We start from the raw sequence: 57,671 nt of genomic DNA, 5'->3' as shown, positions 1-57,671 counted from the left end.
CTTAATTTCGCTGAATCCGCTTATCAATCCCACGGTCCAGACGTAGCAATTACGGCTGAAGGGCTTTCACTAAGTGCTAGAGAAGCCGTGAATACAGTCCGTGAAAGGGCCGGAATGCCAGCGTTTCCAACGGGGATGGACGGGGCCGCCTTTGAAGAAAAATACCGAAATGAGAGAAGGGTGGAGCTTGCTTTTGAGGAACACCGTTTCTTTGATGTCAGACGGTGGAACATTCTTAGTGATTCAGATGAGTTCGTCACGGGGATGCGCATTACACAAGAAGGAGAAAATCTCCTTTTTACACGGTTTAGGTTTGATGACAGGGGATCTTCAACTGATAAATACCTTCGATATCCCATTGACCAGACCGAAGTGAATAAAATCATGGGTTTAACCGGACAAAACTGGCAGAATCCAGGATGGTTGGACTGATAAAACTTAAAACTAAAATAATGAAATATATTGTGTTTTTGATCCTTTTTGGATCAGGTTCATTTTGCTATGCCCAAACCTTTGGAGGAGCTGATGCACTCGGAAGGGTTTTAGTAGGACACGATGAGGTGGGGGAGATAAAATCAAGGCAGGTAGCCATGTTTTATTTCCTGTGGCATGGGGATAATACTTCCCCCTTACATTTTGATCTCAATAAAATTATTCCCAAACACCCGGAGGTATTGAATGATTTCAATCATCCAAATTGGGGTGGGGGTGGTATGTACTTTTGGGGTGAACCGCTTTATGGGTATTATAGGGGGGATGATTATTGGGTTCACCTTCGAAGTATTCAACTGTTGACGGATGCGGGAGTGGATCTGTTGGTGATCGATGCGACCAACCGTCTGACTTATTCCAAAAGAGCTCATGTGCTTATGAATGCAATGAAGGCGGTTAGGCAGCAGGGGAAGAAAGCACCAAAAATTGTGTTTTATACCAATACAGCTTCCGGCGAAACCATGCAGGAGGTCTATGAAAATTTTTATAAAGAAGGAGCCGAATTCCACGATCCGGACAGCTGGTTTTACCTTGATGGCAAGCCCCTGATAATTGGACATTCCAAGGAGGCTAACGGAAAAGATTACAAGGATTTCTTTACCATTCGGGAATCCCAATGGCCTAATGAACCCCATAAAGAAAATAGTTGGCCCTGGATAGATTTTGAAAGAACTCAACAAGTCCATCATAACCATAAAGGAGATTTAGAAATCATGAATGTTTCGGTAGCGCAGCACCCAAATCCAACTGCGGGAATGGGAGGTTCTGCTTTTTATGGAAATGAGGACAACTGGGGACGAAGTTTCAGAAACGGACATAAAGGAAACCCTACTGCCGATATTATCCATGGCTATAATTTTCAGGAGCAGTGGGATAATGCCCTGGAAAAAGATCCTCCTTTTATTTTTATAACGGGATGGAATGAATGGGTGGCAGGAAAATTCGCCAGTATGGACGACAATCCCGAACATTCATGGTTCTGTGATCAGGCAGATCCTGAATACAGCAGGGATATCGAACCCACCCGGACGGGTGGTCTTAAGGACCATTATTATATGCAGTTGGTCAACAACATTAGGAGGTATAAGGGTTTGGCACCAACACCATCGCTAAGCTCTGAAACCAAAATAGAAGGTTGGGCGGATTGGGAATCTGTTTTTCCTGACTACACAGATTATATAGGAGAAACGGAGGCCAGAAACCATCCCGGAGCTCAGTCCCAACCTCCCCAAATGTACACCAACAACACAGGGAGAAATGATTTTAAACTATTAAAAGTGGCTAGAAACCGAGATTCCATTTATTTCTATGCCCAGACTGTCCAGCCGATAACACCAAATTCAGGCAGCAATTGGATGCGCCTCTACTTGGACGTGGACCGAAATCATACAACCGGCTGGAATGGCTATGACTTCCGTGTAGTTGAAGGCCATACCCTCCAAATTTTTGATGAAGACAAATGGATTGATGTTCAAAAATTGGAATATAAGGTAGAAGGCAATCAGATGATGATTTCCATACCCAGAGAGGTGGTAGCTCATTTATTGGAGGATGGACTGAATTTCGAGTTTAAGTGGTCAGATAACATGCAGGATGAATGGGATCCTCTTGATTGGTACATCAATGGGGATGTGGCTCCCGGCGGAAGGTTTAATTTTATCGTAAGCGAATGAATCGACTTAACATAACTTGGTTATTTTATTTACTACTCCACTCTTTTGTAGCTGTTGCTCAACAAGATGCTATTCAATTGTCTGGGGTTAGTGGACATCACTTGAATATGGAGGAAGTGGAACCTGGGACTTATCGCATTGAAACAACCGGTACAGACCCCTACCTTTTCTCACTACCCCTTACCTTCGAAGTGGATAAAGACGAATCTGTTTTAACATTTGAGTATTTCTCTACAGGTTACTTGGATCACCTTCAAGTTTTTTTCGGACCACCGATAGATGAAAATAACAGTATTGGGACCTCCTTAGGTGTTAGGGAAGGCTGGAGCAGTCGTTCCGTGGAATTTAGGGAGGCGGGTTTGGAGAACTGGGGAAAAATCGGAAGCCTTTTGAGACTGGATTTTGGAAATGCGGCAGGTTACCAAATACAGATCAGAAATATAAGGTTCAGGAAACCCAATGCAAACGAACTTGAGAACGCCAGAAATGCGCAAGAAAGGAAGAAAGCCGATAATGTATTTAAGCAGGCACTTTTGAATTACTTGGAGGAATCTTTTCCCGGGAGTATTCAAAAGGTTAACGTTGAAGATAAGACCATATCCATTTCCGGTAATCAGCAAGGGATTTTGAACGATTTGTTTATAGCTGAAGTGCCCATGCATGGCAACTTGTTGCTAAAACCTGATTTTCTTAATATTTACCCCTTATCCATAGCGGATAGTGATTTTAATATTACAGTGCCAAGATATACTGATAAGGAAGACATACAGTCAGATGGTCTTTTGTCCAAGTGGGTATTGGTACAGAAAGTGGGGCAGGATTATGAAATAAAGTCCCACGCCCGATATGCGGACAGGGTACAACCCCTCTATAATTTACCGGAGGTAAATCTAACTAATAAAAAGGGCATTGGAGGATTTCATTCCGGCAAACATGTAAGTGACTTGGATTCATTAGGGATCGGTAGTGTTACCGTTAATATGTGGATATCTAAAATGTTACGATCCATACCTTCCGAAAATACAATCACCTTTGAATATGGAGGTAAATCCTATTATGCGGACAGAGAATGGGTAGAAAAGCATGACCGTACGATAAAAGAAGCCGAGAAACGGGATATTGTTACTTCAGCTATCGTTTTGATAGATAAAGCCGTCAATACGCCGGACAAAGAAATCGGCAGAATTATGGAACATCCGGAATGTGATCCGGCAGGTATCTACAGCATGGCCAATTTCACTTCAGAAGAGGCGGTTCAAATGTATGCTGCTACCATGGATTTTCTCGCCCACCGATACAGCAACCCGGCTAATGACCAAGGTAGGGTTCACCATTGGATCGTCCATAATGAAGTGGATGCAGGCTGGGTTTGGACGAATATGGGCGAAAAGGACAGCTTGGTTTTTATGGACACTTATCATAAATCCATGAGGCTAGTCCATAACATTGCGCGTCAATATGATGCCCATGCCAAAGCATTTATTACTCTCACACATTATTGGAACTGGACACAGGACAAACATTTTTACCATTCAAGAGATTTGCTGGAGATCCTTCTCCAGTTTGGAAATGTCGAAGGTGATTTTGAATGGGGGATTGCCCAACACCCCTATCCCCAATCACTGTTCGAACCCAAAAGTTGGTTGGATGAAAAAGCAACCTTCGATTTTGACACCCCACTGATTACATTTAAAAATATAGAAGTATTAGATGCTTGGGTAAAGCAACCATTTACCATGTATAATGGTGTGAAGAAACGGACTGTATTTCTATCAGAGCAAGGGCCAAATTCAAAGGATTATACATCCAAAAATTTAATGGAACAGGCGGCAAGCATGGCGTATGTTTGGAAAAAACTGGAAGTGTTATCGGGGATTGAGGCCTTTCAGTTTCATAATTGGATGGATCATAGGGGTGAGGGTGGCTTAAGGATCGGGCTAAGAAGATTCCCGGATGACGAAGAGGACCCTTACGGTAAGAAGCCCGTGTGGTATGTTTATCGGGATTTGGGAACGGATCGGGAAAAAAACACGATAGATTTTGCCAAAGAAATTATTGGAATCACCTCCTGGGAAGAAGTGAGGTATAAAGGAAAAATTAAATGAAGATGAATTTAAAGCGGTGCTGCCAGTTTTTATTACTTGTCGGTTTTTTCGGAGGGCAGAAAACATTTGCCCAGTCAGACCTTTACCGGTACGGAGCCCAACAACTCCCTGCTACCGATGCTTTGGGACGCAGCTTGCCCACCTTTGAGGAAGTGGGTCCAAATAGGCCTGACAAATATGTGGGGATTTTTTATTGGACTTGGCATACTCAACAGTCCAAAAACAGTGACAGTGCTTATAATGTCATGGAGATTTTGGATCAGAGACCGGAAGCAATCAATGATTACCTGGATCCCATTTGGCCAACTAGAGATAAAGCTGGATCATTTTTTTGGGCGGAACCTCTTTTTGGATATTATCTCAATACTGACAAATGGGTACTTTATAAGCATGCTGAAATGTTAGCAGATGCGGGCGTTGATATGGTGATGTTTGATTGCACTAATGGCTCCTTTACCTGGAAGGAATCCTATCTAGCGCTTGCTGAAGTATTTACCGAGGCACGAAAAAACGGAATCAGAACGCCCCAAATCGCATTTATGATGGCTTTTGGGCCATCGGAAGGCAGCTTGAAGGCGATAAAGGAAATTTACCACGATATGTATGAGCCTGGAATTTATCAGGATTTGTGGTTCTATTGGAAAGGGAAACCATTAATTATGGCATATCCCGAAAGTCTAAGTGCTGTAGAAGGTGATCCTCAAGCAAGCAAGCTCCATCAGGAAATCAGGGAATTCTTTACCTTTCGGCCGGGACAGCCAGTTTACAATAAGGGCCCTATGCGCTCAGACCATTGGGGATGGTTGGAAATATTTCCCCAAAATGGATTTGTTGAAACCGAACCGGAAAAGTATGAACAGGTTACTGTAGGTGTCTCGCAAAACTGGTCTGCTGAACGAGGATTGACAGCTATGAACGCCCCAGGAGCTTTCGGTAGGAGCTATACGGCTAAATATGGACATAACAATCAAAAGGATGTGGTAAATGAAGGATTAAATTTTCAGGAACAATGGGACCGGGCCCTTGAGATAGATCCGGAAATGATATTTATCACTGGATGGAATGAGTGGATAGCCGGTAGGTATGATGAGTGGCAGCAGCAGCACAATGCTTTTCCCGATCAGTTTGACCATGAAAACAGTAGAGATATTGAACCGATGAAAGGAGGGCATACAGATAACTATTATTATCAGATGGCGGCCAATATCCGCCGATTCAAAGGTATGCGCCAACCGCTGGAATTTTCAGCAGGCACCAGCAAAAAAATAGATGGAAAATTTGGGGATTGGGATAATACCCATCCGGAATTTAAATCCCATAAAGGAAATACACTACCACGAAACAGTCCAGGCTGGGGCAATTTGACGTATGAAAACATAACAGGGAGGAATGATATTACGGCGGCAAAGGTAAGCAGTGATGAAAAGTACATTTATTTTTATGTAAACACAGCTAACCCCTTAACCCCAAAAGACGACCCTGGATGGATGAGATTATTTATTGATGTTGATAGAAACAGGGAGACGGGATGGGAAGGTTATGATTTTGTGGTTAACCGGAAAAACCCAAGAAAAAGGGCAAAATTGGAAAAAAGCTCCGGTGGTTGGAAGTGGTCCAAAGCCGGTAAGATTGACTATTCTTTTTCCGGAAATGAAATGGAGTTGAGGATTTCAAAGAAAAAATTGGGAATAAAAGGGTCTACCAATCTTGAATTTAAATGGTCAGATAATATGCAGGAAGACGGTGATATTACAGATTTTCTAATTAACGGGGACGTCGCACCATTGGGGAGGTTTAATTTTTTCTATTATGAATAAATATTCCCGTGGCTTCTTACAGTTCGATCCAGATTTTTACCATTGGAGAGGCGGTATAGGAAGCAGGCTATAAAAGGGGATATTTTGGGAAATGGCATTTGGGAAATGGGCCGGAGTTTCATCCCATTAACCGGGAATTCGGTGAAGCGCACGTTGGACAGGGTGACTACAAAGTGAAATTTGATGTACCAAGTGAACAATTCTCTGAAAAAATAAAATAAACACACTTTTTATTTGTATAATTTAGTTGAAATTAATTAAGGTATTTTGGATGAACTTTTCCAACAGCCTATCAGAATTTATTGGTGGCCATAAAAGACCATTTTGTTTTTATGGCATGACCGGTCTTCAATTGACTAACTTCTTTCAATAGCGGAAAATCCGCAAGGATTAACTCATACCGGAGGACAGCCATTGAAGTATATCAATAACGTCAATACGCGTACCATTAATAAAAGGATTTCCGAAACGGATACTCGGATCGATTACAATATGGGATGAAAATCGTTCCATGACGTAAAAGCGGGTAAAATTTCATTAATATCCAAGGAGGGAGGAGCTGCTGTGGATCCAGAAGGTACTGTATTTTAGGACCCATTTCAAACAGTTTTTAGAATTTTTTTGTATTTTTGACAATATTCTTCAAAAGAAAATAATTCAAAACTTTTACAAAAAAATCCAGTATATGGTTGGTTTAGGTGAAGCTATACGAAGACTACGGGAGGAAAAGGGTTTACCCCTGCGGACAGTTGCGGCATATCTCGATATTGACCAGGCAATTTTAAGCAAAATGGAAAGAGGAAAGCGCAACGCAAGCCGTGAACAGGTAATTAAACTTGCCGAGTATTTTAAGGTGAAAGAAAGAGAACTGCTTCTTTTGTGGCTATCTGACAAATTACTTTATGCGGTTGCGGAGGAAGCCTTAGGTTACGAAGCGTTGCAGGTAGCGGAGGAAAAACTTGGTTATATGTCCCGGACAAAACTTGGACTGCCAACACTTATATCCACAATAGAAAAAGTGTTGGAGAAGGACGGAAGAGTAGCCGCTGCCTGGCTATATGGCTCAATGGCATCGGAGGAAGCAAATCCGGAAAGCGATGTGGATCTAATAATCGAATTCAATACCAAGAAAAAATATTCCATGTTTGATCTTCTTGATATAGCCCATGCTATAGAGAATCAAATTGACCGAAAGGTGGACATTGTGGAAAAGGGGCAGTTGAGGGACTTTGTCTTGAGAACGGCATCGGACAGTTTATTGAAGATTTATGAATAAGCCTACACCCAAAGAGCGGCTTGAACATGTCCTTGAAGCGATAGGGTTAATCAGACAGTTTGTTGCCGGGGTGGACGAACTGGAATTTATGCAAAACAGCATGATTCAAAGTGCGGTGCAATATCAGTTTTTGGTTATAGGTGAAGCGGTTAGGCATATTGACGAGCGGATTTTAGCCAAGTATAATTATCCGTGGCATATTCCCCGCTCATTCAGGAATTTTATCATTCATGCCTATCATGGAATAAAAATGGAAAGAATTTACTTTGCCACTCAGGATCTGAATCCATTGGAAAACCAAATACAAAACATACTTAATAACGAATTTTAATACCATGCCAACACTCCATTTCAAAGGAAAAACAGCGTTTGGTTTTTGCCCTCAGGAAAAGGTTTTAAAGGAACTCAAAGAATATTTGATTGCTTTGGTTGAATTCAAAGCCAAATAATGGAGCAAGTAAAAGTTAGTGCATGAAAAGCTGATTTATTCGTCTGGGATAAAATTGTTCCATCATCTAAAAGTGGGTTAAATTTCACTAATTGCAAAGGAGGGAGGATTGGTTGTGTTTCCAGAAGGTAATATTTTTTTAGAAGCCAAATTAACGAAATTTTAAAAAAGTTTTCATATCGGCTTTTCCGGTGGCCTTACGAGTAAAAATTGGCTAAACTGCAAATCAACGAAATCGAAAAATCAAATTAATAAACGGTCAAGATGATGTATTTTTAGCCCTGAACGCCAAAAAACTCCCAATCCTTTTTAATTTTATTGATTTATACCTATTTTCGAAGGCAATAAACCCATAATACCTAATTATGTACAAGGACCGCCTCGCTGATAAACCAAATCATATCTTGGATGATATCCAAGTTTGGGATCAAATAAAGGCAGGTGAAAGGGCTGGAATGGAGGCCTTGTATATCAAATATGCCCAAGAACTTTTTCGGTTGGGCATGTCTATAAAAGGCGACCGAAGTCTGGTGAAGGATTGCATACAGGAGGTTTTTTTGAATTTATGGCAGTACCAGCATACGGTAAAAACCACAGATAATGTGAAACTTTATCTTTTCAAATGCCTCAGCAACAAAATCCATAAGGAAGTAGGAAAGGATAAGAAGCGTTATGGCAATTTGATCCCTGAAATGGAAGAGAATTTGGCATATGATCAGGGCCAAGAACAGGAAAACTCCATTGAAAAAAGGAAACGACTAGCGGAGGTCCTGAATTCCCTTCCGGCACGACAACATGAGGTGATCCAGTTGCTTTACTTTGAGAACCACTCCTATGAAAACACCTCTGCTATAATGGGCATTAATGTACAGTCGGTTTATACATTAGCATGGAAGGCCATTGCCAGTTTAAAAAAGGGCTTTGCACTGATCAGTATATTCTTTTTGGGTTTTTTTAGCTAAAAAGTATTTTCAAATTTTTATTCTTTTCGCACTAATTTTATAACTATCAAATAATTTTAAAGAGATTTTTAAAGTTTCTGTAAAAATGAAATTTTTTACGCAAATGATGGATAGATTTTTAACGTTCGGGACTTATGTGTGCGGATTAACGTTAAAATGGAGATTTCCAATTATACCGCAGAAGATTTTGTCTTAGACCCATCTTTTAAAAAATGGGTGTTGCAACCTAATGCAGCATCTAATCTTTATTGGGAGGATTTATTGGTAAAGAACCCCTCCAAATACAAAGAAGCCAAAGATGCCCGGGCAATCATTCTCCGCCTGAACACCAAGACCCAACCAAAAATGTCTGATAGGGAGATGTCGGACTTATGGAAGGATATTGATAGTAAAATGTCAGAGGTGGTTGGTTTGAAAGCCTCTTCAAAAGAAATAAAAGTGATTCCGCTAAATTCTTTGAGCACCTTGGAAAGAGGGGGGGCAAACCCACCCTCCGGATTTAAATTCCTAGACTCTTTTAGATTTAGGGTCGCTGGTATCCTCTTAATGGCCTTTAGTTTGGGATTTATGTACAGTTGGTTTTTCTCCGATGCTGTTATTCCAGAGGTAGATATACCTGTTGTAGCTATGGTAGAACACCGTACCGTACCGGGGGTAAAATCACACCTTACCTTGAGTGACGGATCGCAGGTCATCCTGAATTCAGGGAGTGAATTAAAGTATGTGAAGGATTTTGAAAAGGACAGGAGAGAGGTATATTTAAAAGGAGAGGCTTTTTTCAATATAGCAAAGGACAGTAATAGGCACTTCATCGTAATTTCCAAGGATACCAAAACCACGGCTTTAGGTACAAGCTTTAACGTCAGAGCTTATGAAGGGGAAACGCTGAACATTTCCCTGCTCACCGGGAAGGTAGCAGTAAACAGGGAGGGGGTTATGAAAGAAGCTGTTTTTCTAGATCCAGGAGAAGCTTTAAGAATTGACATGGAAAATGATCGCTTCGTCAAAACTGATTTTGACAGGGACTTGGTAATTGGATGGACCAAAAAATGGATCATTTTTCAGAAAACACCCTTAATAGAGGCTATTCGGGTACTTGAAAATTGGTATGGCGTTAAAATTCAAATAGCTAGGCAGCCCGGGGATCAGGTATTGCTCTCCGGACGATTTCAGGATGAAACATTGGAAAACGTGTTGGAAGGATTGAAATTCTCTGCCAGGTTTGACTTTGCAATAGATAAAGAAAATGTAAAAATAATATTTAAAGATGAAGATCAGACAGCCTATGATATGATAAAAACCCAAGAATAACAAAAAGCTGAGGATGCTCCAACATCCCCAGCCTAATTAATTACCGGAAAGTCTTACGAGGATAATTCCGGTACATGTTCATCTAAAACCATTCACCATAGTTTTAACAACAAACAAAGTAAAGGTATGAAAAATCTTGTACTCTACCATGTCATACGCATGACCAAACTATTTACTTACGCGTTTCTGATTCAATGTCTATCTATGAGTATTCTGTTTGCCTCGAACGGGAATGCCCAAGTCAAGGATATTGAAGAAGTATTGATATCCATTTCCCTGGAGGATACAAAAATTGAAAAGGCATTTTCCGCTATAGAGAAAATGACTGGATTCGTTTTTGTCTATACGGATAGGGAATTGAAGAATATACCAAAGGTCACCACAGAAAGAGAAACCCAAAGTGTTTATGAGTTGCTGTCTGTAATCGGGAAACAAACTGGACTCAATTTTAAACAGGTAAATCAGAATATTCATGTTAGGAATGGAATTGCACAATCCCAGCCGTTGGTGCAGGTTTCTGATCAAGAAGCATCAGTTTACATCAATATTTCCGGAACGGTAAGCGATGAAAATGGAGAGCCTATTCCAGGTGCAACTGTACTTATTGAGGGGACTAGTACTGGAACTGCCACGGATATTGACGGGAATTTTACTATAGACGCTCAAGAGGGAGCGGTACTTTTGATTTCGTTTATTGGATATCAATCTCAACGGGTAACTGTTGGTGCACAGTCTAATATTAATATCTCCCTTATAGAAGATCAATCTTCCTTGGATGAAGTGGTGGTAATTGGATATGGAACAACCAAAAGATCCGATTTGACTGGTGCAGTAGGTTCTGTCACCGAAGACCAGCTACGGGAACGGCCATCTACAACTCTTAATCAGGCATTATCAGGAAGGGTTACTGGAGTTCAAGTAAATATTAATTCAGGTCGTCCGGGAGGACGAACAAATGTCAGGATCAGAGGTTTCAGTTCCATTAATTCCTCAAATAACCCCTTGTATGTTATTGATGGAGTAATGATGCCTGTGAGTAATCAGGTCCAGGCTACACAGGCCATTGACTTCGTAAATCCAAATGACATTGTATCGGTGGAAGTATTGAAAGATGCTTCTTCTACAGCTATTTATGGCGCAAGGGGCGCCAATGGTGTAATTCTCATCACAACTAAAAGGGGGGAATCAGGGGAAGGTAAAATATCATATGATGCTGATTTCAGTGTAGCTGCTATTGGACCCAATAGACTTGAAGTATTAAATGTTAGAGAATTTATGGAAGTGGAGGATCTGGCATTCGAAAATATAAAGAAATATGATCCAGAGGGTTGGGAGGATGGACGGTATAATCATCTTAACCCAGCCATCGGTAGATCTGATCCAAGGCTATTTGACAGTAATGGCAACCCGATTTATGATACTGACTGGTTGAAAGAAGCCACTCATAACAAAATATCTCAAAATCACCAATTAGGATTTACTGGTGGAAATGAAAGAACCACTTACTCTTTATCCTTGGGTTATAGGGAAGATCAGGGGCTAATTAAAGAATCTTATCTCAAGAGGTATTCAGCTCGGTTTACTCTAGATGATCAAGTTAAAAAATGGCTAAGGATAGGGGGTACTTTGAGTTATAATAATCAGGACGAAAATATCGTTGATCAGGATTATCAGGTAATGAGGACAATGGCGGAGTCCTATCCGTTTCAGCCGGTAAAATATGAAGACGGGAATTGGGCTGACAATAGAGATTATCCTAATTCTCAGGGCAATTTCAGTACCCTTAGATATTTATACGAGCGAAAATACATTTTGACCACTCAGTCACTTATTGGAAGCCTTTATTCCAATATTAATTTGGCGAAAGGTTTGGAAATGCGTACTGTTCTTGGAGCGAATGTGATGACCCAAGAAAATAAACAATTCACAGGTAGAGGAATTGCGATCAACCAGCGTGGTACTTCCAATGTAAGCAACAGAAGGGAAAGTTTTTGGTCCTTGGAAAATTACCTTACCTATAATAAAACGTTTGGTGAAATTCATAAATTGACAGGTCTAATTGGCCTATCATGGCAGGAAACAAATTTTTTTAGCATGGTTTCGGGAATTCAGAATTTTCCTACAGATTTTTTTGAATTCAATAATATTGGTGCCGGAAGTACTAATCCTTTGTATGGATCTAATGCTTACAGGTTTGCATTCAATTCTTACTTTGGAAGGATTAATTACAGTATATATGACAAATATTTATTGACTCTCACCGGAAGGGTAGATGGTTCGTCAAAATTTGGTGAAAATCATAAATTCGCCTTTTTTCCTTCAATGGCTCTGGCTTGGAGAATATCTGAAGAAGATTTTCTTAAAAACAACGACGTCATTTATAATTTGAAACTCAGGGCCAGTTACGGCGTTACAGGAAATTCAGAAATACCCCCCTATTCCTCTTTGTCTATCCTGGGATCAGGCTATGCAGGTATCATTGGTAATCAACGTAGAGGTGGAACTGGAATTGGAAGATTGGCTAATCCAGATTTAAGGTGGGAGAAGACAGCACAAAGCGATATTGGAGTAGAAATTGGCCTGCTGAGAGGTAGGATATCCCTAGAGGCTGATCTGTATTACAGAAAAACGACTGACATGCTACTGGATGCCCCTGTTCCGCGAACAAGCAGTTATGCCACGATAAGGAAAAATGTTGGATCCATGGAAAATAAAGGATTCGAATTTGCCATTAATACCATCAACATTGAGGCTGGCGATTTTTCATGGAACACTGTTTTTAACATTTCCATGAACAGGAATAAAGTACTTACTTTGGCGACACCTTCTGATATTTTTGGAGTTGGTGGTCCTAATTTTACTAACCCTACCAATATCATTCGAGTAGGTGAGCCGGTAGGTTCATTTTGGGGCTTAGTAAGAGAAGGAATCTGGAGTGAGGCAGAACGGGATTTAGCAGCAAATTTCACGAGTTATAGAGGGGGTTTAACACTATTGCCCGGAGATATTAAATATCGAGATGTGAATGGTGACAATGCCATTACGGATGCTGATAGAATGATTATTGGAAATGGAAGTCCAGACGGTTGGGGAACTTTTCTAAATTCATTTCGATATAAAAACCTGGATTTAACTTTAGAACTTCAATATATGTATGGAAACGATGTCTTGGATATGACAAAACATACTATGGAAGATCGAATCGCTCTGGACAACAGTTATCGAACAGTTTTAGATGCGTGGACTCCTGAAAATCAAAACACTATGGTTCCTGAAATCCGACATTTGATGGCAGGGTATGTAACCAATGTAGATACCCGATGGATACAGGATGGTTCATTTATAAGAGGTAAAAACCTCCTATTGGGATATTCGCTACCGGAAAATCTTATAAGCCAGCGAAACATAAGTAGATTTAGATTATTTGCTTCACTGGAGAATTTCTTTTTAGTTACGAATTATACCAGCGGAGATCCAGAAGTTGCACCGATGTTTGGTGGGGATGGAAATAACATATTTTCCCAAGGGCAGAACTTTTTTGCCTATCCTAGGCCTAAGACATATCGCCTGGGTTTACAAATCGGTTTATAAATATACATCTAAAGGAATTTAATCATGAAGGCTATTAAAATTAAATACGAAAACCTGATATTCTGTGGATTACTTTTTTTCGTGTTGGGTTGTTCCGATTTTCTTGAGGAGCAAGACCCATCAAATTTAAATCCTGAAAGCTTCTATACCATTCCCGAACATGCGGAAGCGGCGATTATTGCTGCTTACACGGACCTTCGGTTTGTGGGTGGGGGTGCAGGTATATTTTCCTCAAACTGGCAGCTGCTTGAAGCAGTGACAGGTACATCCACAACTGAAACTGCACAGAATTCCGATCTCAATAATCTGTATGGCCTCATTTATGATGGACATAACCTGCATATCGTAAACTGGTGGAATGGTCTGTACCGGGTTGTGGGGCAAGCCAATCTCGTAATCGAAAATGTTCCGCAAATCGATATGGATCAAACCAGGAAAAATCAAATTTTGGGTGAAGCCCATTTTCTACGGGCCTGGGCTTATTTTCATGCAGTAAGGATGTGGGGTGATTTAGCCCTTATCACCAAACCGCAAACTGCTACCTCTGACGATTTCTATCCTGTCAGGTCATCCCAAGAAGAAGTATATAATTTGATTGTAGAGGATTTATTGATAGCGGAATCAGCAGGGTTACCTTGGATGGATGGAACGGGAAGGGTTTCACAAGCTGCGGCAAAAGCACTTTTATCCAAAGTTTATCTGACCATGGCTGGTTACCCTTTAAATAAGGGTATATCACATTACCAATTAGCGGCAGATAAATCGATGGAGATCATTGCTAACCCAGGGTCTATAAACCTTTTTGATAACTATGCAGATATCCGAAATGTAGCAACTGATAACACAATAGAAGATATATTTGAAATTCAATTTTTAGCAGATATTGCTGGAAACCCTTATCAACAACCCATGCTTCCGTATTATAAACCGATTTCAGCGGGTGCGGCAACAGGGATTGGAACAACAGTTCCTACAGAACAGTTTTTCCAATCCTACGAAACCGGAGATTTACGGGCTGAAAATCAAATGGGTTTCTTTTATACAAGTTATTTCCATTTTGGAAATGGCGATGTTTACGAGTTGGGAGGACCATATATTTTTAAACATTTTGATGTACTTGCCCACGGAAGGCCTGGGGTACCAGGGACAGGAAGAAGTGATCTGAATATGCCTCAAATTCGTTTCGCAGAAGTCCTATTAATTTATGCAGAAGCTCAAAACGAAGTCACCGGACCCAATCAAGGAGCGCATAACGCATTAAAGAGAATCCGGGATCGAGCTACGTTGGAAACTCCTACCCTAAATGGCTATACGCAAGAATCTTTTAGAGAAGATGTTTGGAGGGAACGGTGGCATGAATTGTGTTATGAAGGCATAACTTGGTTTGATATGGTGCGTTTAAGAAAAGCGTACAATAGTATCTCCAATGATTTTGACAATTTTGTAGGATATGTCCATTTAGGTTCCAACCAAGAATTTCAAGAAAAACACCTTTTGTTTCCTGTTCCTGTTCCCGAGCTTGTTAATAATCCCAATCTTGCTCCTCAGAACCCGGGCTATTAGGAACAAATTGTACCTTTCAAAATTTAGTTAATAACTGGTATTTTTCGATGCCTGTCCTACGAGTAAATAAATCAAAAAAAGCCCTCTCATGTGTTTTGAGGGCTTTTTTTATTGACGTTTAAAAAGTACCCCTAACCTGAGCCTTTGGTTTTTGAGTTAACTGAAGAGGCATCCCATTTCAATGCTACTCACCCGTTTTCGAAAAAAAATGAAAAGAAAAATTAAATCACATTGGTGTTTTTCATTATATCATCTCCTTACTTTTCTCGGTTATGTACGGTATTATTCATATTTCAGGGGAAGAGTGGGGCTGTATTACCTCGAATGAAGAATTTGAAAACTATAAATTGGTGGTTCAATTTAAGTGGGGAGGGGAACCCATGAACCCCGGCTGGAAAAACCAAGAAATAGCGGGATTTTGTTGCATCCACAAGGGAAAGACGGGAATTTTTCAGGTATTTGGATGAGTTCCGAATGTCAGATCATTGAAGGAGGTATCGGGGACTTTAAAGTGGTTGGAGACGGAACCGACCTATTTTTTACACTTAATCATCCGGATATTGTATTATACAGTGATTTTATCGAATCACCGATAGAGGGGGAATTGCCCGTTTATGAGGAGCTTTTTCTCCTAACAACTGATCCTAATGAATTATTGAACCTTGTTGATGACATTCAGTACAAAGGTCAACTTGAATTGATGCAGAAAGTCTGGGAATCCCAGATTAAGTTTGCCCAGAGGATCCTGACTTCCAATGGTATTTTCAAAATTGCCATATATTCACCCCGCCCGTGAACAATGCACGGGTATTGGTGTGGGGGAGTCAACCTTGGATTTCCGTGTTTTCTAGGGCAAATTACGCCTACGAATATTAAAACCAGCATAACCATGCGATTAAAAGGTAAAATTATTATCTTGACCGGCAGTACGACGGAATTGGAAATGTAATAGCCATCCGCTTTGCACATGAAGGGGCCAAGGTGGTAGTTCAAGGATCGGAACAAGATTTGGGAATGGTGGTACTCATGTAAAGTAGAGCAATATCTGCTTGTTGGCAGAAATGCCCCCAAAAGTAGTAGTACTAAAAAATAGAAATTTACCAAAATCAGAAACAGAAGATATGCCCAAATTACCTGCCTTTCCAAAAGCCTATATCCAGGCCCTATGCAACGATTATTCAGCTCGTTTTTTTCGCGTAACCCTACTGTTCGGGGCGCTAATCTTCTTCAGTTGCCAGGTTGGTCTGTTTGCCCAAGAAAATATCTCTGCATCCAAAGGCAAGGTTGATAATGACCTGACAAAGCCCATCCGCGTACTGGTCTGGGACGAACAGCAGCTTGAGCAGAAGAAGGTATATCCAGATTTCTTGGGCAACCATCTGGCGCAACACCTGCAGCAAAACCCCAACCTGCTTGTAACCTCGGCCAACCTCAATCAGCCCGGACAAGGACTTTCCAAGGAAGTTCTTGACGAGACGGATGTCCTTATCTGGTGGGGTCATGTGCAGCATGAGGATGTGCCCCAAGAAACGGCACAGGCGATCGTGGACCGGGTAAAGGAGGGACGGCTTTCATTGATTGCGCTGCACTCGGCGCATTGGGCCCTGCCTTTCCGCACTGCCATGGAGGAGCGCGCGATTCAGGATGTAGTTAACATGCTGCCAATCCGGGAACGGGACAAGGTCATTCCGGAGTTCATACAGTGGCGCAGCAACGTTATGCCGAGCCGCCGTGAGAGTCCGCGTTTTGATACCCGCCTTGAAAAGCGGCCAAATGGCCACTGGCATGTATTGCTGGAGCGGCCTACCAGCGTTTTTCCGGCCTGCTGCACTCCGATGCAGCCGAGCACGGTGCGGGTGCTGCTCCCCGAACATCCGATTGTTCAGGACGTGCCGGCCACGTTTACGCTCCCCGAAACAGAAATGTATGACGAGCCGTTCCACGTTCCGGCGCCTGATGAGGTTATTTTGCGTGAGACCTGGACCGGAGGAGAGTCCTTTCGGAGCGGCATGACCTGGAGACTGGGCCGCGGACACGTTTTTTACTTCCGGCCCGGCCACGAAACGTACCGGGTATTTACCGAACCTGAGCCGCTGAAGATCCTGGAGAACGCATGTCTCTATCTGGGTGGCGAGGTACAGGCAGAGGCTGAAATCAAGACCTTGAAAGGGCTACCTAAAAAGATGCTGGTGTTCTCCAAAACGTCGTGGTACCGGCACCCGGCCATCCCCATGATTAACGACCACCTTGTACACCTGGGTAATGTCTATGGCTTTGAGGTAGAGGTCACCGAAGATGCCGAAGACTTCACCGATGCGAAGCTCGCTGCGTACGATGTGGTACTGTTGATCAGCACAACCGATATTGGCAAGTCCCTGGATGCAACGCAGCAGGATGCGTTTATCCGGTGGTATAGGTCGGGAAAGGGTTTGGTAGCCATGCATGCAGCAGGCGTCCATCACGACACTTGGGATTGGTATAGCCAGCTTTTCGGAACTGATTTTGATAGCGATTCGGAGTATGTTCCCGCCCGGGTGGCGGTCGATCCGGCCGCCGGAAGCCATTGGCTGGTGCAGGGGCTGCCGGCAGCCTTTACGCTTGATGGGGATTGGCTGAACTTCAAGCGCAGTGTGCGCGGCCTTCCCGGGGTGACCGTCCTGCTGACCTTGGATGAAACTACGTATGACCCGGTCCGCCCTCAGTTCAAAAAAAGCGGAGGAAAACCAATGGGGAAAGACCATCCGATGGCGTGGGTGCGGGAGTTTGAAGGCGGGCGCTTTGCCTACACCATGATCGGGCATGATTTGCGGCCCCTGGAAACCCAATTTGGGGAGCAGCACCTGATGCGGATGATCCGGTGGGCAGCCGGGGCCAAAGAATAAATACCATGTGAGAGTGCTTGGCCTAAAGGAGCAAGATAGGGTATATCCAAACCTGTGAAACCACTATCTCTCCAATGATCGGTATCAAGTTACACCGTAGTTAGTAAAAAAATGAAAAGTTATAATACGGGGTTTTTTATTGTCTTTCTCCTAATTTCCAAGCTTCTTTCTTGCGAAGCTAAAAGTAAACCCAATATCATCCTAATCAATGTGGATGACCTAGGTTGGCGGGACTTGGGCTTTATGGGCAGCAACTATTATGAAACTCCAAACTTGGATAAACTTGCAGGCGAGGGCATAGTTTTTTACCATGCCTATGCCGCTGCTGCAAACTGTGCCCCAAGCAGGGCCTGTATGATGAGTGGCATGAATACCCCTAAACACGGGGTGTATACGGTGGATGATTCCGAGAGAGGTAATGCAAAGACCCGTAAAATTATTCCCACACCAAACAGGGATTTTCTACCGGATTCGATCTACACCCTGGCAATGATGCTAAAGGATAATGGATATAAAAATGGGACTTTCGGAAAGTGGCACATCAACAAAGACCCGTTGCAACATGGCTTCCATGTCAATGTTGGTGGAAGTTATCACGGAAATCCAGGTCGGAAGGGATATTTTAGTCCGTATAAAATTGATTTTATAGAAAATGGACCAGATGGCGAATATCTTACCGACAGACTGACCACTGAAGCCATTAAATTCGTGGAGGAAAACAAGGGGAACCCATTTTTTCTCTACCTTCCATTTTATTCCGTTCATACACCCATTATGGGTAAAAAGGAGCTTGTTGAAAAGTTTGAAAATAAGCCGGGTTCCGGAGGGCAGGACCGAGCGGATTATGCGGCCATGGTAGCCTCCGTCGATGAAAATATCGGAAAGTTGTTGGGGGTGTTGGATGAGTTAAACCTTACGGAAAACACATTTTTGATTTTCACTTCTGATAACGGGGGTATCCGTGACATTTCTTACCAAACTCCCCTGAGGGCAGGAAAGGGATCTTACTATGAAGGCGGTATCCGGGTGCCTTTGATTGTGCGTTGGCCCGGTAATATACCTGCGGGAAGTAAATCCGATTTTCCGGTAACACAGATGGATTTTTATCCTACCATTCGAAGTATTGTAGGCGGAGAACAACGACCGGAAGACGTTATGGACGGTTGGGATATCAGTCCCCTGTTCCGTCAGGAAGCCATGGATGAACGGCCGCTCTTTTGGCATTTCCCCATTTACCTTCAGGCGTATAATCCGAAGGAAGATGATGGTAAAGACCCCTTGTTCAGAACCCGCCCCGGATCGGTGGTCAGAAAGGGGAAATGGAAACTGCATCATTATTTCGAGGATGGTGATTACGAGCTTTATGACCTGGAGGAAGATCCGGGAGAAATAGATAACCTAGCTGAAAGTCAACTAGAAATTAGGGACCGCATGATTGGAATGCTCAATAATTGGAGAGAGGGAGTCAATGCCCCTGTCCCGAGCCAGAGGAATCCACTTTATGACAAAGAATTTGAAATAAACCTGATAAATGAAAGCCTTAATGAATAAGATACCTATCTTAATAATTCTGATAATATTTACTGGCCTCTCGGTTTCCAACTACGTGTTTGGAAAAAGCGTAGTCGCTAAAAAACCCAATATAATTTTTATCCTTACCGATGATTTGGGTTATGGTGATTTGGGTATTTTATTCCAAAATCAGCGTAAGGCAGCCGGTAAACCTTACCACAGTACCCCCAACCTGGACAGAATCGCTTCCGAGGGAATGATTTTGACAAGACATTATGCGCCGGCACCGGTTTGTGCCCCCTCCAGGGCAACGCTTCTGCTTGGCTTACATCAAGGTCATGCCGAAATCCGGAACAACCAATTCGACAAAGCCCTCCCCGACAACCATAACTTGGCTACCGTACTTAAGGAAGCCGGCTACGCAACGGCATTAATAGGCAAATATGGACTTCAGGGGTTGGAAGGAACAAGTCCGGCAACATGGGAAGCCTATCCGACCAAAAGAGGTTTTGACTATTTCTTCGGTTATGTACGGCATCGGGATGGTCACAATCACTACCCCGCCCACCATGTGGCTGATCGGGGACCGATGGAGTTATATGATGGCAATACGGAAATATCCGGCAATTTGGCGGGATGTTATACCACTGACCTATTTACCGCAAGGGCAAAAAAATACATTCAAGACCATAAAAATGCAAATAATGACCAACCCTTTTTCATGTACCTCGCCTATGATACTCCACATGCAGGCTTGGAGGTTCCCAGCATGTCCTATCCTTCGGGAGGTGGAATAAGTGGTGGTTTGCAATACATCGGAGAAAAAGGAAATTTCATCAATACGGCACAGGGTGAGGTTGACAGCTTTATTCATCCTGAATATAGAAACGAGAATTGGCCGGAAGTCCAACAACGCCACGCCAGCATGGTTCGGCGTATCGACAATGCGGTGGGAGATCTGGTTCAACTGCTACAAGATTTGGCCATTGACGGGGAAACCCTCATCGTATTTACCTCGGACAACGGACCTCACTTGGAATCCTACGGATATGGGAATTATGCCCCTACTTTTTTTGAAAGCTTCGCCAATATGGACGGCACCAAAAGGGATACCTGGGAAGGAGGAATCCGGGTTCCAACCCTGGTAAGGTGGCCGGGAAAAATTAAAAAATCCACCCAAAATGATACTCCCAGCGGATTCCATGACTGGCTGCCGACATTTGCGGAGGTAGGTGGTGTCCCCGCCCCCGCCAATACAGATGGAAGATCACTTTGGCCCATCTTATCGGGAAACGCCAATATCCAAGGAGGAAAGGTTTACATCGAATACTTCAACAATACCAATACTTCTAACTATGAAAGCTTTCTTGAATCCCGAAGAGGGCAAAAAAGGGGAGAAATGCAGGTTTTATATTTGGATGGTTATAAAGGAATACGGTACAATATTTCATCCCATGAAGATGATTTCAATATTTTTGACACAAAAAACGATCCCGGCGAATTAAACAATCTTGCCGGTACAAATGAAGAGTTCGTTACGCTTCAAAATGAAATGAAAAATTCCGTTTTGCGCTGGAGAAGGTATAATGCCTCAGCAGAACGGCCTTATGACAATGAGCCTGTTCCTGCCGTGGTACCTGAAAGAGAAGTGGCGGAAGGTATTAAGGTTTCCAAATACAAAGTAAATTCCCCATGGGTGCCTTATATCAATACGGGGTTGGAAGCACCGAAAGAGAGTGTTGTATTATCCAAAATTGAAGCTATCCCCAGGGGAAATGAAAATAATGTTTTGGTTTATGAAGGGTTTTTAAAAGTGGAGAATACCGGAGAATACGAAATCAGTTTCCAAACCAACGGAGGGTTAGTGATGCATGTCCATGAGGCTTTGATCATAGATGATGATCATGCAAAATTGGCCAAAGGGGTAGGTACTTCGGAAATAATCTTGGAAAAAGGGTTTCATCCGATTAAAATAGTTACAAAACTATTGGACAATAATGAAGCCCCAAAGTTGGAGCTAACCTGGTCTGGACCGGGCTTTCAAAATAAATACTTGGCTGTTTATCATTAGGACGAAAATCAAGTTTAACCGCAAAGGCCGCTAAGAATCCGCAGAGGGCGCAATGAAAAAGTGAGTAATGCAACCAAAAAATACTTAGCACCCTTTGGAGCAATGCAAGGCGTGTGTTTGTAAAAAGCACTTATTGATGGCTACCATTCCGTTTACGAATATATTATAGGTTGTCTTTCCTTTTGTGGATAAATTGCCCAAATATCTAAACCTAATATATTTTGTATTTAAATTGAAGGTTAAGATTTATTCTGCATTTTAAATTTATTTCAAACACAATAAAAAATTTGGTCAAATTGAAAAGTACAGTGGCCGGGATATTGTTTTCGGCAATTATGACCACCATAATCATCGGCTGCAAAGAATCACCGGTAGAGGAGGAATTTTCCTTGGGTGAGAAATACTACTCCGATAGTACACAACTGTATTTGCCGGAAGATTTGGAGGCTACCTTATGGGCAGAATCCCCCCAATTCTTTAACCCTACAAAAATGGATGTAGATGCAAGAGGCAGGATATGGGTAACTGAAGCTGTAAATTATAGATTGTTCCGCAATGATTCCGAAAACTTCAAAACCCATGAGAAAGGAGACCGTGTGGTTATTCTCGAAGATAAAGACGGTGATGGCATAGCTGAGAGCTCCAAGGGATTTGTGCAGGACAAGGATCTGACCGCACCCTTGGGTATATCAGTAATTGGCAATAAAATCATCGTTTCCAGCGGACCTTCCATAATAGTTTATACCGATGAAAACGGCGATGACAAACCCGATAAAATAGAACCCGGTAGTAAATCCGATTTTCCCGTCACTCATGTGGATTTTTATCCGACGACAAGAAGTATAATTGAAGCAGAAAGATCTATAGAATGGCGATTCAAAAATTTGAGGATATAGTTGCTTGGCAGAAAGCACAGGATTTAGCCGTAGAAATTTATGCGGTTTTTCGGACCACGAAGGATTTTGGATTTAGAGACCAAATTTGTAGGGCAGTGGTTTCTGTTTCCAATAACATTGCGGAAGGGTTTGACAGAAGCTCTCCTGCCGATTTTAAACGGTTTTTATACATAGCAATAGCCTCCTGTAGCGAAGTAAAATCGATGCTACACCTAGCCGAAAAACTAACCTACATTTCTGTTGAGCAAAAGGAAAATCTTATAATGAAGGCAGATGAAGTTTCAAAAATAATCCGTGGACTTATCAAATCTTTAACTTAAAAAACTTATCACTTACCACTTAAGCCTTATGCCTCAAAAATCCCTACACCTCAAAATCGCTCCACTATCCAATTACTTATTTCTGGGCCTGATTACACTTTCATTAGCAACTTCCTGTCATCAAAGTGAGGATACAATAAATACAACACATCCAAATATCATCTACATCATGGCGGATGATCTAGGCTATGGGGATGTGGGTTTCAATGGACAGGAGCATATTCAAACGCCTAATATCGACCGTTTGGCAACAGAGGGAATGGTTTTCACACAGCACTATGCGGGCTCTACGGTTTGTGGCCCATCGAGGTCAGTACTCTTAACCGGGCAACACACCGGGAGAACAAGGGTTAGAGGCAATCCCACTTGGACCCAGAGCGGCAATCCTGTTGACCTGCAACCCCAAGACATTACCATCGGCAAAGAACTGAAAAGAGCAGGCTATGTCAACGGCATTATCGGTAAGTGGGGCATGGATGAAACCTTTACCACCGGGCATCCCCTCGACCAAGGCTTCGACTATTTCTATGGATATAGAACCCATGTGGAGGCGCACCACTATTACCCGGAATTTGTATGGAGAAACCGGGATAAGGTGCTGCTGGAGGGTAATGTAACCGATCAGAAAATTGGACAATATACCCATGATTTATTCACGGAAGAATCCCTCAACTTTATCAAAGCCAATCAAGATACGTCCTTTTTTCTGATGTTGTCATACACTGTCCCCCATTACGAACTTACCGTACCGGAAGATTCAAAATTGCCCTATTTGGAAAAGGGATGGCCTGAAAGGCAGATGAAAGCAGGACACTACCACCATGATGAGGAAGGGAATGTCACCTATGCCGGCATGGTTTCAAGACTGGATCGGGATGTCGGCAGAGTCTTGGATTTATTGAAAGAATTGGGTTTGGAGGAAAATACGCTGGTAATTTTTACAAGTGACAATGGTCCGGTATATGATAATGGGTTTTTTAACAGCAACGGTGGATTTAGAGGAATGAAAAGAGACTTGTATGAAGGGGGAATCCGGGTTCCTTTTATTGCCAAGTGGACGGATAAAATTGAAGCAGGATCAAGGTCAGACCATGTTTCCGCATTTTGGGATTTTTTGCCTACTGTCTGCGAATTGGCCGGATTACAACCCGAAGCTGTCTCTACAGGGATTTCCTACTTGCCGACCTTATTGGGTGACAAAGGAAGTCAGCAGGAACACGACTATCTCTACTGGGAGTTTAATGAGGCCGAGGGTCCGATCCAAGCCGTTCGCAGTGGTGAATGGAAGATTGTAAAGAAATTTGAGTCATCGGTCGAACTTTATGATTTGGAAAAAGACCCCTTAGAAAGTAAAAATTTAGCCGCTAACTTCCCCCAAGTCCTGCACAAGTTGACTGGTATGTTAGACAATGCAAGGACAGAACATGATGAATTTCCGTTAAAAAAGATCAAAAGAGAATAGCTAAATTCGATTGGAACGATCAACATCATCAAGCAAATATATCCCGGCAATAGATTACTCCCACCAACCTTCCTCCATAAAAACCTGGCAATATGCCTTTGGACAACAATGGTTGTTTTATAAAGTATGGGGCAGGTTGTTGTACCAGCCGGATGCTTCGGATGATATTTTCAGCAGTGCTTTCGATTCCAGGTATGGTCAGGGTATAGGGGAAAACCTTTTCCCTCAGCCCCCAAGTTACACGGGATATTGACATTGCCAAAAAATCTATCTTCGAGCCTTCAACCCAAAATAGAAATTATGAAAAACAATAGACGAAAATTTATTTCCAATGCGATGCTGGGTGGTTTGTCAGCATCATCATTAGGCCTATCCTCTTGCGCAAATGATTTAAAAGATGATTCCGGGACTAATTTAATCTCCAAATATGCAAGGCTTGATGAGATATTGAATACGCCAATATTAAAAAAAGAATTGTTTACTACTCCAATTATAATAGAAACTTTGGAGCTGTTACGATCTGAGAACAGCTTTATTTGCCGGGTTCGTTCCCAGGATGGGGCAGAGGGAATATCGGTGGGTCATGCAGAACTCAGCGTACTTTGGCCAATGTTTGTTACTAATCTGCAGCCTTTTTTCATTGGTCAGGATGCCCGGGAACTGGATCTTATTTTAGAGAGGGTATATTATTATAAGTTTAATTTTAGGTATAATGGAAGGTCTCTCGGCATTCCACTGGCAACCATTGAATTTGCAATACTTGACATGCTGGGGAAAATTTCCAATAAGTCCATGGGACAGCTTATTGGCGATATTCATAATACAGAAGTTCCAGTGTATATGGCTACTGAATTCCGTCATTTACCCCTTGAGGAACATTTTGAAAAAATCAAGGAAACGGTGGCTCAATATGATGTAAACGCAGTAAAAATCAAAATTGGATACCTTCATGCGGGGACCACGGATATAAATTATGCGGGGTTGCCCGGAAAGTCGGAAAAATTGATCCCGATGGTACGCGAACATTATGGCAGTGATTTTTCTCTTTATGCGGATTCAAATGGGTATTATGACGTGGAGGGAGCCATAAAAATCGGAAGACTGTTGGAAGAGTACGAGTTTAGTTACTTCGAGGAACCTGTTTTATACTGGCATTTTGAAGACATCAAAGCCGTTTCCGATGCTCTTACTATACCCATTGCGAATGGTGAGCAGGACCAAAGCTTTTACAATTTTCGCTGGCTTATTGCCAATGATGGTCTTGAAATCGTCCAACCCGATAACTATTATTTCGGAGGATATATCCGTTCCATGAAAGTTGCCTTGATGGCAGATGCATTTGGAAAAACCTGTGTTCCCCACATGTCAGGGGGAGGGCTGGGTTATCTTTATGACATTCATTTTGTTTCCGCCATTCCCAATGCCGGTCCTCATCACGAAACCCATGGCTTGGGTACCCATGTGCCATTTGAATGCCCAACATCACCCTTAAAAGTAGAAGATGGAAAAATTAAAGTACCTACCGGCCCAGGATTGGGCATTACAATCGATCCGGACTTTATTAAGAAGCACCAAATTGTTAAGATTTAGAAAGCATATCAGGGAGTGGAGAAGGTGCTGGATAACCTGGATGAATCCGGATTGGCAAAGAATACCATCGTGGTATATACCTCCTACTAGAGACTTTACCGGGGTGAACATGGGTGGTTTTACAAGCGCTTTATGGATGAAGAATCTTTTCGAAGCGCGTTAGTTATGCGGTATCCACCGGTAATTAAAGCCGGAAAATGGGTAAGTAAAATTTAGTGCGCACAGTTGAATGAGTATACGCATTGATAAATAGTTTCAATACTAAAAAATTAACGATGATCCCCAAGTACCAACTTCTATATATCTTTTTATTTTTCAACTTCCCTGTTTTAGCTCAGGAGAAACCCCAAGTAATCGTTCTCACAGACATCGGTGGCGACACGGATGATGAACAAAGCCTGTCGAGGTTCTTGCACTATGCCGACCACTTTGACATAAAAGGACTCTGTGCCACCAGCAGGATGGGCCATGGGCAGGATATCAAACCAGAGCTTATCCACGCACAAATACAGGCATATAGGGAAGTCTACCCCAATCTTATCCTTCATTCGGAAGGTTTTCCCAGTCCCGATTTTCTTGAAACCCTCGTCAAAGAGGGTCAAGGCAACCACAAAGAATTGGGAGAAGGATGGGATACGGAAGCCTCTGAACATATCATAAAGGTGGTGGATGGTACCCAAAGTATTGTTCACATACCTGTTTGGGGTGGTCTGAGAGAATTGGCCCAAGCACTCTGGAAGGTAAAGCAAAACAGAAGTGAAGAGGAATTGAAATCGTTCTCAAAAAAAATTCAAGTGCATGCCATCGGTGACCAGGATCGGCACAGGGACTATATCTTAAATGAATTCAAGGATGTAACTTTTATTGCCAACGGTTTTGCTTGGTATGGGTTTACCGGAGTAAGGGAGTTATCCGCATTCAGGGGCATGTATATGACCGGAGATGTCAGTAAACAAAATGCGGAATGGGTCAAATCAAACATTCATATTAGCCCATTGGGAGAAAAATACCAGTTGCACGGCCACGGAACGGATGGTATGAAAGAAGGTGATACCCCTTCCTTTTTGGGATTGATTGCCAATGGATTAAACGTGCCTGAAAAGCCGGAATACGGGGGATGGGGAGGAAGGTACAGGCTGTTGAGGAATTCCTTATACATTGATGTGCCGGATTTTTTGAAAGGGACACTTAATGAAAGGCACACAGTGGCCCGATGGAGGCCTGCCTTCCAGAATGACTTTATGGCCAGGGTTAAATGGGGAATTGTACCTTATGAAGACGCCAACCATAATCCCATTATTATTTTGAATGGCTCAGCAGATAAAGAACCCCTATATCTTAAGAAATCCAACGGGGAAATCTTAGAATTAGACGCATCTTCAAGTCATGATCCTGATGGAGATGATTTACATTTTGATTGGTATGTATATGAGGAAATTCACAAACCGAAAACGCTCATTTTGTTTGAAGCGGAAGAAGGGGGAAAAGTAAGATTTAAAGTTCCTGATATTCACAACGGAGAAAGTATCCATATAATCTTGGAGGTAACTGACAATGGAACACCCGCTTTAACCTCCTACAAGCGGATAGTAATCTCCTCCGAAAAATAATTTTATGTTCCCTTGCGGCATTTAATCGAGACGACTCAATTCAGATAAACCCATCACCATGAACAACACATATAACGAAAAAGAGAATCTAGGTAAGAGAAGACCTATAAAAACAAGCACAAGGCTAACTGAATATGTCTTACTACTGTTTTGTCTTTTGGTAACCTCAAGTTGTGCCCAGAAGGAAAGCCAGAAAGAAAACATAGCGGAAAATCAGCAAACAGGAATCCGGCCATGGTCGGAAAATCCCAGCTATTGGGAATACAATGGACTGCCTGTCATATTGTTGGGAGCCACAGATAATGACAACCTGTTTCAAAACAACAACCTGAAAACCCATCTGGACAGTCTGGCAGATATAGGTGGGAACTATGTCCGAAATACCATGAGTGATAGAGATGAAGGTGATTTAAAAGCATTTAACAAAAACGAAGAAGGGAAGTATGATCTAAGAGGATGGAATCCAGCGTATTGGGAAAAATTCGAAAATCTTTTGAAATGGGCAGAAGAAAGGGATATCATTGTACAAATAGAGATATGGGACCGTTTTGATCATGCAAGGGAGGAATGGAAAACTGATCCCTATAATCCAAAAAACAATGTGAATTATACCTATGAGGAAGCTAATTTAGATAGCCTGTACCCTGATCATCCCGGCAGCAACAAGCAGCCTTTCTTTTTTACCGTCCCAAGCCTTCAGGACAACAAGGTACTTTTACCCTATCAGGAAGCTTTTGTGAAAAAATTGCTTTCCATTTCCCTAAACTTCGACAATGTTCTTTATTGCATAGACAATGAAACCAAAGGGGTAGAAGAGTGGGCGGTTTTTTGGGCGGATTTTATTCATCAAAATGCGGGGAAGAAACAGGTTTACCTGACTCAGATGTGGGATGATTGGGATATTAAATCGGATATGCACAAAAGAACTTTGGACCATACAGACCGATACCAATATATAGATATGTCCCAGAACAGTCACAATACTGGTCAACTGAATTGGGACAATGCCCAATATATTTTTGATTATATCAAAGACAAGCCAAGGCCAGTAAACAGTACAAAAATCTATGGCAGTCAGACCAGTCCATGGATTAACAGGGGGATTAATGACGAACATGCTATACAGACATTTTTCCGGAATGTGCTGGGTGGTTTTGCCAGCAGCCGTTTTCATCGGCCTCCAGCAGGCTTGGGATTAAATAATGAATCTATTAAGGCGATTAAGGTCATTCGGAAACTGGAAGAGAAAGTACACATGTGGGAAATTGTCCCCCGGATGGACCTGTTGTCGGAAAATGAACCCAATGAGGCTTATCTGGCAGCAAAAGAAGGGGAAAAATACGTGCTCTACTTTCCCCATGAAGGGGAGGTTAATTTGGACCTAAAAAAAGGCACGGATGATTTTGAATTGTATTGGTTGGATGTTGCCAATGGAGAATGGATAAGCAAAGAATTAGTTTCAAGTGGAGGAAAATTGACCCTTGTTCCACCCATTGACACAGGAAGCTTTGTGGTAATTTTAAAAAAATTATTGAAGCATGAATAATTTTAAACATATTTTTATTGCTGTAGTAGTTTTATCTGTGATTATTAGTGGGTCATGTCAATCACCGGAAAAGCGGGATAACCTTACTCAGGTCAGCATAGATGGTGACAAATGGTTGATTAATGGAGAAATTACCAACCCCGGTTCACCTGCAGCCGGTTTGTTGATGAATGTAAGGATGGTCAATGCAGTTTTTGAGGACCGGGGAAATGGCTGGAAAAAACAAGTGGATGCCTTTGATCCGGATGAAAACACCCAAACATTTATCAACCATATTCCCGAATATGTGGAGCTCGGTGTGAATGCCTTTGTCATTTCGCTTCAGGGAGGTTTACCAGGGTATGAGGGGGCCATCAATACCGCTTTTGAACCGGATGGAAAACTTAGGAATTCTTACCTGGATAGGGTAGCCAAAGTGATTAGGGAAGCAGATAAACACGATGCGGCAATTATCCTTTCCTGTTTTTACCAAAGGCAGCGGGACCATGAATATGCGTTGGGAAATAAGCAGGCCATTATTGAAGCTGTCCGAAATACGGCCAATTGGATTGCCGAGGAGGGATTTACCAATGTAGTATTGGAAATTGCCAATGAATACCCACATGGCGGTTACAAGGGATGGCCGGACAGTGATTGGTTGGTAAGCGAGGGAGGACAGGTCGAACTGATGAAAGCAGCCAAAGCAGTCCATCCTAATTTGTTAGTAAGTACCAGTGGTCTTGGTCATGGCAGATTTCCCGAAGAATTGGTATCCGTTGCGGATTTTCTGCTGATTCATTTCAATAATACAGCGCTGGAAGATTATGCGGAAAAAATCAACCCATTGAAAAAATACGGCAAACCAATTGTTTGTAATGAGGATGATAAAATTGGCAAGGAGGGGGCTGCTGCTTTGGCTTATTCAGTATTGCATGGTGCCGGATGGGGTTTTATGGAAAGTGGCGTAAACCAGCACATTCCTTTTGAATTCAAGGGCGAATCCGACGATCCGGAAGTATATAATATGTTTAAAAGCATGTCAACTCCCGGTTATCAATTGGATAGAGCAATGTTGGAGCAAGCTTCCGTCACCATTGTTTATCCGAATGATGGTAACGTTTTTAAGGAAGGAAATCCATTGACTATCAAATTTTCCCACCTATTTCAAGATACTACCACTATATCTAAGCTGGTGCTAATGGCTAATGACAAGCAAATACCGCTGGAAAATAACCGAAAATCGCTGGAATGGAAACCTGAAGCAGCAGGTGCTTATTATCTTAGAATCGTCGTATACGATGAACAAGGGGAGGTTATGTACCAATCCGCACCTGTTGATATAGAAGTAAGTCCTTTGACAGAGTAGATTATACGCAAAATGAACAACAGTAATATTGTAATTAGTTGAGGACCCCACCTGATTAACGATTGCGTCATTCATTATATGTATTGGTAATCTGATACTACTAAAGAACTCATTGACTCGTACCTGAAAAGCTTGTATCAGATTTATAAAATCTTTAATTTAATTTTTAGCTATCCAAAAATTTTATTAATTGCCTGATTCAGTTTTTATTTGTACCAAAGAACTCTGTCCTGACGGAATTATTTATCAAAAGTGAAACAACCAATGACCATAAAAACCACGTTAATCCTGTTCTCTGCCTTTCTGATGGCTTCCTGTCAGCAGGAGCAGGAGGATAAGGAACAACAAAAAAAGCCCAATATCCTCTTTATCCTCGCCGATGACCTCGGATACCATGACCTGAGTTGCATGGGCAGTGCCTATTACGAAACGCCCCATATCGACCGAATAGCGGGTGAAGGCATGATCTTTACCAATGGCTATGCCACCTGCCAGGTTTGCAGCCCCTCAAGGGCCAGTTTGATGTCGGGGAAGTTCCCGGCGCGGCACGGAATCACTGATTGGATAGGAGCCAAAACCGGGGAAGCCTGGCGGGAGGCCGGAAGATTCAATAAACTATTGCCTCCGCCGAACAAGGACCACTTGGACTTGGATTATACAATTTTACCTGAGGCCATGAAAGCTGCTGGATATAAGACCTTTTTCGCCGGAAAATGGCATTTGGGAGGAGAAGGCTCACTGCCCGAAGACCATGGCTTTGACATCAACAAAGGTGGCTGGGACAAGGGCAGTCCGATGGGCGGATACTATGCGCCATGGGAAAACCCCTATCTCGAAAGTGGCCCTGACGGGGAAAGCCTGACGATGCGGTTGGCCAATGAAACTGCAGCTTTTATCAAAGACCATAAAGACGAACCGTTTTTTGCCTTTCTTTCTTTTTACGCCGTTCATGGTCCTATCCAAACCACTAAGGAAAAATGGGCAAAATACAGGGACAAAGCTGAGGAAATGGGTATTGCTGAAAGTGGTTTCGAAATGGGACATTTCCTTCCCATAAGGCAGGTACAGGACAATCCTGTTTATGGTGGTTTGGTGGAAACTATGGATGATGCGGTAGGAGTGGTCATGAAAACCCTTGAGGAACTTGGATTGGATAAAAACACCATTGTAATATTTACTTCAGACAATGGCGGGGTTTCTGCCGGAGATGCCTTTGCTACTTCCAATCTTCCCTTGCGTGGGGGTAAGGGGTATCAATTTGAAGGGGGAATTCTGGAGCCCTATTTTATTAAAACGCCTTGGTTGGACAACGCCGGAAAAACATCTGATGTGCCCGTAACGGGAACGGATTTTTACCCCACACTGCTTGAGCTGGTGGGTGCCGATTTGAAACCCGAAGAACACCAAGATGGCGTCAGTCTCGTACCGCTGCTCCGCGGCGGTACCATCGAGGAAAGGCCACTTTTCTGGCATTATCCCCATTATGGCAATCAGGGAGGGGAGCCTTCCTCCATCATTCGGCTGGGGGAATGGAAACTGATTCATTATTATAAAGACGGCCGCGAAGAATTGTACAACCTGGAAAGGGACTTGGAAGAAACTACCGATGTGGCTGGAGATAACACGGCTTTAGTAACACAACTCAGTGATCAACTATTTGGCTACCTGAATGAGGTGGGAGCCTTGTTTCCGGAAAAAGACCCTATGTATGATGAAGCGAAGGAAAAACAATACTTGGAAAGAGTGGTGAATGTCCGCTGGCCAGCCCTGGAAAAACAGCGGATGGATTTCCTTTCCAAGGATTTTGATCCCGGTAATGACTGGTGGGGAAGTGATGTAGAAACCCCATAAAATTCAATTTAAATGAAGTTACATTATTTGGTTTTGCTGATCCCTTTTGTTCTAAGCTGCTCAGAAGACAAGGAGAGTCCTCCCAATATCATTTTTATCCTAATAGATGACTTGGGTTGGGCGGACGTGCAGGCAAATTTTCCGGAAAGTTTCTATGAAACACCCCATATAAACCAGCTTGCACGGGAAGGCGTGCTATTCACACAGGCCTATGCCGCCCATCCGGTATGCAGTCCAACGCGTGCGGCGATTATCACCGGGAAGCACCCCAACAGGGTGGGCATTACCGACTGGCTCCCGGGCGACGACCCTAAGGACCGACCTTTGCTGGGCCCCCAGGACCGGGATGAGCTTTCCCTTTCTGAAACTACCCTGGCGGAAAAGTTGAAGGAAAATGGATACCGAACAGGTTTTGTAGGCAAATGGCACTTGGGACATGATGAGGCCTACTGGCCGGAACACCAAGGTTTTGATGTCAATATCGGTGGCTGGGAAGCAGGCCAGCCCCGGATTGTTTCCGGTGTTTCCAACGGATATTTTTCGCCATACGGAAACCCTAGGCTGGAAGATGGGCCGGAGGGGGAATACCTTACCGACAGATTGACAGCGGAGAGCCTTCAATTTATTCGGGACAACCGGGACAATCCATTCTTTTTGTACCTTGCCTACTACACTGTCCACACTCCTATACAGGCAGCGAAAGACCATATTGAAAAATTTGAGGCGAAACGTGCTTCCTTAGGACTTGAAGGTGTGCCCCATGAACCTGAAGGGGAGGGGTATACCAAGCTGCTACAGGAAAATGCCGCATACGCTTCAATGGTAGCGGCCATGGACGAAAATGTGGGAAGGATCCTTGAAACATTGAAAAAAGAAGGGCTTGATAAAAACACTTGGGTAGTGTTTACCAGTGACAATGGTGGGCTTTCCACGCTTTTAAGAGAAAACGCACCTACCGCCAACGGTCCGCTTCGGGCAGGAAAGGGCTGGTGTTATGAAGGGGGTATACGTGTTCCATTGATCATTTCAGGTCCTGAAGTGACCACTCCCGGCAGGAGGGAGGACGTTCCCGTGGTCAGTATGGATTTTTTCACCACCCTATTGTCCTTGGCTAAGATCGAACATGATGTGGAAGACGGTGAAAACCTGTTGCCCATCTTACGTCAAGAAGGCCCGGTGGATAGGGATTTGTTGTTTTGGCACTATCCCCATTACCATGGGAGTGCATGGAAACCAGGTTCTGCGGTAAGAAAAGGAGATTGGAAGTTGATTTATTTTTATGAGGAGGATAAATCAGCACTCTATAACCTCCTCAATGATCTGGGGGAAAGAAGGGACTTGGCTGAGAAATTTCCGGAAAAAGTTTCCGAATTAAAACACCTTTTGGATAGTTTGCTATCGGCTACCAATGCAAAAATCCCAGTCAATAATTCAGCCTTTAAATAAATGGTTAATGGGAAGCTGGCATAAACTGTTTCTTTAATCAAAATAAATGACAAAATTCTGACCTTAATTGTGGAGATTGAACTGTGGATCATTCTCCAGAATCCAAATACGTAAAGAATGAAATTTTTTCTTTTGAAATATGTTTTAAATCCGAATTAAATCTACACCTCAGTTTAATTTGGAAAGATTTTTGTATTACTGTTTAGGAACAAACAGATAAAATCATGAACATACTACCTGGCATTTGTAAATATACATTGACGTCCCTGTTTTTCTTGATGGTGCAGTCTCATTCTGTGTTGGCGCAGGTTGTTGAGGAGTCAGTGGAAGAATACCCCCTGAATCCGTCTCCTTATAGGATAGTTTTTTATATTGTTATTTCTTTTATTGTGATTGCCGTGGTGTTCAAATTGCTTTACAAGCCAAGAAAAAAGCACAATCCTCAGGAACCTATTTAACCGCAAAGTACGCGAAGAATCCGAAGAGGATGCAAAGAAAAAGATAGAGATGGAAAAATAAACAAACTCAGCGCCATTTGCGAAAACCTTTGCGCCCTTTGCGGTTAAATTACTCATTAGTTGGCTTGTTTTTCGGTGAAAATTAGGTAACTTATTTTTCTATAATTGAACTGTTTATCCTTTACCAACCGATACCCACCTTGAAATACATTTGTTTAATATTGCTCTTTGCCGTGGCCTGTACTACCCAGGCTACTATCTCTAAATATGAGTCCATTAAAATTTGTATTTACGGCGCAACACCCGGAGGAATTGCGGCGGCGTTGGCTGCATCACAATCAGGTGAAAATGTTTTGCTGATTGCATCTGGGGACCACCTGGGAGGGTTGTTTACAAGCGGCCTTTCCCATTCGGATTTTCATTCTTATGAATCCCTCTCCGGGACATTTCTGGAAGTTTCCAAAAGGGTGAAAGCCTATTATGAGAATACCTACGGGGTGGATTCTCCTCAATTGGCCGCAAGCTTTGAAGGTACTTTTGCCGAACCAAAGGTCAACGAGCTTATTCTGAAAGAGATGATGGAGGCTTATTCCAACTTGACCATTATCAAAGAGGCACAGTTAAACGGTTTAGACCGCAACGGAAACACCATCAAGTCAGCTACATTTTTAACCAAGAAAGGTGATATCAACGTTGAAGCGGCAGTGTTTATCGATGGTACCTATGAGGGAGACTTGATGGCGATGGCGGGCGTGCCCTATGAAGTGGGCAGAGAGGGAAAGTATAAATTTGGCGAATCACTTGCCCCTGAGGAAGGTGATGACGAACTACAGGGATATAATTTTAGGTTTTGTGCCACAAAGGAAGCTGATAACAGGGCTACAGTTGTAATGCCGGAGGGATACAATCGAAAAGACTTTTTGGATTTGATCCCCATTCTTGAATCCGGAGATATTCAACATGTTTTTGGTTATCCCTCAAAGTGCCTTTTCAAAGCCCATCTACCCCCCCTACCCAACGATAAATACGACATCAATGATGTATCCAATGGGCTGGTAAGGCTGTCTATGCCGGGCCATAACCTGGGGTGGCCGGAAGGCGACCAGAATCAACGATTGGATATTTTCCAAGACCACCTCCGATACAATGTGGGATTATTGTATTTTTTGCAAAACGACGAAACTGTCCCTGAGAATTTCCAAAAGGAAGCTTTGGAATGGGGCTGGTGTTTGGATGAATTTGAAGACTACGGAAACTTACCCCCAGAATTGTATGTGCGTGAAGCCCGTAGAATGCAAGGACAATACATTTACACCCAAAAAGACAGCGACTACTACTCAGAGAATGATGCAAGGGCTTTATACCATGCGGATGCCATAGCGATGGGCGATTACGGGAACAATTGCCATGGTACCCGGCATATAGGTCCTCTAATCGGTGGGAAACACGATGGGGAATTTTATAATCCGGTGCCGCCCTATCAGATTCCTTATAGGGTATTATTGCCTCAGGACGTCAACAATCTGCTGGTGCCGGTGGCCGTTTCCTCCTCTCATGTGGGTTTCAGTGCCCTGCGTCTTGAACCTATCTGGATGGCATTGGGGCAAGCGGCGGGCCATGCGGCCGGATTGGCAGTTAAAAATAATGTTTCTGTTCAAGAAGTTAACATTTCATTACTTCAGGATATGCTTCACAAAGATGGATCAACTACGATTTATGTTAGTGATGTTCTGCCGGGCGATCCCGATTTTCTAGCCGTACAGTGGTGGGGTACGCAGGGTGGACTACATGGGTTGGAATTAAAGCCTGAATCTGGTGCCAGAGGAAAAAATATTCATGGACAATATTTTGAAGCAGCCCCCGGCCATGCTTTAAATTCCGAAATAGAGCTGGCACCTGCAATCAGAGAAAGGTGGATTTCGCTTGCAAATACATTGGGCATTGTGGAAGTAGCATTGGAAAATACACAGACTAGGGGAGAGTTTATCAGACAAGCATATGCTCACTTTATGGGTGGAAATTAGTAGTAGTGTAGGTATCCTGATTAGTTTTATTGAGCATAATATTCTTTCAACATTTTCTTAATGCATTGCTTAAGGTCTAATGGGAGAGGCAGTTGATTTTTTAAACCGGGATTAGTTAGGGATTTTGTTTTTTTGACATCTTCTAAACGGCATACCCCAATAATGTATTTTAAACTAGCTGTCTTTCTTCGAGGGCCAAGCACCTTTTATTTTTACGACACATCGCCATTATTTGATATCTCTACTTCAATACAATTTGGTTTGTTTTTTAGTTTTTGGGAAGCCATGATTAGCCAAATTATTTGAATAAAAGGTATATGGGGATTTTATATTAGCTGAAGCCTTGAGGATTTAAAAGTTCATCCGGAAGTTCAAAAAAGTTGAAAAAAATCAGTTCGACAGGTGACCCAAATCATTCATTGGACACACATATTCAAATAATTTAGGGTCAAATTTCTTCGGACAAAAGCACCCTACAGTTCTTTTGCCCCCAACTTTTTAGTTTTTCCGATTGAACCCATACTTCCAGTACCTCTACCAATACTGGAGGGAAATATGGGGTTACTTGGAAAGGTAATAATTAGCAATATGGAGCGGGGGGACGGATAACGTTGACGCCCGAATCAGGAGATCGTAAAGTTTAAATTTCCAAGTTAAACAGCAGAAGCAATGGAATTTTCGGCAAATTCTAAACCAGCTTATTTGTTACATGGCCGTCTTGAATGGTTGCATGTGGAAAGCCCTTAAATGGCTTAATAGTATTGATGCTTTCAAAGGATAAAAAGCAGTTTTTTACCATTCTATCCTTTCCTGCAACGGCTTTCACCGCCTTGTAAAGAGTGCAGGTATTGGTGTATTTATACCTATTTGATAAAGTCTTAAACCCTTCAACATGAAAAAATTTATTAAAACTTTCCGATTTGTGCTGCTTTTTGGGATTTTTTCCTTGATAGCTAAGCCACAGGAAGCTGTGCCAGCGTGGACAAATACTTACCAGCAGAATGGCATTAACATGATTCCTTTATTCGGGGCAAGTGAAGTCTTCATTACAATCGGAGATACCGATTTATCTTTTCACCCACTGTAATAATATAATGTTATGAAAAAACATATATATATCTTAACCCTGCTAATAAGTTGGATTTTGTACTTCTTCTCTATACCGTCCCAGGCACAACCCACCGTTCAATGGGATAGAACCCTAGGGGGAACCGGTAATGACGAGCTTTCTATTACCATCCCAACACCTGAGGGAGGTTTTTTATTGGGAGGCCGTTCAAATTCAAATTCTTACTTCGACAAAAGCCAAAATAGTAAAGGAGGATGGGATTACTGGATAGTAAAAACTGATGGTGATGGCAATAAAGTCTGGGATAAAACATTTGGGGGGTCAGGATCTGACGAACTTCTTAGTATCAGTCCCAGTCTTGGTGGGGGCTATTTGCTTGGAGGCTATTCTGACTCCAATATTTCAGGCGACAAAAGTGAAAATCGAAAAGGTGGCTGGGACTATTGGGTAGTCAAAATAGATGGTAATGGCAACAAAGTCTGGGACAGAACCTTAGGGGGGAGTGGTTCTGACCATCTTCTGAGTACTACCCCTTCCCCAGATGGAGGTTATTTATTAGGAGGCTATTCTGACTCCAACATTTCATGGGATAAAAGTGAGAACGGTAGAGGTACTTGGGACTATTGGGCAGTCAAAATAGATGGCAACGGCAATAAAATCTGGGATAAAACCTTCGGTGGAAGTGGCCAAGACTATATTCGCGTTGTCATAACCACTCCCGATGGAGGCTATTTATTGACAGGTGATTCCGGATCAGGTGTATCTGGTGATAAAAGCAACAGTAAAGGTTTATTCGACTATTGGGTAATCAAAATAAACGCCAGCGGCAATAAAGTATGGGACAGATCGTTTGGGGGAAGCGGATATAACCGTCATCGCAGTACCACACACACCCCTGATGGAGGTTATTTGCTGGCAGGTCTTTCTGACTCTCCTATTTCAGGCGATAAAAGTGAGAGCAGTAAAGGAGGCACCGACTATTGGGTTGTGAAAATAGATGGCAATGGCAACAAGGTCTGGGATAAAACCATTGGAGGGACAGGATTTGACGAACAGTACGGCACCACTCCCACCCTTGATGGTGGGTATTTGTTGGGAGGCCGTTCTGACTCCAATATTTCAGGCGATAAAAGTCAGAACAGTAAAGGAGGATGGGACTACTGGCTAGTAAAAATAGACGGAAGTGGAAATAAAGTCTGGGATAAAACCATTGGGGGGAGTAATATGGAGTTACCCCGCAGTGTAAATCTTACTCCTGATGGCGGCTATTTGATGTCAGGCTATTCTAACTCCAATATTTCAGGAGATAAAAGTGAAAACAGTAAAGGTGGCAACGACTACTGGGTAGTTAAACTACATGATGACCCTTCCTGCCCCGATCTTTCCCCTTCTTTTACTGTCGGCAATCTTTGCTTTAGGAATGATCCAATAGGTTTATCTGAACCAGTTCAGTTTACTGATGCCTCCACCCAGATTGCAGAGGATGCAACTTATCTATGGAGTTTCGGAGATGGCCAAGCCAGTAACACGAAAGGGGATGTAACCAATATTTACAGAGCACCAGGTACCTATACCGCCATACTCACCATCACCCAAGGAAGCTGTGTGGAAAGCTTCAGCACAGAAGTCATTATACCTGAAGGCTTAAGCCTTACGGCGACGGTTCAACCGATAGCCTGTGCTAGCTGCACCAATGGGAGTATTGATTTAACGGTGAGTGGCGGTAAGGCTCCTTATACCTATGCATGGAGTAACGGTGCTACTACCGAAGATATTTCAGGGCTTGCCGCAGGAACTTATACAGTCACTGTCACAGATGCCAATGGCTGCACTGCTTCCTACAATAGCATTGTAGAAATCAATGATATGTATGCACCCCTTCTTTCGGATCCCGGAGAAGATGTAATAGTATCCTGTGAGGCAGTGCCTGTGTTTCCTACAGTAACCGCCATGGATTTTGACGGGACTGGTTATACGATCCCCGTAGAAGTTGTTTTTGTGGATGTTACCACACCTGGTAGCTGTGCCAATGAATACCAGATCACCCGCACCTATTCAGCTACTGATGCCGCCGGCAATACTTCAACAGCGGATTTCACCTACACAGTAATAGATGCTACCCCGCCTGTGCTAGCAGGTGTTCCAGTTGAAGCCCTTATCGTGCCTACTGATCCAAATGATGCAATTGCCTGTGGGGTAGCGGTAAATTTTCCTGCCATCACTGCAACAGATAATTGCGGAGGAGCTGTAAGCCTGACCTATAGTACGACAGAGGGTCCGGTCAGCTCCGGCGGCATATTCAATGTGGGTAGTACCATAGTAACCGTCACGGCTACAGATGCCTGTGGCAATGCTTCTTCAGGTACTTTTACAGTTGTTGTTGAAGACAGCGAAGCTCCCGTTATCGGTACGACAGCCCCGATCACGGCAACAACCGCCGCTGGAACCTGTTCGGCACCTGTGGAATTTTCGGCACCAGTATCGGACAACTGCGATGTTTCTGTAACCCCCGTGTTCAGTATACTTACGGGCGGAGTTGTCACACCGATCACGTCCCCGTATATATTCCCCGTAGGCGAAACCGTGGTGACAGTAAACGCCACCGACGCGGCGGGCAATGATGCGATCCAGCAGACCTTTACGGTAACCGTTTTGGATACCGAAGCTCCCGTTATCGGTACGACAGCCCCGATCATGGCAACAACTGCCGCCGGAACCTGTTCGGCACCTGTGGAATTTTCGGCTCCGGTATCTGACAACTGTGATGTTTCGGTAACCCCGGTATTCAGCATCCTGTCGGGCGGAGTTGTCACACCGATCACGTCCCCGTATATATTCCCCGTAGGCGAAACCGTGGTGACAGTAAACGCCACCGACGCGGCGGGCAATGATGCGATCCAGCAGACCTTTACGGTAACCGTTTTGGATACCGAAGCTCCTGTTATCGGTACGACAGCCCCGATCACGGCAACAACCGCCGCTGGAACCTGTTCGGCACCTGTGGAATTTTCGGCACCAGTATCGGACAACTGCGATGTTTCTGTAACCCCCGTGTTCAGTATACTTACGGGCGGAGTTGTCACACCGATCACGTCCCCGTATATATTCCCCGTAGGCGAAACCGTGGTGACAGTAAACGCTACCGACGCGGCGGGCAATGATGCGATTGAACGTACCTTTACGGTAACCGTTTTGGATACCGAAGCTCCCGTTATCGGTACGACAACCCCGATCACGGCAACAACTGCCGCCGGAACCTGTGCGGCACCTGTGGAATTTTCGGCATCGGTATCTGACAACTGCGATGTTTCGGTAACCCCCGTGTTCAGCATGCTTGTGGGCGGAGTTGCCACGCCGATCACGTCCCCGAATATATTCCCCGTAGGCGAAACCGTGGTGACAGTAAACGCTACCGACGCGGCGGGCAATGATGCGATTGAACGCACCTTTACGGTAACCGTTTTGGATACCGAAGCGCCTGTTTTTGCGACCAATAATATCACGGTGTATTTGGATGCCAACGGGGAGGCCACTATTTCGGTTGCGGATATTTACGACCCGGCTAACAGTAGTGACAATTGTGGCATCGATGAAGCCAGCCTTGAATTGGACATCACCAACTTTGGATGTAATGACATAGGTACACCCGTGGTGGTTACACTGAGTGGAAGTGATGTGAACGGCAATTCATCCACTGCTACGGCAACGGTGACGGTAGTGGATTTTATTGCTCCTACGCTTGTACCTCCGGCAGACATTACGGTTACCAATGATCCGGCATCCTGCACAGCAATCATTGATTTGGGGCAAGCCATTGTAAATGATAACTGCCCGGGTGTAGAGCTTTCAAATAATGCCCCTGCATTCTTTCCTGTAGGGCCAGCCACGGTAACCTGGACAGCGGTAGATGCCAGTGGTAATGAGAGTCAGGCTAATCAGTATATCACAGTAACGAATTCTATACCTGTGATTGCCGGCACCTTAACAGCCCCAATTGATCCCAGTCCTGTGGGAACCACGGTTACCATCAGTGATGTGGTAACGGACAACAATATCACTTCCGTGGAATGGCATTGGAATGATGGTGTTATTACTACAGGTACCTTTATTTATGAGGCTGGCACAGGTAACAATACAGTAAGCGGTCAACGTACTTTTACCAGTGCCCAGGTTTATACCGTCACACTGGTAGTAACTGATCATTGTGGAGAGACGGCAGCATATACCTATACTAACCTGATTGTTATCTTTGACCCGAATGGTGCTTTTGTCACCGGAGGAGGCTGGATCAATTCTCCCGTCGGGGCTTCGGTATTGTACCCTGATGCGGTGGGTAAGGCAAACTTCGGTTTTGTTTCTAAATATAAACCCGGTGCCAATAAACCTACCGGTAATACTGAATTCCAGTTTAAAGCGGGAAACCTCAACTTCAAGAGTACTTCTTATGACTGGCTGGTGGTGGCAGGACATACTGCCAAATTCAAGGGCGACGGTACGATCAATGGTGTTGGGCAGTACGGCTTTATGCTCTCCGCGGTGGATGGAAAGCTCAAAGGGGATGGATTGGACAGGTTCCGCATAAAGATCTGGGACAAAGTCAGTGGCCAGGTAGTTTACGACAATGAAATGGGTGCTTCAGATAATGCGGAATCCAACACGGTCATAGGAGGAGGCAGTATAGTGATCCATACAGGCAAATCAGGCAAAAATGCCCGGTCGGAAGTAAGTGGTATCGCAGGCCGACCTATAACAGAGGAAAGACCTGAGGGGCCGGTAACACTTGACCTGAAGGTTTATCCCAACCCCTTGCAGGATAAGTTGTTTATCGACATGGGAAGTAATATGGATGAAGTGGTATTCCTCAGTATTTATGACATGGCGGGCAGACTGCTGTATGAGGATAAGAGGCCTATCGTAAAAGGAAACAACAAAATAATTCTGGACGTCAACAGCTGGAATGTCAGGACGGATCAGCTTTTGTTGCGTTTGATGTCACCATCTTCAGGGTTCCATAATTTTATTCTTCTGAAACCGTAAATCCCTAGATTAGCCCAAAGAAGCCGCTTCCCATTTGAGAAGCGGTTTCTTTTTTTTTCTAAACTTTCACATAGTAGGAGTATAAATATGGTTTGAGACTCAAATAAAGAGTTTCTTCTCCTTTAAGCATTACAAAGCATAAAGCTATCATTTTATTGACGCAACCTACAAATTGGGATTAAAAGCCTTGGGTAAAGTAATTATCAGGTCCAATTCGTTTCTGGTTGGACTCTTTCTTTGTTAGAAAACGAGTCTGAAGACCGTTTATTTACATTTATCATAGCATTATTATCCCGAAGTCTTCAAATGCGAAGAAAGCGTTCAGGAAGCTGGCTGACTTTTTGTGTAGTTTGAACGTTCCAACCAGTTATGTAATTTGCGGCGCAAATAATAAGAAATCTAGCCTAGTTTGCATTTTAAATTAAACGATTGAAATATACCCATGAAAAACGCTATACCTGAGCAAAACGAGAAAATCATCTCCGAGGATAAATTATGGACGAAGATGTTCTTTATCAGGACATTATTGAATGGGCTGCTGTTGGTCTTACCATCTATTATTATCTTATTTTTACTCTCTGTAATTTTTAAGTTTGTCTTTAATTTAGTAGCACCTATCAGCGCATTACTGGATAGAAATGCAGAATCGCACGCATTTTTTACCAATTTATTGGCTCTCCTGATTCTCGTTGCACTGATTTTTATAATAGGTTTAATTTTGAGACACCGCAGAAGTAAAAGGATGTTTAAAATTTTTGAATATAGATATTTACTTCAAATACCATTATATTCTACCCTTCAGGAAATTATAGTCCAATTTTCAGGACTTAAGAAAATGCCTTTTAGGCAGGTAGTATTAGTGGATGCCTACAATACAGGGGTACTCCTTACCGGATTTGTCACTGAAACTGCTGCAGCCGGTATTTATACCGTATTTGTACCTACTGCGCCTAACCCAATGAACGGAAATATTTACCATGTCCCAGTTTCGCAATTGAGATTTTTAGACATTGAGCCTGAAAAAGCGATGCGTTCAATAGTAGGGATGGGTACGGGTTCTTCCATATTGTTTGCTTCAAAAATAAAAGCTCAGGAATTAGAATAGAATTAATCCAAAATAACCGAAAAATTGGTCAATGACGAATTTGAATACAGGATTGTAACGTTTAATTTGCCCTGGTCTTTTTACAGGAGCAGCAAAGCCATGGATGTACATACACATGTGTGCCGGGAGCTGCAGTTCTGGGAGCGGTTTCTGGATATGATGGTTGAAAACCGCCTAAACGTATTTTTCCTATGGAACAACCACCCTTTTCCTTTCATGATCCGTTTGACTAATTTCCCAAAGGCCACGCCCTTTGATGACCTGGAAAAATGCCTGGAACATTGGGATCAGGTGATTGCATTTACCAAAGACCGGTATAATCCTACCCCTAATGTGACCTCCCAATGATATGGGGATAATTTCACCGAATTTTCATGGGAACAATTACATCCTGATGTGGTACGGGATATTGAAATCGCACAAGGATCCACATTTGAGACCCCAACCGAACAATACCAAAGCTATGCCTATTAAATCAGAGATTCAATCAGCAAAATTGAGCCGTAGGAACTTTAATAAAATTAAATTTAAAGCACTTTTAATATTGTTTGATAGTCACGGGTACTGCAAACGATCGGGTTGAGTTTCGTTTTGCAGTTTTTGATTTAGTAATAAATCTACCACAAATGCTATTCTAATTTTAACTACCATAATTCTGTAGTCATCGGATGCCGAAAAGATGTTAGTAGAGTAGGCGCAACAATTAACTATTTAAACTATGAAAACCTACATTTTAACTGTTTTGCGATAGGCCTTTTAATTTCTTGACGAGTTATTTGTTACTCAGGACTATGGAAAGGTAAAATCACTTGCTAGATGTTTCCAAAATAATTTGAAAAGTCATAATTTGTCCGAAGAAGAAAAATTAGAACTTCTTTCCGTTGGAGCCGGAATTTATGCGCTTGCTGACTTTTTGGAGAAAGGAGGCATGGAGTTAGTTGGAGAGAAATTAACCCTGCTTGGGAAAGATCCTATCCACTCTTATAACTTAAGAGGTAGAGTAGACTCTAGAGCCGTGTGGGGCGGAGCAGTTATCGGTCTTTCTGTTGGTGCTGTAAGAGGTGGTTTAGTTGGGTGTGCAGGAGGTACTATTTTATTCCCCGGTTTAGGAACAGAAACCGGCTGCGTTGGAGGGGCGGTTTTTGGAGGAGCACTTGGATTTATTGAAGGTGCTGCTACTGGGATAGCGGGTTCACTTTTATTAACATGTTTTCGGTAAAAAAAATGAAAGAAAATACGAAATCTCATTTATTTCATTAGTTATTGGTCTTATTGGGGGCTTTGCTTTTACGAAAACTTATGGGTCTACCGAGCCTAATAACTTTGGGTTTTATTGGTCATTGTTTTCGGGATTATTTATTTCTTTTTCCGTTGCGCGGTCGGTTAAAAAATTCCAGAAAAAGACTGAGGAATACTTGGTTAGTAGAAGTAAAACCCCATCTAGGCAAGGAGACTGACGCCGATGATCAGGGAAACGTTTTTTTGATAAAAAAACAAACTAATTATTGCTAACTTTAGAAATAAATTTTATTGTAACGCACAATCAGGCACCCAATTAATAAACTGCACAATATGACAGGAGGAATTGGAATTTCAAGTACTAGGTGCGATTTCTTTAAGCAGATAGTTGTTTTTTTGGTTTTGTGTCTCGAAACCGAATAGATAGTTGATTTACCAATTCAGGCTGTTAATCACCAATTCACTTGATAGGAAGTAAAAGTCATTTTATATCCAGTTAAAACGAGTGTAAACTAAATCCATGGGTAAGCCAATATCTCTCTTGGTTGTTGGCATATTTCAGACTATCTTTTCAGAAAATTTAAACAGCTATTTTTATGGAAAATCCTATTCCGAAGGATGAATTTAACAGATTATTACAACTTGCCGATTATGATTTGGATAACAGTGAATTGGAATCCAGCTTAAAAGACCTAACAAAATTAGCGGCCAAAGTGGCCGGAACCAATATTTCACTGGTCAATTTGGTCGACTCATTCACACAATGGAGTGTCGCCTCTGAAGGGCTTCCTGTAATGCAGATGCCTAGAGAAGATTCAGTCTGCCAGTATACCATTATGGGGAATCAACCCTTAGAAATAAAGGACCTTGCAAATGATGACCGTTTCAAAGAAAAATTTTATGTAACAGATGATCCCAATTTAAAATATTATTGGGGAGTGCCCCTAAAGAGCGAAACGGGGCATAATCTAGGAGCACTTTGTGTTTTGGATACGGAAACCAAACACATCAATCCCGAAAAAGTGGAGTTGTTGCACATAATTGCTGATGAGATTGTCAACAGACTTAATGTCATTAAATCTGTTGCTCTGTTAAAGTCAGAGGTAAAAACCTCAAAAGAAAAGCAAATGCAGGTGGCCCATGATATCAGAGGACCAATTGGAGGTATCATAGGTCTGGCTCAAATTATCAAAGAGCAAGGGGATAAGAACAAACTCGACGATGTATTGGAATTTATCAAAATCATTCATACCAGTGGAAAATCCCTGTTGGAGTTAGCAGATGAAATACTTTCCTCCAAGGATAAGGCAGTGAAAACGCCTTCATTGAACCCGGATTGTGAATACAACCTGGTGACTCTAAAAGAAAAGATTGAATCTCTTTATGGAGTTCAAGGTAAGCAGAAAATGGTCCAACTTGATGTGGAGACAAAAGGGGAAAACAGGGAAGTGCCATTTCCCAAAGCTAAGCTATTGCAAATATTGGGTAATCTGATTTCCAATGCTATAAAGTTTACGCCCTCCGGAGGTAATGTTTCTATAAATTTAATCCTTGTTGAAAAAGAAAATCAGAAGGAATTATTAACGGTTGTAAATGATACTGGGGCTGGAATGAGTGCAGAGCAAATTGAAGATATCATGGTGGGAGAGGGAAAAACTACCAATGGAACATCCGGTGAAAAAGGGTATGGTTTTGGTCTGCCTCTGGTAAAACACCTTATTGATGGTTTAGGCGGCTCATTAAAAATTGATTCCAAATTAGGTGAGTATTCAAGATTTGAAGTAAGGCTTCCAGTTTGATTTTTTAGGGAAATCGGAAGAGCTCTTTTTTTGAAATGGCAACTTTCAACTCAAAAAAGGAAGGTGCCATTATGTTATGGGATGGAAATTATTTATTATTGTCCAGCACCTTGCCCTTTGTATACAAAAGCCAGGGTTCGTCTTAGAAAATTTATCAACGACTTCCAGAAATAAAGTATTAATAATTATGGGTATTCTACCCTCAATCACCATTTCACCATGACAAAACGAAGGGAATTTTTAAAAACAACAGCTCTAAGTTCTGCTGGAATTACCCTGGGTGGTCTGGGGTTCAGCGCCAAAAGTTATGCTTCCATAATCGGATCCAACGAACGCATTCACCTTGCTCAGATCGGGATTCGAAATCAGGGAACCGACCACATCAATAACTATTGTAGTCTGAAAGACAGTCATAACGTGGTTTTAAAAGTGCTTTGCGATACAGATGAAGCACTTTTCAATTCCAAATCAAAAATTGTAGCCGACAAAACTGGTATTAAGCCGGAGTTGGAATGGGATCTAAGAAGAGTGCTCGATAATAAAGAAATTGATGCGGTATCCATGGCTACCCCAAACCACTGGCATGCCTTGGCAACTGTTTGGGCCTGTCAGGCGGGCAAGCATGTATATGTTGAAAAACCAGCTTGCCATAATATTTGGGAAGGAAGAAAAATGATTGAGGCCGCCCAAAAGAGCGGATTAACCGTTCAGGTAGGATTATCCAACAGGGCTATTGAAAATGTAAGGGATGCCATGCAATTCCTTCACGAAGGTGGAATAGGAAAATTATATATGGCACGGGCGCTAACTTACAAGCTCCGTAATTCCTATGGAAGTGCAAAAGACAGTACCCCCCCACCTAACTTCCACTACAATCAGTGGCTAGGCCCGGCCCCATACCGCCCCTACAATGAAAAGCGGAGCCATTACAATTGGCACTGGTTCTGGGATACAGGTAATGGGGATTCGGGAAACACTGGCACACACCAATTGGACATTGCACGCTGGGGTCTTCGGAAGCATGAACATCCCCAAACCATCTACTCCATGGGAGGAATCTATGGGTTTAATCAGGATGAATGTTTGCCTGACAGCTGTACGCCCGGCACCAAGGTCTATGGTGATGTAATGACCTATGGGCATGACAGATCCATGCAGGAAACGCCGAATATCCAGTCCGGATTGTTCAAGTATGCTGACGGTACGATCCTCGAATATGAAGCTCGCGGAAGATATACTAACCATGAGGGGAGTGACGGAAAGGAGGTAGGCAATCTTTTCTACGGATCGGACGGATGGCTGGAAATCAGTGGCAACACTTGGAGGGCCTTCCATCAGCGAGAATCCAAACCATTTGCCAGCTCGGCGGAAAACAGTTCCCGACAGAAAGCTACGCTTTATTCCAATTTTATAGAATCTATAAGATCAGGGAAAAATGAGATGCTACAATGCGGTATGGAAGAAGGCTTTTATTCATCCGCCTTACCACTGCTTGCCAATATTTCTTACAGGGTAAAACGAGAACTGAAGTTCATGGGGGAATTTGAAAAATTCGCCCATGATTCTGAAGCAAATATGCTACTCTCCCGAGTCTACAGAGAGCCCTTTTCTTTTCCAAATATAGTCTAACTACACACCAATGAAAAATAGTTTATTTGCTGCCTTCATTTTGGCACTTATCGTATTTTCATCTTATAGTCAAGAACTCCCAACCGGAAACTCCGCCGATTTTAAAGTAAAAACATGTTTGCATTCCATTGGCTATTCAGGCCTTTGGCGTGGACAGGCTGTACTTTCCGTAGATGAATTTTTGCTTAAAGCCAAGGAACTGGGCTACGACGGAGTGATGCTTATGGCAAAAGCACCACATCTCTCCCTCCTTGACTATGATAAGGTGGCACGTGAGCAACTCAAAAAAAGAATGGAGGAGCTTGATTTGACACTGGTGGGTTTGTCAGGATATTCCGACTTTACAGCAGGAATGGATAAACCCGGTATTCCCCATACAGAAATCCAAGCGGCCTATATCGGGCAATTGGCTGAACTTGCCAGCGATTTGGGAACGAAGATGATTCGCATTTTTACAGGATATGAACGGCCGGGAATTCCTTATGATAGACAGTATGCGATGGTAGTGGAAGGAATCACTCTAGCCGCTAAAGAAGCGCAAAAATATGGAGTGACATTGGTGGTACAAAATCATCACGATATAGCCATACACCATGATCTCCATAGAAAACCTGGATGAAACAGCCCGTAAATTTTTGGAGTTTGTAAAGCGGTTTGAATAAACAACTTAGAAAGATTTAATAACTATGAAAATTCATGCTTCGCCCGGGAAAATTTATCTCAAGCCTTGAATTTTGAAAAATGTCTCCCGATCCAGACTGCATTTCCAATTTATCCGTTGAAATGGCAGCCAACGTATTCAGTAATAAAAAAGATATCTATGGTATTCAACTTATTGATAGCAAGGAAAATAGCCAAGTAGTAGTGGATGTGCCAACTGGCAATTGGGGAATAACTTGGATCGACCCTGGTTCCGGACTGGTTTTAGGGAAAAGTAAAACCAACCATTTGGAGAAAAACTTAACATAACTGTTCCCTATGATAATTCTCACCTGGTTTTTTTGTTAGAAAAATTATAGATTAAATTATTTTCCCCGCTGTTCGACATTTTCAATGTCGAAATAAAGATAAAAAAGGATTTGGAATCCTATTCACAATCTGGAATTGCAAATTCCATTTATCTGTCCTCGCGATTGCAAATCACGAGGAGCTGGGCTCTTTGGTAATTAAGTTGTATTTACATTACAGGGGTCAATTCTTTAATTTTTAGGCGTACGCTAGTGGGATCTGATAATCCAAAAGCTTTCTGGATATCCTGAATAGAAAAATAATACGGCCAATAGATTTGATTTTTCCACCGATTGTGTAACTTTCGTTGCGTTATTGTAATTGACTTACTATCCTAAATAGTGCAACGGTAACCCAGAATAGTCTTAATTAGTTTATATAATGCGCTTACTTGGGTTTATCAAGTGAATATGCAGGTTAAAGAAAATAATAAAGTATCCATTTAATGACTGTTTTATTACCAGCTTAACTTCTGTCTTATATTTTAACAGAAACGAATACCAATTTTAAAATGAACCGACAGCAACTTACCAATTTGTTAATTGATAACTCCAAAGACTTGGTATGGGTTATTGATTCTGAATTCAAACTAGTGTACGCTAACGCTTCTTATCTTAATATAATAAGAAAAATTACCGGGAAGGAGAATGGTCTCAATGATTCAGTATTTGTAGAAGGTTTTGGTGAAGATGTAATCGAAAAATGGAAATCCTATTACTACCGGGCACTTAACGGAGAATATTTTGAGACCGAAGAGCATTTTTATAACCCGGAGACAAGGGATATTGCATACGGTCACACCACCTTTATTCCCATTGTTGAGGACACAAATCAAGTTCTTACGGTAGTTTGTCAATCAAAAGATATTACATCCATCATCAAGCAAAAATTTAACGCAAACCAGTTGTTGGATGCTTCTCTAGATACTTTTTGCACAATCAATGAAGCTGGCAATTTTGAGTTTGTCAGTGCGGCAGCTGAAACGCATTGGGGTTACCTACCAGGGGAATTAGTCGGTAAGCCATATTTAGATTTGGTTTTGGATGAAGACAAACCCAAAACTAAGGAAATAGCCGCTGCAATTTTCGGAGGACAAAGTTTTAAATCTTTTGTGAACCGCTACCTGAAGAAAGATGGGAATATCGCGTACAATTTATGGTCAGTAAGGTGGGATAATGACTCAAAATTGATGTTTTGTGTAGCAAGAGATGCCAAGGAGAAGATCGAACAAGAAGAATTAATCAGCCAAAGTGAGCAGCGGTTTAAAGCATTGGTTCAGGAAGGTTCTGATCTGATAGGAATTTTGGACTGTGATGGTAATTACGTTTATGTAAGCCCTACAAGCATTCAGGTTTTGGGGATTGCTCCCGAGGAATTTATCGGCCGAAGCGCTTTTGAATTTATCCATCCGGATGATGTAGATAGAACCGCAGCCAGTTTACAAAAAATTGGCACTCAAAAAAAGGTATTGATAGAACCTTTTCGGTTTCAAAACAACAAAAAGGAGTGGAGATGGGTAGAAACCATCTTGACTAATATGCTTGACAATCCTGCTGTCAAAGGAATCGTAGCCAATTCAAGAGATATAACGGATAAGATTGAGGAAGAGCAAAAATTAAAGTTACTGGAAAAGGTAATTAACAGCACCACGGATGCGATAGTTATTACCGAGGCAAGTCCCTTAGATGAGCCCGGACCGGTTATATCCTATGTAAATAAAGCTTTTACCAAAATGACCGGCTATACCGCAGAAGAGGCACTTGGCCAAAACCCAAGGTTTCTGCAAGGTTCAGCATCAAACAAAGAAGATTTAAAAATATTAGGGGAAAAACTTAGACGTTGGGAAAATGCGGAAACAACAGTTTTAAACTACACGAAAACTGGTGAGGAGTTTTATGTTAATTTTGCGGTTAGCCCTGTTGCTGATCAGAACGGCAGCATTACACACTTAATTTCGATTCAAAGGGATGTTACAGAACAGAAAATCAATGATCTAAAAAAGGATTTGCAAACCCAAATAAGCTTGATTTTCAGTGAAGAGGAAGAATTACTGCGTGCAGCGAAAGGCCTGTGTGAAAATCTTTACGCTTTTGGTAAATTTGACTTGATCGAACTCTGGTGTCCTAATGTTGAACTAAGTCAAATAAAGCTTATTCCACGTCATCCTAATGATGAACTCTTTGAAACCTCTGACGATTCCATAAATTCATTTGATATAGGCGTAGGAATTCCGGGAAAGGTCTGGCAAAATAGGCAACAACTTGTATGGGACGATGCTCAAATCAAGCGACATTTTATCAGAAAAAATAAGGCTGGACAACTTGGATTGAAGTCTATACTTGGTATTCCACTGACATTTAAAAACGAAGTTGTTGGCGTATTGGTCATCGGCTCAAAACGGGACGTTTCCAGTTTAGTAAAGTTTAGTAAAGTAATACTCCATCTTGAAAAGTTTATTGGCTCTGAAATCAATCGGAAGCGACTGGAAGATGATCTTAAACACCTGTATAATGCTATTCCTGATATTCTGTGCTTAACGGATTTTGATGGCCGTTTTTTAAAAATTAACAAGGCCGGGTGTGAATTGTTGGGATATACCCAAGAAGAAATATTGTTTCAACCATCTAGCAAGTTTGTCCATCCTTCCGACAGGGGTGTTTTCTTTGATGAATTAAGGCGCAATGGGGAGAAAGTAACATCATTTAAGTATGAGAATCGCTATATCACTAAAGAGGGAAATATTATTTGGCTAAGCTGGAGTTGTAATTCTTCCATAATCGACGGTTTGATCTATGCTTCCGCAAAAAACATTACCGAAGAAATAAAACTAAGAGAGCTAAATGTGCAGGTAGGCAATATGGCGAAAATTGGAGCTTGGCAGGTAGATTTGGAGAAGTCAGAAGCTTTTTGGTCCGAAATGGTTCATCAATTGCATGAAACTGATAGTAGCAGTTTTATCCCTACGTTAGAGAAATCAATTGACTTTTATCGTGGGGATTTCCGTCATATGGTTAAAGAAAGAGTCAAGGACAGTGTTGAAATCGGTTCAGGGTTTGATTTTGAGGCAGTTATTGTTACCCAAACCCTTAAGGAAAAATGGGTGCGAGTGATAGGAACTGTTGAAAGAGTTAATGGCGTCGCTAAGAAAATATTTGGAAGTTTTCAAGATATTAGCGACAGGAAAGATCAGGAAATAAGGCTGCAATCCTTTGCTAACAACCTACCGGGAGTAGCCTACCAATATTTTATTTATCCGGATGGTAGGGATGAATTTAAATACGTAACCCCAGGTGCCAAACAAATATGGGGATTTAGTGCCGAACAAGTGATGAATAACATTGGCTTAGTTTGGAATCAAATACAGCTAGGGGGTGAAATAGAAAATGTAAAAAAGAGTATTGCCAAATCAATTCAGGATAAAACTAACTGGTCAGCGCAATGGCAGTATATAATGCCCAATAAGGAGTTACGCATGCATGCTGGCTATGGATCACCGAATTTTTTACCCGATGGTGCCATTCTATTCCATTCTTTGATATTGGATATTACCGAGGAAAGTAGAAACAAAGAACTGTTGGACCAAGCTTCCAACATGGCTAAGATTGGTAGTTGGGAACTTAATTTGACTTCTCAGGAGGAAAGTAATGTGTATTGGTCTCCCATGACTAGGGAGATTTTGGGTATAGATGAAAATTTTCAGCCGTCAATGAGTGCGGGTTTTGAGTTTTATGCAGAAGAGAGTAAACCAACAATTAGAATTGCGATTGATGAATTAATTTCGAATGCAAAAGAATTTGATTTAGAACTTCTTATAACTACTCAAAAAGGAAATGAGAAATGGGTCCGATGTATTGGGAAAAGTGAACAAGTAAATGGAAAATGCACAAAAATTTACGGCAGCTTTCAGGATATCCATGTTGCCAAATCCTTGGAAATTAAAGTGAGGGAAATATTGGAAAGTATATCCGATGCGTTTTATGCTGTAGATGCTGATTGGAGGTTCACCTATTTTAACAAAGAGGCAGAAAGGTTACTGAATCGGGATGAGTCAGGACTAATCGGCAAGAATATTTGGGAGGAGTTTCCGGCTATTTTAGGAACAGAAATGGAGACTGCTTACAGACAAGTCGTAAACACTAATAAACCTCAATCTTTTGAATATTTTTTCCTTGAGACTAATTGTTGGTATGAGGTAAGCGCATATCCATCGAATAAAGGTGTTTCCGTTTATTTCAATAATATAAACGAGAGAAAACAAGCATCCGAACTGTTAACAAAAGCGTTCAAAGAAAAGAATGAAATCCTGGAAAGTATTGGGGATGCATTTTTTGCGGTTAACAAAGATTGGACAGTCACCTATTGGAACAAACAGGCGGAGCATATATTGGGCAGAAAAAGAGAGGACATTGTCGGTAAAAATCTTTGGGAGGAATATGCTGATGCGATTGATTCTGATTTTTACAGGCAATACCACATTGCGTTTTCAAAGGGTGAAACAGTTAGTTTTGAGGAGTATTATGTAACATTAGATATTTGGGTAGAAGTTACGGCTTATCCCTCAGAAAGCGGTTTATCAATTTATTTTAAAGATATCACCCTTAGAAAGAAGGCTGATATCCGACTGTTAAAAGCCAACGAGAGGTTTGAGTTAGTAACCAAAGCAACGAATGACACCATTTGGGATTGGGATATAGAAAACGACGTATTTTTCCGATCAAAAAATATCAACAGATTTTTTGGAAGCAATGCCGTTGTTAAAATGAAGGAAAATCAGTTTTGGGAGGATAAATTTCATCCCGATGATTTGGATCAACTAAAGGAGAGTATTCAGAATTCCCTCAATGACCCGCAATCAAAGCGGTGGGAAATGGAATATAGAATATTCAATGAAAATCAGGAAGAACTATCCGTAATAGACAGAGGCATCATAGTTAGGAATGATACTGGAACGGCCGTTAGAATGGTTGGAGCCATGACCGATTTGACCCGACAAAAAAAGATGGAAAATGAGTTATTCCAACTCAATGAATCGCTTAAGAAGTATGCCAGAGAACTTGAACGGTCCAACGAAGAGCTTGAACAATTTGCTTTTGTTACATCCCATGACTTGCAGGAACCGCTGAGAATGATTTCCAGTTTTATGGATCAGTTGAAAAGAAAATATGGAAATCAGCTGGACGAAAAGGCGCATGAATACATACACTTTGCGTCAGACGGGGCGAAAAGAATGAAACAGATCATTCTCGATTTACTGCTTTACTCCCGGGCAAACAAGCAATTGGAGGAAATAGAAGAGGTAGATTTGAATGAAATACTTCTAGATTTCAAGCAATTGAGAAGAAGAATTATTGAAGAAAAATCGGCATCGATTATATCAGAGGAGTTGCCTCAGATAAAAACATATAGAGCTCCAATTACTCAAATAATTAATTGTCTGCTGGACAATGCGATCAAATACTCAATAATAGATGTCGCCCCTAACGTAGAAATAATTTCAACAGAAAAAGAAAATGAGTGGGAGTTTGCCGTAAAGGACAACGGGATTGGTGTTGAAGAAATATACTTTGAGAAGATATTCGTTATCTTCCAACGGCTACATGGTCGGGAATATTTCAGCGGTAATGGTATAGGGCTGTCTATTGCAAAGAGGAGTGTTGAATTTTTAGGGGGAAGGATTTGGTTGACATCAAGATTAGGGGGAGGGTCTACTTTCCATTTTACGATACCTAAAAACAGGTAAGTAACATTTATTTTCCGTAGTCATAGTTTTAGTTTTTTAGTGGGAGAACTAGAGCCATTTGAATATGGAGTTTTCGGCGCCAAATGCCAGAAGCTACTAATCTCCGGTCTGTAGACCCCACTCACGCCTCGTCGAATGACTCCATTTGTCTTCCAAATCTACTTTAATGTAGCTGCAGGTTTGTGAAACATAAATTTTTCAGATGGATATCAATAGAATCGATGCTTAAAGCGAATAGAATTCATGTTTTATAAGCGTAAAATTCTATAAATCAACAATAAAAGTTGTAAATCGCTTGTTTTTCAATTATTTTTTTTAACTTGTATTAACTTATTTTTCAATCCTACTAAAACTCATAACCATGGCACATCGTCAAGTTAAAATTAAGGGCATTGATGAATCTACCGATCCCCCAACGCTGATATTAAATCCCGACACGCTAGATGTCAACCCAGACGATAAAGTGACTTGGAAGATTGACAAAGGTTCTGGTGTAGAATCCATTGAAAGTATTTCTCCTGACCCGAAAAACCCTAACGTTTTCAGTGAAGGCCCAAGTAAATTACATAAATCAAGTAGTTGGCGTGGTACTGTAGGACCCTATGAACCAACTAAGCACGTTGAAAATTATACAATTGGGTACAAAAAGAAAGGGCACAATACAGTTTACAAATTCGACCCGAAAATTTCGGTAAACCCACGTAATGCTACATAAATGCAAAGCCCTTCTAAGCGGAATGGGCTTTTTTTGTTTGCTTGTTGAAAGCACCTTCGGCCAAGACCAGAAAATCGCAGACAGCCTCGCAATAGTATATGAACAAAAAAACCTGGACGACACACTTCAGCTGGTACTGCTGAGAAATCTGGCTTTCAACGAAGTGAAAAACCTTCAAAAAGCAGTGGAATATGCGGATGAATTAATCAGGCTTTCTCAGGAACATGATAATCTCTTTTTACTTTCTGGGGGTTATTTACAAAAAGGGAATAAAAAAAGACTTCTAGGCGAACTTGAAGCGGCGATGGAAGCCTTTTTCAAAAGTGCGGATGCCGCTAGGTTAGCTAGTTTTTCGGAAGGAGAGGGCGCTGCCCTTGGCGCAATTGCCGACATCTATTCCATTTCCGGAAATCACGTCAATGCAATGTCCTACTATCACAAAGCGATTGAAATACTCAGACCATCAAAGGACTCCATCGCCTTAGCATCCGCTCTTATGAATGCAGGTGATGAATTTCTCCACCGGGAAAACTTTGATTCCGCACTCGTATATTTTGAAGAATCTGGATTGATTTTCGAAAAGGTAAATTATCCTATCGGCAAAGCATATAATCTGGGCAATATCGGTATGGTATATGCCAATATTGGAAACTCGGATCTAGCGGAGTCCAACATTAATGAGGCTATTCGAATCCTGGAAGAATTGCAGGATTATTATCCTATTAGTGTATATCTTACCTATATGGCTGATATTTACATGGAAAAAGGGGATCAATCCACCGCCTTGAATTATGCGCAAAGAAGCCTAGACTTAGGGCGGATCCATGGACTAAAAGAACAGATCAGGGATGCCAATCTTAAACTTTCTGAAATTCATGAACTGTCCGGTAATATTGATGAGTCTTTCAAGTACTACAAAGGCCATATCGCATACAGGGACAGTGTCACCAATGTGGCGACGGTTCAAAGCATGGCTGATCTGCGTACAAACTTTGAGGTGTCCCAAAAGCAGATAGAGGTCGATCTACTCAATCAGCAAAAGAGCAACCAGCGTATTGTCGTAATTTCCCTAATCATAATCTTGTTTTTGGGAGCCATTATTCTTGTTATATTATATAGGTATTACAAAAAAATAGAAAAGGAAGAAAGGCGATCGGAAACCCTCCTGCTTAATATTTTGCCCGCTCAAACGGCCAGGGAATTGAAGCTGAATGGTAAGGTGGATGCCGTGAAATACGACACCGTAACTGTCTTATTTTCTGATTTTGTGGAATTTTCCAAACAGTCAGAGCTGATGGAACCTGAAAAGTTGGTCAGAAGTATTGATTTTTATTTTAAAGGCTTTGATAACATAATTAGTAAATATGGATTGGAGAAGATTAAAACCATGGGCGATTCTTACATGTGCGCAAGCGGTCTTCCCATACCCAGTAAGGACCATGCCCTCCAAATGGTAAGGGCTGCCAAGGAAATGATTGACTTTGTGGAAGAGGTTAAAAATTTGGAGAATGATTTGCCTCATTTTGAAATGCGGGTTGGGATACATACAGGTCCGGTTGTAGCCGGTATTGTCGGGATCAAAAAATGGCAGTTTGACATTTGGGGCAATACGGTAAATATAGCCTCCAGAATGGAATCATCTTCAATACCCGGAAGAATCAATTTGTCTGAAACCACCTATAAGGAAATAAAGGCGCAATATGCCTGTGAATACCGGGGCGTAATTCAAGTCAAAAACGGAGGGGAGTTTAATATGTATTTTTTATCGTAAGGTCTATTATACCCCATTTTTTTAAATCTTAGCGTTTGGTTCATTCGGTATAAAAAAGTTTGTCCCTTTTTGAGAGCTTTTTGGATGAAGACTTGCAGTTTGGTTCTCCGGGATCCGATATTTCTATTCACCAGGCCTTAAAGAATCCAATATGAATTAAATCCGTAAATATATCTAAAAAATTAGTTTATGGATGAAGCAATTCAGAAATTGAATTAATTGTCATGACCTCCGGCCTCGTTCAATGCATTGGATAAGTAATAGGTGCCTGCTACAACCACACTGTCTCTGAATAATGCTTCGTCAGC

General features: G+C 42.1%; 39 protein-coding genes and 2 pseudogenes (2 of these 41 only partly in view). 38 read left to right on the top strand and 3 right to left on the bottom strand.

Features of this window, described 5'->3' with window-relative positions:
• The 4 genes in view from FQ608_RS04010 to FQ608_RS03995 are tightly spaced (at most 20 nt apart) and all read left to right on the top strand, a layout consistent with a single transcriptional unit that may run on beyond the window.
• A protein-coding gene (locus FQ608_RS04010) for a RagB/SusD family nutrient uptake outer membrane protein (protein ID WP_158856509.1) crosses the window boundary here: on the top strand, positions 1-432 show its end. Its footprint begins 1,335 nt before the window's first position; 432 of the gene's 1,767 nt are visible here — the last part of the coding sequence; the start codon falls outside the window, past its left edge; it ends in the stop codon at positions 430-432.
• Between the two features lie 20 nt (positions 433-452).
• Positions 453-2,165: a hypothetical protein gene (locus FQ608_RS04005; RefSeq protein WP_158856508.1), complete on the top strand. Its 1,713-nt coding sequence runs from the start codon at positions 453-455 to the stop codon at positions 2,163-2,165.
• Positions 2,162-4,270, top strand: coding sequence for a DUF5722 domain-containing protein (locus FQ608_RS04000; protein ID WP_158856507.1), 2,109 nt, complete (start codon positions 2,162-2,164; stop codon positions 4,268-4,270). The genes FQ608_RS04005 and FQ608_RS04000 overlap by 4 nt, the downstream gene beginning before the upstream one ends.
• Positions 4,267-6,087, top strand: coding sequence for a hypothetical protein (locus FQ608_RS03995; RefSeq protein WP_199856301.1), 1,821 nt, complete (start codon positions 4,267-4,269; stop codon positions 6,085-6,087). Before FQ608_RS04000 ends, FQ608_RS03995 begins: the two co-directional genes overlap by 4 nt.
• A gap of 390 nt (positions 6,088-6,477) precedes the next feature.
• Here the strand turns inward: FQ608_RS03995 and FQ608_RS27400 are convergent, their stop codons facing one another.
• A complete protein-coding gene (locus FQ608_RS27400) occupies positions 6,478-6,600 on the bottom strand; it encodes a DUF433 domain-containing protein (RefSeq protein WP_234364056.1) in 123 nt (40 codons plus the stop codon).
• 172 nt (positions 6,601-6,772) lie between these two features.
• Between FQ608_RS27400 and FQ608_RS03985 the strand changes: the two genes are divergently transcribed.
• The 13 genes and pseudogenes from FQ608_RS03985 (at position 6,773) to FQ608_RS03925 (ending at position 24,381) form a co-directional block, all read left to right on the top strand.
• Complete coding sequence (locus FQ608_RS03985) at positions 6,773-7,363, top strand: helix-turn-helix domain-containing protein (protein WP_158856506.1); 591 nt, start codon at positions 6,773-6,775, stop codon at positions 7,361-7,363.
• Positions 7,356-7,694, top strand: coding sequence for a HepT-like ribonuclease domain-containing protein (locus tag FQ608_RS03980; protein ID WP_158856505.1), 339 nt, complete (start codon positions 7,356-7,358; stop codon positions 7,692-7,694). Before FQ608_RS03985 ends, FQ608_RS03980 begins: the two co-directional genes overlap by 8 nt.
• Before the next feature lie 482 nt (positions 7,695-8,176).
• A complete protein-coding gene (locus FQ608_RS03975) occupies positions 8,177-8,773 on the top strand; it encodes an RNA polymerase sigma factor (RefSeq protein ID WP_158856504.1) in 597 nt (198 codons plus the stop codon).
• A 156-nt stretch (positions 8,774-8,929) separates the two neighbouring features.
• Positions 8,930-10,084, top strand: coding sequence for a FecR family protein (locus FQ608_RS03970; RefSeq protein ID WP_158856503.1), 1,155 nt, complete (start codon positions 8,930-8,932; stop codon positions 10,082-10,084).
• Positions 10,085-10,210: 126 nt separating this feature from the next.
• Positions 10,211-13,675: a SusC/RagA family TonB-linked outer membrane protein gene (locus FQ608_RS03965; RefSeq protein ID WP_234364055.1), complete on the top strand. Its 3,465-nt coding sequence runs from the start codon at positions 10,211-10,213 to the stop codon at positions 13,673-13,675.
• 24 nt (positions 13,676-13,699) lie between these two features.
• Positions 13,700-15,238 carry a RagB/SusD family nutrient uptake outer membrane protein gene (locus FQ608_RS03960; RefSeq protein ID WP_158856502.1) on the top strand — a complete coding sequence of 513 codons (1,539 nt, stop codon included), beginning with the start codon at positions 13,700-13,702 and terminating at the stop codon, positions 15,236-15,238.
• A gap of 418 nt (positions 15,239-15,656) precedes the next feature.
• On the top strand, positions 15,657-16,034 hold the full coding sequence (locus tag FQ608_RS27190) for a hypothetical protein (protein ID WP_199856300.1): 378 nt from the start codon (positions 15,657-15,659) through the stop codon (positions 16,032-16,034).
• Positions 16,035-16,359: 325 nt separating this feature from the next.
• Positions 16,360-18,120 carry a ThuA domain-containing protein gene (locus FQ608_RS03950; RefSeq protein ID WP_158856501.1) on the top strand — a complete coding sequence of 587 codons (1,761 nt, stop codon included), beginning with the start codon at positions 16,360-16,362 and terminating at the stop codon, positions 18,118-18,120.
• Between the two features lie 111 nt (positions 18,121-18,231).
• A complete protein-coding gene (locus FQ608_RS03945) occupies positions 18,232-19,671 on the top strand; it encodes a sulfatase (protein ID WP_158856500.1) in 1,440 nt (479 codons plus the stop codon).
• Positions 19,664-21,703: a sulfatase-like hydrolase/transferase gene (locus tag FQ608_RS03940; RefSeq protein ID WP_158856499.1), complete on the top strand. Its 2,040-nt coding sequence runs from the start codon at positions 19,664-19,666 to the stop codon at positions 21,701-21,703. Before FQ608_RS03945 ends, FQ608_RS03940 begins: the two co-directional genes overlap by 8 nt.
• A 335-nt stretch (positions 21,704-22,038) precedes the next feature.
• Positions 22,039-22,485, top strand: a pseudogene (locus FQ608_RS27990) (DUF7133 domain-containing protein); the annotation flags it as partial.
• An 86-nt stretch (positions 22,486-22,571) separates the two neighbouring features.
• Positions 22,572-22,919, top strand: a complete 348-nt coding sequence (locus FQ608_RS03930; RefSeq protein ID WP_158856498.1) for a four helix bundle protein — start codon at positions 22,572-22,574, stop codon at positions 22,917-22,919.
• Between the two features lie 28 nt (positions 22,920-22,947).
• Positions 22,948-24,381, top strand: a complete 1,434-nt coding sequence (locus FQ608_RS03925; RefSeq protein ID WP_158856497.1) for an arylsulfatase — start codon at positions 22,948-22,950, stop codon at positions 24,379-24,381.
• 28 nt (positions 24,382-24,409) lie between these two features.
• Here the strand turns inward: FQ608_RS03925 and FQ608_RS03920 are convergent, their stop codons facing one another.
• Entirely contained in the window at positions 24,410-24,637 is a 228-nt protein-coding gene (locus FQ608_RS03920; RefSeq protein ID WP_158856496.1) for a hypothetical protein, read from the bottom strand.
• 44 nt (positions 24,638-24,681) lie between these two features.
• Between FQ608_RS03920 and FQ608_RS03915 the strand changes: the two genes are divergently transcribed.
• The 21 genes and pseudogenes from FQ608_RS03915 (at position 24,682) to FQ608_RS03820 (ending at position 57,363) form a co-directional block, all read left to right on the top strand.
• The gene (locus FQ608_RS03915) at positions 24,682-25,971 is read left to right on the top strand and encodes a mandelate racemase/muconate lactonizing enzyme family protein (protein ID WP_158856495.1); all 1,290 of its coding nucleotides are present in this window, start codon (positions 24,682-24,684) and stop codon (positions 25,969-25,971) included.
• Between the two features lie 114 nt (positions 25,972-26,085).
• A pseudogene (locus tag FQ608_RS27985) lies at positions 26,086-26,187 on the top strand (sulfatase/phosphatase domain-containing protein); the annotation flags it as partial.
• A 59-nt stretch (positions 26,188-26,246) separates the two neighbouring features.
• Positions 26,247-27,581: a DUF1593 domain-containing protein gene (locus FQ608_RS03910; protein WP_158856494.1), complete on the top strand. Its 1,335-nt coding sequence runs from the start codon at positions 26,247-26,249 to the stop codon at positions 27,579-27,581.
• A 58-nt stretch (positions 27,582-27,639) separates the two neighbouring features.
• Positions 27,640-29,127, top strand: a complete 1,488-nt coding sequence (locus FQ608_RS03905) for a putative collagen-binding domain-containing protein (protein WP_158856493.1) — start codon at positions 27,640-27,642, stop codon at positions 29,125-29,127.
• On the top strand, positions 29,120-30,472 hold the full coding sequence (locus FQ608_RS03900) for a hypothetical protein (RefSeq protein WP_158856492.1): 1,353 nt from the start codon (positions 29,120-29,122) through the stop codon (positions 30,470-30,472). The genes FQ608_RS03905 and FQ608_RS03900 overlap by 8 nt, the downstream gene beginning before the upstream one ends.
• 264 nt (positions 30,473-30,736) lie before the next feature.
• Complete coding sequence (locus tag FQ608_RS03895; RefSeq protein ID WP_158856491.1) at positions 30,737-32,323, top strand: sulfatase; 1,587 nt, start codon at positions 30,737-30,739, stop codon at positions 32,321-32,323.
• Positions 32,324-32,335: 12 nt separating this feature from the next.
• On the top strand, positions 32,336-33,769 hold the full coding sequence (locus FQ608_RS03890; protein ID WP_158856490.1) for a sulfatase: 1,434 nt from the start codon (positions 32,336-32,338) through the stop codon (positions 33,767-33,769).
• 224 nt (positions 33,770-33,993) lie between these two features.
• Positions 33,994-34,227: a hypothetical protein gene (locus FQ608_RS03885; protein ID WP_158856489.1), complete on the top strand. Its 234-nt coding sequence runs from the start codon at positions 33,994-33,996 to the stop codon at positions 34,225-34,227.
• A 200-nt stretch (positions 34,228-34,427) separates the two neighbouring features.
• Positions 34,428-36,251, top strand: coding sequence for an FAD-dependent oxidoreductase (locus FQ608_RS03880; RefSeq protein ID WP_199856299.1), 1,824 nt, complete (start codon positions 34,428-34,430; stop codon positions 36,249-36,251).
• A gap of 892 nt (positions 36,252-37,143) precedes the next feature.
• Entirely contained in the window at positions 37,144-37,338 is a 195-nt protein-coding gene (locus FQ608_RS03875; protein ID WP_158856488.1) for a hypothetical protein, read from the top strand.
• 12 nt (positions 37,339-37,350) lie between these two features.
• Positions 37,351-42,357: an HYR domain-containing protein gene (locus FQ608_RS03870; protein ID WP_158856487.1), complete on the top strand. Its 5,007-nt coding sequence runs from the start codon at positions 37,351-37,353 to the stop codon at positions 42,355-42,357.
• 442 nt (positions 42,358-42,799) lie between these two features.
• The gene (locus FQ608_RS03865; protein WP_158856486.1) at positions 42,800-43,462 is read left to right on the top strand and encodes a DUF502 domain-containing protein; all 663 of its coding nucleotides are present in this window, start codon (positions 42,800-42,802) and stop codon (positions 43,460-43,462) included.
• A gap of 99 nt (positions 43,463-43,561) precedes the next feature.
• Positions 43,562-43,810, top strand: a complete 249-nt coding sequence (locus FQ608_RS03860) for a hypothetical protein (protein ID WP_234364054.1) — start codon at positions 43,562-43,564, stop codon at positions 43,808-43,810.
• Positions 43,811-44,294: 484 nt separating this feature from the next.
• A complete protein-coding gene (locus FQ608_RS03855; RefSeq protein WP_158856484.1) occupies positions 44,295-44,681 on the top strand; it encodes a hypothetical protein in 387 nt (128 codons plus the stop codon).
• Positions 44,682-45,297: 616 nt separating this feature from the next.
• The gene (locus tag FQ608_RS03850; protein ID WP_158856483.1) at positions 45,298-46,500 is read left to right on the top strand and encodes a GAF domain-containing sensor histidine kinase; all 1,203 of its coding nucleotides are present in this window, start codon (positions 45,298-45,300) and stop codon (positions 46,498-46,500) included.
• Positions 46,501-46,719: 219 nt separating this feature from the next.
• Positions 46,720-48,129 (top strand): Gfo/Idh/MocA family protein, encoded by a 1,410-nt coding sequence (locus FQ608_RS03845; protein ID WP_158856482.1) that lies wholly within the window; start codon positions 46,720-46,722, stop codon positions 48,127-48,129.
• Between the two features lie 10 nt (positions 48,130-48,139).
• Positions 48,140-48,748 (top strand): sugar phosphate isomerase/epimerase family protein, encoded by a 609-nt coding sequence (locus tag FQ608_RS03840; RefSeq protein WP_158856481.1) that lies wholly within the window; start codon positions 48,140-48,142, stop codon positions 48,746-48,748.
• A gap of 164 nt (positions 48,749-48,912) precedes the next feature.
• On the top strand, positions 48,913-49,098 hold the full coding sequence (locus FQ608_RS03835; RefSeq protein ID WP_158856480.1) for a hypothetical protein: 186 nt from the start codon (positions 48,913-48,915) through the stop codon (positions 49,096-49,098).
• 550 nt (positions 49,099-49,648) lie between these two features.
• A complete protein-coding gene (locus FQ608_RS03830) occupies positions 49,649-54,877 on the top strand; it encodes a PAS domain S-box protein (protein ID WP_158856479.1) in 5,229 nt (1,742 codons plus the stop codon).
• Positions 54,878-55,238: 361 nt separating this feature from the next.
• Complete coding sequence (locus tag FQ608_RS03825) at positions 55,239-55,592, top strand: hypothetical protein (RefSeq protein WP_158856478.1); 354 nt, start codon at positions 55,239-55,241, stop codon at positions 55,590-55,592.
• The gene (locus FQ608_RS03820; RefSeq protein ID WP_158856477.1) at positions 55,582-57,363 is read left to right on the top strand and encodes an adenylate/guanylate cyclase domain-containing protein; all 1,782 of its coding nucleotides are present in this window, start codon (positions 55,582-55,584) and stop codon (positions 57,361-57,363) included. Before FQ608_RS03825 ends, FQ608_RS03820 begins: the two co-directional genes overlap by 11 nt.
• Before the next feature lie 215 nt (positions 57,364-57,578).
• Here the strand turns inward: FQ608_RS03820 and FQ608_RS03815 are convergent, their stop codons facing one another.
• Positions 57,579-57,671, bottom strand: the 3' portion of a protein-coding gene (locus tag FQ608_RS03815; protein ID WP_158856476.1) for an efflux RND transporter periplasmic adaptor subunit. The gene runs 1,080 nt beyond the window's last position; the window shows 93 of its 1,173 coding nt (coding positions 1,081-1,173); its start codon lies off the right edge, out of view; the stop codon is at positions 57,579-57,581.

It is taken from the genome of Lunatibacter salilacus (assembly GCF_009797935.1).
Lineage (GTDB): Bacteria > Bacteroidota > Bacteroidia > Cytophagales > Cyclobacteriaceae > Lunatibacter > Lunatibacter salilacus.
This window is presented reverse-complemented; position numbering and strand designations above follow the sequence as displayed.

What these genes read in the sequence shown, in the direction of transcription:
- FQ608_RS03845 (WP_158856482.1), top strand. Translation starts at nt 46,720, where the DNA reads ATGACAAAACGAAGGGAATTTTTAAAAACAACAGCTCTAAGTTCTGCT.
- FQ608_RS03860 (WP_234364054.1), top strand. Translation starts at nt 43,562, where the DNA reads ATGGATGTACATACACATGTGTGCCGGGAGCTGCAGTTCTGGGAGCGG.
- FQ608_RS03985 (WP_158856506.1), top strand. Translation starts at nt 6,773, where the DNA reads ATGGTTGGTTTAGGTGAAGCTATACGAAGACTACGGGAGGAAAAGGGT.
- FQ608_RS03925 (WP_158856497.1), top strand. Translation starts at nt 22,948, where the DNA reads ATGCCTCAAAAATCCCTACACCTCAAAATCGCTCCACTATCCAATTAC.
- FQ608_RS03870 (WP_158856487.1), top strand. Translation starts at nt 37,351, where the DNA reads ATGAAAAAACATATATATATCTTAACCCTGCTAATAAGTTGGATTTTG.
- FQ608_RS03930 (WP_158856498.1), top strand. Translation starts at nt 22,572, where the DNA reads ATGGCGATTCAAAAATTTGAGGATATAGTTGCTTGGCAGAAAGCACAG.
- FQ608_RS03960 (WP_158856502.1), top strand. Translation starts at nt 13,700, where the DNA reads ATGAAGGCTATTAAAATTAAATACGAAAACCTGATATTCTGTGGATTA.
- FQ608_RS03820 (WP_158856477.1), top strand. Translation starts at nt 55,582, where the DNA reads ATGCTACATAAATGCAAAGCCCTTCTAAGCGGAATGGGCTTTTTTTGT.
- FQ608_RS04000 (WP_158856507.1), top strand. Translation starts at nt 2,162, where the DNA reads ATGAATCGACTTAACATAACTTGGTTATTTTATTTACTACTCCACTCT.
- FQ608_RS03965 (WP_234364055.1), top strand. Translation starts at nt 10,211, where the DNA reads ATGAAAAATCTTGTACTCTACCATGTCATACGCATGACCAAACTATTT.
- FQ608_RS03895 (WP_158856491.1), top strand. Translation starts at nt 30,737, where the DNA reads ATGACCATAAAAACCACGTTAATCCTGTTCTCTGCCTTTCTGATGGCT.
- FQ608_RS03840 (WP_158856481.1), top strand. Translation starts at nt 48,140, where the DNA reads ATGAAAAATAGTTTATTTGCTGCCTTCATTTTGGCACTTATCGTATTT.
- FQ608_RS03915 (WP_158856495.1), top strand. Translation starts at nt 24,682, where the DNA reads ATGAAAAACAATAGACGAAAATTTATTTCCAATGCGATGCTGGGTGGT.
- FQ608_RS03945 (WP_158856500.1), top strand. Translation starts at nt 18,232, where the DNA reads ATGAAAAGTTATAATACGGGGTTTTTTATTGTCTTTCTCCTAATTTCC.
- FQ608_RS03970 (WP_158856503.1), top strand. Translation starts at nt 8,930, where the DNA reads ATGGAGATTTCCAATTATACCGCAGAAGATTTTGTCTTAGACCCATCT.
- FQ608_RS03920 (WP_158856496.1), bottom strand. Translation starts at nt 24,637, where the DNA reads ATGTCAATATCCCGTGTAACTTGGGGGCTGAGGGAAAAGGTTTTCCCC.
- FQ608_RS03980 (WP_158856505.1), top strand. Translation starts at nt 7,356, where the DNA reads ATGAATAAGCCTACACCCAAAGAGCGGCTTGAACATGTCCTTGAAGCG.
- FQ608_RS03890 (WP_158856490.1), top strand. Translation starts at nt 32,336, where the DNA reads ATGAAGTTACATTATTTGGTTTTGCTGATCCCTTTTGTTCTAAGCTGC.
- FQ608_RS03910 (WP_158856494.1), top strand. Translation starts at nt 26,247, where the DNA reads ATGATCCCCAAGTACCAACTTCTATATATCTTTTTATTTTTCAACTTC.
- FQ608_RS03975 (WP_158856504.1), top strand. Translation starts at nt 8,177, where the DNA reads ATGTACAAGGACCGCCTCGCTGATAAACCAAATCATATCTTGGATGAT.
- FQ608_RS03865 (WP_158856486.1), top strand. Translation starts at nt 42,800, where the DNA reads ATGAAAAACGCTATACCTGAGCAAAACGAGAAAATCATCTCCGAGGAT.
- FQ608_RS04005 (WP_158856508.1), top strand. Translation starts at nt 453, where the DNA reads ATGAAATATATTGTGTTTTTGATCCTTTTTGGATCAGGTTCATTTTGC.
- FQ608_RS03995 (WP_199856301.1), top strand. Translation starts at nt 4,267, where the DNA reads ATGAAGATGAATTTAAAGCGGTGCTGCCAGTTTTTATTACTTGTCGGT.
- FQ608_RS03850 (WP_158856483.1), top strand. Translation starts at nt 45,298, where the DNA reads ATGGAAAATCCTATTCCGAAGGATGAATTTAACAGATTATTACAACTT.
- FQ608_RS03950 (WP_158856501.1), top strand. Translation starts at nt 16,360, where the DNA reads ATGCCCAAATTACCTGCCTTTCCAAAAGCCTATATCCAGGCCCTATGC.
- FQ608_RS03830 (WP_158856479.1), top strand. Translation starts at nt 49,649, where the DNA reads ATGAACCGACAGCAACTTACCAATTTGTTAATTGATAACTCCAAAGAC.
- FQ608_RS03875 (WP_158856488.1), top strand. Translation starts at nt 37,144, where the DNA reads ATGAAAAAATTTATTAAAACTTTCCGATTTGTGCTGCTTTTTGGGATT.
- FQ608_RS03905 (WP_158856493.1), top strand. Translation starts at nt 27,640, where the DNA reads ATGAACAACACATATAACGAAAAAGAGAATCTAGGTAAGAGAAGACCT.
- FQ608_RS03825 (WP_158856478.1), top strand. Translation starts at nt 55,239, where the DNA reads ATGGCACATCGTCAAGTTAAAATTAAGGGCATTGATGAATCTACCGAT.
- FQ608_RS03835 (WP_158856480.1), top strand. Translation starts at nt 48,913, where the DNA reads ATGGCAGCCAACGTATTCAGTAATAAAAAAGATATCTATGGTATTCAA.
- FQ608_RS27400 (WP_234364056.1), bottom strand. Translation starts at nt 6,600, where the DNA reads ATGGAACGATTTTCATCCCATATTGTAATCGATCCGAGTATCCGTTTC.
- FQ608_RS03885 (WP_158856489.1), top strand. Translation starts at nt 33,994, where the DNA reads ATGAACATACTACCTGGCATTTGTAAATATACATTGACGTCCCTGTTT.
- FQ608_RS03940 (WP_158856499.1), top strand. Translation starts at nt 19,664, where the DNA reads ATGAATAAGATACCTATCTTAATAATTCTGATAATATTTACTGGCCTC.
- FQ608_RS03900 (WP_158856492.1), top strand. Translation starts at nt 29,120, where the DNA reads ATGAATAATTTTAAACATATTTTTATTGCTGTAGTAGTTTTATCTGTG.